This window comes from Streptomyces sp. 1-11, assembly GCF_007176755.1.
Lineage (GTDB): Bacteria > Actinomycetota > Actinomycetes > Streptomycetales > Streptomycetaceae > Streptomyces.
This window is the reverse complement of record NZ_BJTV01000005.1, coordinates 1-55156: the sequence shown is the minus strand read 5'-3', so window position 1 is coordinate 55156 and position 55156 is coordinate 1. Positions and strand designations below refer to the sequence as shown.

The 55156-nt window shown below is 71.9% G+C and carries 57 protein-coding genes and 1 pseudogene (1 of these 58 cut by a window edge); 33 read left to right on the top strand and 25 right to left on the bottom strand.

Translation table 11 applies throughout. The annotated features are described in order from the left end of the window. The 3 genes from TNCT1_RS12125 to TNCT1_RS12115 all read right to left on the bottom strand — a co-directional run. Positions 1-1800, bottom strand: partial view of an aminoglycoside phosphotransferase family protein gene (locus TNCT1_RS12125; RefSeq protein ID WP_143630909.1) — the 5' portion only. The gene continues 378 nt to the left of window position 1, outside the view; 1800 of the gene's 2178 nt are visible here — the first part of the coding sequence; it begins with the start codon at positions 1798-1800; the stop codon falls past the left edge of the window. 278 nt (positions 1801-2078) lie between these two features. Then, positions 2079-2798, bottom strand: a complete 720-nt coding sequence (locus TNCT1_RS12120; RefSeq protein ID WP_235902553.1) for an HAD family hydrolase — start codon at positions 2796-2798, stop codon at positions 2079-2081. 29 nt (positions 2799-2827) lie between these two features. Continuing rightward, positions 2828-3706: a winged helix-turn-helix domain-containing protein gene (locus TNCT1_RS12115; RefSeq protein WP_235902550.1), complete on the bottom strand. Its 879-nt coding sequence runs from the start codon at positions 3704-3706 to the stop codon at positions 2828-2830. A gap of 130 nt (positions 3707-3836) precedes the next feature. Between TNCT1_RS12115 and TNCT1_RS12110 the strand changes: the two genes are divergently transcribed. After that, complete coding sequence (locus TNCT1_RS12110) at positions 3837-4025, top strand: hypothetical protein (RefSeq protein WP_143630907.1); 189 nt, start codon at positions 3837-3839, stop codon at positions 4023-4025. Positions 4026-4101: 76 nt separating this feature from the next. Here the strand turns inward: TNCT1_RS12110 and TNCT1_RS12105 are convergent, their stop codons facing one another. The 3 genes from TNCT1_RS12105 to TNCT1_RS12095 form a co-directional block, all read right to left on the bottom strand. After that, positions 4102-5019, bottom strand: coding sequence for a winged helix-turn-helix domain-containing protein (locus TNCT1_RS12105; RefSeq protein ID WP_143630906.1), 918 nt, complete (start codon positions 5017-5019; stop codon positions 4102-4104). Between the two features lie 362 nt (positions 5020-5381). Beyond that, a complete protein-coding gene (locus TNCT1_RS12100) occupies positions 5382-6623 on the bottom strand; it encodes a GNAT family N-acetyltransferase (RefSeq protein WP_143630905.1) in 1242 nt (413 codons plus the stop codon). A gap of 73 nt (positions 6624-6696) precedes the next feature. Continuing rightward, positions 6697-7287: an aerial mycelium formation protein gene (locus TNCT1_RS12095; protein ID WP_143630904.1), complete on the bottom strand. Its 591-nt coding sequence runs from the start codon at positions 7285-7287 to the stop codon at positions 6697-6699. Positions 7288-7447: 160 nt separating this feature from the next. Here TNCT1_RS12095 and dtd point away from each other — a divergent pair, with 160 nt between their 5' ends. Beyond that, a complete protein-coding gene (gene dtd / locus TNCT1_RS12090; protein WP_143630903.1) occupies positions 7448-7873 on the top strand; it encodes a D-aminoacyl-tRNA deacylase in 426 nt (141 codons plus the stop codon). A 39-nt stretch (positions 7874-7912) separates the two neighbouring features. Here the strand turns inward: dtd and TNCT1_RS12085 are convergent, their stop codons facing one another. The 3 genes from TNCT1_RS12085 to TNCT1_RS12075 form a co-directional block, all read right to left on the bottom strand. Beyond that, on the bottom strand, positions 7913-8878 hold the full coding sequence (locus TNCT1_RS12085; protein ID WP_143630902.1) for a folate-binding protein YgfZ: 966 nt from the start codon (positions 8876-8878) through the stop codon (positions 7913-7915). A 10-nt stretch (positions 8879-8888) separates the two neighbouring features. Beyond that, entirely contained in the window at positions 8889-9326 is a 438-nt protein-coding gene (locus TNCT1_RS12080) for a Fur family transcriptional regulator (protein WP_143630901.1), read from the bottom strand. Positions 9327-9404: 78 nt separating this feature from the next. After that, positions 9405-9980 carry an FABP family protein gene (locus tag TNCT1_RS12075; RefSeq protein WP_143630900.1) on the bottom strand — a complete coding sequence of 192 codons (576 nt, stop codon included), beginning with the start codon at positions 9978-9980 and terminating at the stop codon, positions 9405-9407. Between the two features lie 273 nt (positions 9981-10253). Here TNCT1_RS12075 and TNCT1_RS12065 point away from each other — a divergent pair, with 273 nt between their 5' ends. Continuing rightward, positions 10254-10616 carry a DsrE family protein gene (locus TNCT1_RS12065; protein ID WP_143630899.1) on the top strand — a complete coding sequence of 121 codons (363 nt, stop codon included), beginning with the start codon at positions 10254-10256 and terminating at the stop codon, positions 10614-10616. Between the two features lie 42 nt (positions 10617-10658). Here TNCT1_RS12065 and TNCT1_RS12060 read toward each other — a convergent pair. Both TNCT1_RS12060 and TNCT1_RS12055 read right to left on the bottom strand, forming a co-directional pair. Beyond that, positions 10659-11038 (bottom strand): annotated as a pseudogene (locus TNCT1_RS12060) (VOC family protein). 9 nt (positions 11039-11047) lie between these two features. Continuing rightward, entirely contained in the window at positions 11048-11308 is a 261-nt protein-coding gene (locus TNCT1_RS12055) for a DUF3099 domain-containing protein (RefSeq protein ID WP_143630898.1), read from the bottom strand. A 136-nt stretch (positions 11309-11444) separates the two neighbouring features. Between TNCT1_RS12055 and TNCT1_RS12050 the strand changes: the two genes are divergently transcribed. From TNCT1_RS12050 to TNCT1_RS12035, 4 genes are all read left to right on the top strand, one after another. Continuing rightward, positions 11445-12167 carry a DUF2993 domain-containing protein gene (locus tag TNCT1_RS12050; RefSeq protein WP_143630897.1) on the top strand — a complete coding sequence of 241 codons (723 nt, stop codon included), beginning with the start codon at positions 11445-11447 and terminating at the stop codon, positions 12165-12167. 205 nt (positions 12168-12372) lie between these two features. Continuing rightward, positions 12373-12453 (top strand): Ms5788A family Cys-rich leader peptide, encoded by an 81-nt coding sequence (locus tag TNCT1_RS36925; protein ID WP_351055874.1) that lies wholly within the window; start codon positions 12373-12375, stop codon positions 12451-12453. 135 nt (positions 12454-12588) lie between these two features. Then, complete coding sequence (locus tag TNCT1_RS12040) at positions 12589-13434, top strand: sulfurtransferase (protein ID WP_143630896.1); 846 nt, start codon at positions 12589-12591, stop codon at positions 13432-13434. A 55-nt stretch (positions 13435-13489) separates the two neighbouring features. After that, positions 13490-13777 carry a DUF1416 domain-containing protein gene (locus tag TNCT1_RS12035; RefSeq protein WP_004986406.1) on the top strand — a complete coding sequence of 96 codons (288 nt, stop codon included), beginning with the start codon at positions 13490-13492 and terminating at the stop codon, positions 13775-13777. A 133-nt stretch (positions 13778-13910) separates the two neighbouring features. Here TNCT1_RS12035 and TNCT1_RS12030 read toward each other — a convergent pair whose 3' ends face one another. The 3 genes from TNCT1_RS12030 to TNCT1_RS12020 are packed head-to-tail and all read right to left on the bottom strand — an operon-like array spanning position 13911 to position 16464. Beyond that, complete coding sequence (locus TNCT1_RS12030) at positions 13911-15305, bottom strand: hypothetical protein (protein WP_143630895.1); 1395 nt, start codon at positions 15303-15305, stop codon at positions 13911-13913. A gap of 4 nt (positions 15306-15309) precedes the next feature. After that, positions 15310-15564, bottom strand: a complete 255-nt coding sequence (locus TNCT1_RS12025) for a MoaD/ThiS family protein (protein WP_143630894.1) — start codon at positions 15562-15564, stop codon at positions 15310-15312. Positions 15565-15612: 48 nt separating this feature from the next. Beyond that, complete coding sequence (locus TNCT1_RS12020; protein ID WP_143630893.1) at positions 15613-16464, bottom strand: alpha/beta hydrolase; 852 nt, start codon at positions 16462-16464, stop codon at positions 15613-15615. A gap of 171 nt (positions 16465-16635) precedes the next feature. On the opposite strand from TNCT1_RS12020, the gene TNCT1_RS12015 reads away from it, so the two are divergent. The 6 genes from TNCT1_RS12015 to TNCT1_RS11990 all read left to right on the top strand — a co-directional run bounded on the left by TNCT1_RS12015 (position 16636) and on the right by TNCT1_RS11990 (position 22391). Then, positions 16636-17412 (top strand): response regulator transcription factor, encoded by a 777-nt coding sequence (locus TNCT1_RS12015; protein WP_143630892.1) that lies wholly within the window; start codon positions 16636-16638, stop codon positions 17410-17412. A gap of 95 nt (positions 17413-17507) precedes the next feature. Then, positions 17508-18533 carry a LacI family DNA-binding transcriptional regulator gene (locus tag TNCT1_RS12010; protein ID WP_143630891.1) on the top strand — a complete coding sequence of 342 codons (1026 nt, stop codon included), beginning with the start codon at positions 17508-17510 and terminating at the stop codon, positions 18531-18533. 203 nt (positions 18534-18736) lie between these two features. Then, complete coding sequence (locus TNCT1_RS12005) at positions 18737-19783, top strand: S1C family serine protease (protein WP_143630890.1); 1047 nt, start codon at positions 18737-18739, stop codon at positions 19781-19783. Between the two features lie 31 nt (positions 19784-19814). After that, entirely contained in the window at positions 19815-20069 is a 255-nt protein-coding gene (locus TNCT1_RS12000) for a hypothetical protein (protein ID WP_143630889.1), read from the top strand. Positions 20070-20160: 91 nt separating this feature from the next. Then, positions 20161-20895 carry a response regulator transcription factor gene (locus tag TNCT1_RS11995; RefSeq protein ID WP_143630888.1) on the top strand — a complete coding sequence of 245 codons (735 nt, stop codon included), beginning with the start codon at positions 20161-20163 and terminating at the stop codon, positions 20893-20895. Next, positions 20892-22391, top strand: a complete 1500-nt coding sequence (locus TNCT1_RS11990) for a cell wall metabolism sensor histidine kinase WalK (protein WP_143630887.1) — start codon at positions 20892-20894, stop codon at positions 22389-22391. The genes TNCT1_RS11995 and TNCT1_RS11990 overlap by 4 nt, the downstream gene beginning before the upstream one ends. A gap of 357 nt (positions 22392-22748) precedes the next feature. On the opposite strand, the gene TNCT1_RS11985 is transcribed toward TNCT1_RS11990, so the two are convergent. Next, on the bottom strand, positions 22749-24548 hold the full coding sequence (locus TNCT1_RS11985; protein WP_143630886.1) for a bifunctional UDP-sugar hydrolase/5'-nucleotidase: 1800 nt from the start codon (positions 24546-24548) through the stop codon (positions 22749-22751). A 397-nt stretch (positions 24549-24945) separates the two neighbouring features. Between TNCT1_RS11985 and mshD the strand changes: the two genes are divergently transcribed. From mshD to TNCT1_RS11940, 9 genes are all read left to right on the top strand, one after another. Next, entirely contained in the window at positions 24946-25872 is a 927-nt protein-coding gene (mshD, locus tag TNCT1_RS11980; protein ID WP_143630885.1) for a mycothiol synthase, read from the top strand. A gap of 114 nt (positions 25873-25986) precedes the next feature. Beyond that, complete coding sequence (locus tag TNCT1_RS11975) at positions 25987-26373, top strand: GntR family transcriptional regulator (RefSeq protein ID WP_143630884.1); 387 nt, start codon at positions 25987-25989, stop codon at positions 26371-26373. Continuing rightward, positions 26370-27266, top strand: a complete 897-nt coding sequence (locus TNCT1_RS11970) for an ABC transporter ATP-binding protein (protein WP_143630883.1) — start codon at positions 26370-26372, stop codon at positions 27264-27266. The genes TNCT1_RS11975 and TNCT1_RS11970 overlap by 4 nt, the downstream gene beginning before the upstream one ends. Then, on the top strand, positions 27263-28288 hold the full coding sequence (locus TNCT1_RS11965) for an ABC transporter permease (RefSeq protein ID WP_143630882.1): 1026 nt from the start codon (positions 27263-27265) through the stop codon (positions 28286-28288). Before TNCT1_RS11970 ends, TNCT1_RS11965 begins: the two co-directional genes overlap by 4 nt. Next, positions 28285-29139: a hypothetical protein gene (locus TNCT1_RS11960; protein WP_143630881.1), complete on the top strand. Its 855-nt coding sequence runs from the start codon at positions 28285-28287 to the stop codon at positions 29137-29139. Before TNCT1_RS11965 ends, TNCT1_RS11960 begins: the two co-directional genes overlap by 4 nt. Before the next feature lie 124 nt (positions 29140-29263). Beyond that, on the top strand, positions 29264-31618 hold the full coding sequence (locus tag TNCT1_RS11955) for an RNA degradosome polyphosphate kinase (protein ID WP_174266252.1): 2355 nt from the start codon (positions 29264-29266) through the stop codon (positions 31616-31618). Next, the gene (locus TNCT1_RS11950; RefSeq protein ID WP_143630879.1) at positions 31599-32735 is read left to right on the top strand and encodes a CHAD domain-containing protein; all 1137 of its coding nucleotides are present in this window, start codon (positions 31599-31601) and stop codon (positions 32733-32735) included. The genes TNCT1_RS11955 and TNCT1_RS11950 overlap by 20 nt, the downstream gene beginning before the upstream one ends. A 19-nt stretch (positions 32736-32754) precedes the next feature. After that, complete coding sequence (locus tag TNCT1_RS11945) at positions 32755-33183, top strand: NUDIX hydrolase (RefSeq protein ID WP_143630878.1); 429 nt, start codon at positions 32755-32757, stop codon at positions 33181-33183. 120 nt (positions 33184-33303) lie between these two features. Then, on the top strand, positions 33304-33948 hold the full coding sequence (locus tag TNCT1_RS11940) for a dihydrofolate reductase family protein (protein ID WP_143630877.1): 645 nt from the start codon (positions 33304-33306) through the stop codon (positions 33946-33948). 53 nt (positions 33949-34001) lie between these two features. Here TNCT1_RS11940 and TNCT1_RS35540 read toward each other — a convergent pair whose 3' ends face one another. Then, positions 34002-34175: a hypothetical protein gene (locus TNCT1_RS35540; protein WP_160160395.1), complete on the bottom strand. Its 174-nt coding sequence runs from the start codon at positions 34173-34175 to the stop codon at positions 34002-34004. Between the two features lie 100 nt (positions 34176-34275). Between TNCT1_RS35540 and TNCT1_RS11935 the strand changes: the two genes are divergently transcribed. Both TNCT1_RS11935 and TNCT1_RS11930 read left to right on the top strand, forming a co-directional pair. After that, the gene (locus tag TNCT1_RS11935) at positions 34276-35175 is read left to right on the top strand and encodes a hypothetical protein (RefSeq protein WP_143630876.1); all 900 of its coding nucleotides are present in this window, start codon (positions 34276-34278) and stop codon (positions 35173-35175) included. 85 nt (positions 35176-35260) lie between these two features. Continuing rightward, complete coding sequence (locus tag TNCT1_RS11930; RefSeq protein WP_143630875.1) at positions 35261-35458, top strand: hypothetical protein; 198 nt, start codon at positions 35261-35263, stop codon at positions 35456-35458. 21 nt (positions 35459-35479) lie between these two features. Here the strand turns inward: TNCT1_RS11930 and TNCT1_RS11925 are convergent, their stop codons facing one another. Further along, positions 35480-35785 carry a metal-sensitive transcriptional regulator gene (locus TNCT1_RS11925; protein WP_143630874.1) on the bottom strand — a complete coding sequence of 102 codons (306 nt, stop codon included), beginning with the start codon at positions 35783-35785 and terminating at the stop codon, positions 35480-35482. Positions 35786-35991: 206 nt separating this feature from the next. On the opposite strand from TNCT1_RS11925, the gene TNCT1_RS11920 reads away from it, so the two are divergent. After that, entirely contained in the window at positions 35992-36612 is a 621-nt protein-coding gene (locus tag TNCT1_RS11920) for a DUF47 domain-containing protein (RefSeq protein WP_073901268.1), read from the top strand. Between the two features lie 7 nt (positions 36613-36619). Further along, on the top strand, positions 36620-37618 hold the full coding sequence (locus TNCT1_RS11915) for an inorganic phosphate transporter (RefSeq protein ID WP_143630873.1): 999 nt from the start codon (positions 36620-36622) through the stop codon (positions 37616-37618). Between the two features lie 110 nt (positions 37619-37728). On the opposite strand, the gene pstB is transcribed toward TNCT1_RS11915, so the two are convergent. The 4 genes from pstB to pstS form a co-directional block, all read right to left on the bottom strand. Continuing rightward, complete coding sequence (pstB, locus tag TNCT1_RS11910) at positions 37729-38505, bottom strand: phosphate ABC transporter ATP-binding protein PstB (RefSeq protein ID WP_143630872.1); 777 nt, start codon at positions 38503-38505, stop codon at positions 37729-37731. Positions 38506-38570: 65 nt separating this feature from the next. Further along, positions 38571-39632, bottom strand: coding sequence for a phosphate ABC transporter permease PstA (pstA, locus tag TNCT1_RS11905; protein WP_143630871.1), 1062 nt, complete (start codon positions 39630-39632; stop codon positions 38571-38573). After that, positions 39629-40636, bottom strand: a complete 1008-nt coding sequence (pstC, locus tag TNCT1_RS11900; protein ID WP_143630870.1) for a phosphate ABC transporter permease subunit PstC — start codon at positions 40634-40636, stop codon at positions 39629-39631. The genes pstA and pstC overlap by 4 nt, the downstream gene beginning before the upstream one ends. A 136-nt stretch (positions 40637-40772) precedes the next feature. Further along, positions 40773-41900 carry a phosphate ABC transporter substrate-binding protein PstS gene (pstS, locus tag TNCT1_RS11895; RefSeq protein ID WP_174266286.1) on the bottom strand — a complete coding sequence of 376 codons (1128 nt, stop codon included), beginning with the start codon at positions 41898-41900 and terminating at the stop codon, positions 40773-40775. A gap of 323 nt (positions 41901-42223) precedes the next feature. Between pstS and TNCT1_RS11890 the strand changes: the two genes are divergently transcribed. Beyond that, positions 42224-43783 carry an FAD-binding oxidoreductase gene (locus TNCT1_RS11890; RefSeq protein ID WP_143630868.1) on the top strand — a complete coding sequence of 520 codons (1560 nt, stop codon included), beginning with the start codon at positions 42224-42226 and terminating at the stop codon, positions 43781-43783. 40 nt (positions 43784-43823) lie between these two features. On the opposite strand, the gene TNCT1_RS11885 is transcribed toward TNCT1_RS11890, so the two are convergent. From TNCT1_RS11885 to TNCT1_RS11875, 3 genes are all read right to left on the bottom strand, one after another. Then, on the bottom strand, positions 43824-44525 hold the full coding sequence (locus TNCT1_RS11885; protein ID WP_143630867.1) for a phosphatase PAP2 family protein: 702 nt from the start codon (positions 44523-44525) through the stop codon (positions 43824-43826). A gap of 230 nt (positions 44526-44755) precedes the next feature. Next, positions 44756-45757, bottom strand: coding sequence for an NlpC/P60 family protein (locus TNCT1_RS11880; RefSeq protein WP_143630866.1), 1002 nt, complete (start codon positions 45755-45757; stop codon positions 44756-44758). Positions 45758-45867: 110 nt separating this feature from the next. Beyond that, positions 45868-46650, bottom strand: coding sequence for a serine protease (locus tag TNCT1_RS11875; protein WP_174266251.1), 783 nt, complete (start codon positions 46648-46650; stop codon positions 45868-45870). A gap of 516 nt (positions 46651-47166) precedes the next feature. Here TNCT1_RS11875 and TNCT1_RS11870 point away from each other — a divergent pair. The 6 genes from TNCT1_RS11870 to TNCT1_RS11845 all read left to right on the top strand — a co-directional run bounded on the left by TNCT1_RS11870 (position 47167) and on the right by TNCT1_RS11845 (position 54325). Next, positions 47167-47475 (top strand): hypothetical protein, encoded by a 309-nt coding sequence (locus TNCT1_RS11870; RefSeq protein WP_014673544.1) that lies wholly within the window; start codon positions 47167-47169, stop codon positions 47473-47475. A 168-nt stretch (positions 47476-47643) separates the two neighbouring features. After that, positions 47644-48465 (top strand): hypothetical protein, encoded by an 822-nt coding sequence (locus TNCT1_RS11865; protein ID WP_143630865.1) that lies wholly within the window; start codon positions 47644-47646, stop codon positions 48463-48465. Continuing rightward, on the top strand, positions 48455-49789 hold the full coding sequence (locus TNCT1_RS11860; RefSeq protein ID WP_143630864.1) for a hypothetical protein: 1335 nt from the start codon (positions 48455-48457) through the stop codon (positions 49787-49789). Before TNCT1_RS11865 ends, TNCT1_RS11860 begins: the two co-directional genes overlap by 11 nt. A 14-nt stretch (positions 49790-49803) precedes the next feature. Continuing rightward, positions 49804-51342, top strand: coding sequence for an SCO6880 family protein (locus TNCT1_RS11855; protein WP_143631475.1), 1539 nt, complete (start codon positions 49804-49806; stop codon positions 51340-51342). A gap of 14 nt (positions 51343-51356) precedes the next feature. Next, a complete protein-coding gene (locus tag TNCT1_RS11850) occupies positions 51357-52769 on the top strand; it encodes an ATP-binding protein (RefSeq protein ID WP_143630863.1) in 1413 nt (470 codons plus the stop codon). An 11-nt stretch (positions 52770-52780) separates the two neighbouring features. Further along, a complete protein-coding gene (locus TNCT1_RS11845) occupies positions 52781-54325 on the top strand; it encodes a type IV secretory system conjugative DNA transfer family protein (RefSeq protein WP_143630862.1) in 1545 nt (514 codons plus the stop codon). A 49-nt stretch (positions 54326-54374) separates the two neighbouring features. Here TNCT1_RS11845 and TNCT1_RS11840 read toward each other — a convergent pair whose 3' ends face one another. After that, positions 54375-54935 carry a GNAT family N-acetyltransferase gene (locus TNCT1_RS11840; RefSeq protein ID WP_174266249.1) on the bottom strand — a complete coding sequence of 187 codons (561 nt, stop codon included), beginning with the start codon at positions 54933-54935 and terminating at the stop codon, positions 54375-54377. Between the last annotated feature and the right edge of the window lie 221 nt (positions 54936-55156).

Sequence of the window (55156 nt, the reverse complement as noted above, 5' to 3'; positions counted from 1 at the left end):
CGTGCGGCGCACCAGGTTCCAGGGGTTCAGGTCCCCGTGCAGCAGGGCGGGCTCCCGGCGGCTCACGGTGTGCCGGGCCAGGATCTGGCGGAGCCGGGCGCCGTCGGGCAGACCGAACAGCCGCGCCAACTGCTGGGACTCCTTGGGCAGCTCCTCCACCAGCAGGACGAGTTGCTCGCTCAGCCAGCCGTAGAAGTCCCCCTCGCCGGCCGCCGGGTCGAGCCCTTCGTAGCCCACCCGCGTCAGGGCGTGGAGCTGGTCCACCAGCCGGTCCGCCTCGTGCGGCAGCAGACCGTGCACGGGGTGGTCGGGGGGGTGCTCACCGTCCCGCGGCCCCTCGTAGGTGTGGATGGCGAACTGCTCCCCCTGGTAACTGGTCCCCAGGGCCAGCAGCTTCGGGGCCGCCACGCCCACGCGGGAGAGCTCGATGGCCCGGAGCACGGCGTGCTCGCTCAGGAAGCCGCGTTCCCGGCGGCAGACGTTGGCCACCTTGCGCCGGACCACGACGGGGAAGTCGACGTCGGGGACCCGGACCACCGAGTTGAGGTGGCCGGTGCCCTTGAAGACCCGGCCAGCGGGCGTGGCGCCCTCCGCGAACAGGGCCTGGCGCACCGCGGAGTGCGGGAAGTCGGGGCGCTCTGGGACGCGCTGGTCGTGGTGCCAGTACCTGATCTCGGCGGACAGGCCGCGCCCGCCGTTCCTCGCGGCACGCCAGCGGAAGAGGATGCGCTCGATCTCGCGCACGTCCGGGAGGTTCCTCAGGCAGAGCGGGCCGGCCGCCGCTTCCAGGGCGCGCCGCACCGCCGCGGTCGCGTCGTCCAGGCTCTTCTGGTCGGGCGACGCGTGCAGGGAGTCGGCCGCGCGCATCACGTCCGGGTAGACCGACTGCGCCCGCTCGAAGGCGATGTAGTGCCGCAGGTCCTTGGCCAGTCCGTTGACGGCCGCCGGGCGGACCAGACGCACGGCGTCCGCCCAGGCGTCGATCACCTCGTTCCACTGGTGCGGCGGGTACTGCATGCGGACCAGGTGGGTGGCCAGGTCGTGCAGGGGATCGCCGTAGGTCGCCAGCTCGAAGTCGACGCAGATCAGGGGCGGGTCACCGTCGTACGACATGATCAGGTTGTCGCGGTGCAGATCGGCGTGGAGCAGGCTGTAGGGCCGCCGGGCCATGGCCGGCACCCGCTCGGCGAACCGGGTCAGGGCGTCCTCGGGGATGCCGAGCGAGGCGAACAGTCCGCCGAAGCCCGGCCAGTTCGCCCGCCTGATCTGGTGGTCCGCCAGGTGGGCGAGGGTCTGCAGGAAGCCCTGGCTGTCCTTGTCGTTGCGGGGCCAGGCGGCCGGCAGGGGCGGCAGCGCCTCCCTGCGCACCTGGGCCATCTGCGCGAGCAGCCCGGCCAGGGCCCTGACGAGCAGGGCGTCGACCGGCTTGCCGTCCTCGCACACGCTGGACAGCGGTACGCCCTCGACATAGCTGTGGATCGCGTACCCGTCGCCCTTGGCCAGGCACCGCGGGACGTGCGGCAGGATGCCCTTGATGGCGTCCAGGATCGCGGACTCGTCCTGCCACGTCCTGATCACGACCGGCAGCGCGTCACGCCGGCGGACCCGCACCGTGACGGAGGTCCCGGCGTCACTCCCCAGCAGGCGCCGCACGTCCTCGGTGACCGGCAGCACGTAGTTCTGGTTGTGGTGCCCCCTGCTCGCCACGCCCCGTTCGGCGGCCGTGCGTACGAATGCGCTGACGGCGCCGGGCCAGGCGCCTTCCCCGGGGTGCCGACGGGGAAGAGAGGGTACGCCCACTGGCCGCTCCGGATGATTCGCGCGAGAGAGACGGAAGGTACGACAAACGTTAGGTGCAGGTGGTGCCAGGGACGACCAGAGCCGGCCTCGAATAATCACAACGGGTGGTCCGCCGGGCTTCGAAGCCGGTCGCCGGACGTGCTGGTTCGCCGTCTCCGTGCGCGGGGAACAGACCGACCGGTTCAGCGGTGCGGGAATGCTAACGCACCCGGGTCACCCGCCGGGGCCCCCGCGCTGTTCGGCGAGGCGGCCCCGGACCGGTTCACTCTGCCGATGGCTCAGGCCTGAGCCCGCACCTGCCTGAGTACCGACCGCAGGGAACGCACGGTGTGCGCGGCGCCGGCCTCCTGCAGCAGCTTCTCCTTGCGCTCGTTGCGCGCGTAGCCGAGGAAGGGCACGCCGGCGCTGTTCGCGGCGTACAGGTCGGAGGGCGTGTCGCCGATCATCAGGGCGGTCCCGGGGGCCGCGTCCATCGCCTCCAGGGCGCGGTTGAGGCAGTGCGGGTCCGGTTTGAGGTGCTGGAGGTCCTCGCTGCGGCCGTAGATGTGCGGGGCGAAGCAGCCCACCAGGCCGCGGCCCGCCAGGTACTCGCGCACCACGCGCGGCGAGTTGTTGGTGGTGATGGCGAGCCGTGAGCCGACCGCCGTCCAGGTGCGGATCAGCGGGTCGGCGTAGGCGGTGGGCATCGCCGACCCGGTGGCCCGCAGCTCCTCCTGGGTCAGGCGCTCCTCCAGCTCGCCGACCAGGCCGCTGCCCGGGTGCCTGCGGTCCACGGCCCGCAGGACCACGTGCGGGTCCAGGGACTCCCGCTCCTCCTGGGTAAGCAGGCCGTGCAGCCCCCGGCCCTCCAGCCAGCGGGCCAGGTCGGCCGCCACCCGCTCCGCCGAGTGCCCGGCGAAGAGCCGGCAGATCGGCCCGTCGAAGTCCCACAGCACGACCCGTGCGCGTCTGATCAGATTCCGCAGTTCCTCGGTCTCGCCCTCGGTCTCTTCCGTCACCGGTTCGGTCCGCGTCGCATCAGAAGTCACTAGGAGAGTGTCAGGTCCGTCGTGATGGTTTCCCAGAGGGCGTCGAACCACTTCTCCGATTGCTCCACGAACGCCGCGTCCCGCTGACCGGCCCGCTTCTCGAAGGAGAAGAGCAGGGACTCGGAGCCGAGCGTGTCGTACATCTCCAGGACGCCGGAGTCGGTGGGCTCCTCGCGGCGGGTGACCATGTAGTGCGCGAAGAGCGCCTCGGTGCCGTTGAGCAGGTACAGCTTGACCGGCGGGGTGAAGGGCAGGGCCCGGAAGGTGACCTTGACGTCGATGTCGTGCGTGGAGCGCAGCGCCCGCAGGTTGTACTGCAGGACCTGGCCCTGGGCGTTGCGCATCTCCAGCCAGCGCCGGTGCACGGGGTCGTCGTCGCCGTGCGCCTCGACCGAGACCGGGAAGGCGAGGTTGATGTCCCGGGACGGCAGCAGGACGCGTACGTCGATCCGCCCCGGGCGGATGCGGCCCTCGTGGATCAGCCGCAGCGGTTCGCCGAGGGCCGGGATCAGGCTCTGCGCGGTCAGGCACACGGCGTCGATGCGGACGTGCGGGGCGGCGAACGCCTCGGTCAGCCGGGGGGCGAGACCCACCATCGTCGGCTGGGGCTCGTCGTGGGCGGGGGCGGGCTCGGCGATGCGCGGGGGGCTGCCCTTGCTGACGTTGCTGAGCAGGCCGTCGTCCGCCAGTGCCCGCAGGGCCTGCCGCACGGCGCCGCGCTCCACCCCGAACTCCTCGGCCAGCTCGGCCTGTGTGGGCAGGCGCTCCCCCGCCCGCAGGGCGCCGGTGCGGATGCGTTCCCGCAGGACGTCGGCGATCTCCTGGGACGTGAGCCGTCCGCTGCCGTTCACTGCCACGTTCTCCTGAGCCACGACCAAACGCTACAACCCTGCTCCACTTGCCGGGAGTTGTTGCGAAGTTGTTTGCGAGTACCTGCCAAGTGGGGACAACTTAATCATAGTTGGTTGCCAACTTGGTCAAGTTGGCAGACCGAGAGGGGGAACGTCCATGCCTGTCCTCGCGCTCCTCTGCGCCGTCCTCGTCGTCGGCTTCGAACAGCTCGTCGAATGGAAGTACGGCGCCGTCGGCCTGGTCGGCCTGCTGCTGCTCTCCGTGGGCACCAAGGCCAAGAGCCCGGCGGTCAGCTCCGCCGGCGCCGTGCTGCTCGCCCTGCTGCTCGCCGGCCCGGCCCTGTGACCGGTCCCGGCCGCCCCGCCCCCAGGGCCTGTCCGACAAGCCCTAGGTGTGCTGTCCGGAGAGGTTGGTGACGCGCCTAGGGCGTCAGCAGCAGCTCCGAACTGATCGTCTCCCACAGCGCGTTGAACCACAGGTGGGACTGCTCCACGAACGTGGTGTCGCGCAGGCCGGCGCCCTGCGCGAAGGGGAACAGCATCGACCGCGTGCCCTCGGCGTCGTAGAGCTGCAGGTGCTCCTGGCCGATCTCCCGCTCGCGCCGGGTCAGCGTGTAGTAGGCGAACAGCGCCTCGGCGCCGTTGAGCAGGTACAGCTTGACCGGCGGGGTGAACGGCAGGGCCCGGAAGGAGACGCGCACCTCGATGCCGTGCGTGGTGCGCAGCGCCAGCAGGTTGTCGCGCAGCACCTGGCCCTGGGCGTTGCGCATCTCCAGCCAGCGCCGGTGCAGCAGCCCGCCGTCGGAGGCGTCGTCCACCGGTGCCGGGAAGGCGAGGTCGATGTCGCGGGAGGGCAGCAGGACGCGCACGTCGATCTTGGCCGGTTTCAGTCGGCCGGCGTGGATCTGCCGCAGCGGCTCCCCGATGGCCAGGGTGAGCGAGACGGACGTCAGGCACAGGGCGTCGATCTCGACGTGCGGCGCGGCGAAGGCAGCCGCGATGCGCGGAGTGAGGCCCACCATGGTGGGCAGCGGTCCGGCCGCGGGCCCTGCGTCGGGCCTGGCCTGCTGGGCGAGGGCGGCCACGATGGCCGGGGCGCCCTTGGACACGCCGGTGAGCAGATGCTCCGACTGCAGGATGCGCAGGGCCTGGCGCACCGCGCCGCGCTCCACGCCGAACTCGTCGGCCAGCTTGGCCTGGGTGGGCATGCGCTCGCCCGGCCGCAGTTCCCCGGACCTGATCCGGGCGCGCAGTTCGTCGGCCACCTCGCGGTGTGACGTGCGTGACCGCTGTGGCCTCTTCCGCCCATTGGCGGAGGCGTGTTCCGGGTCCACGAACAAACAGTACAACTTCGCGCCATCTTGCGGCAGTTCACGGAAAGGTGGTTATGAGCCGCTTCCAAACGGAGATAAGTACAGTGAAGTTGGTCGCCAACTTGGGCGACATGGTCAGGCTTCTCAGTGGTTGGCCGACCGGGTTCCCTTCCGGAGGGGAGCCGGGAGCCCGGGCAGGGGGCGGCCACCGGAGCGCACAGTCACAACTGAACAGCCCGTACGGCCCGCACAGTCACAACTGAACACGGCATCGCACAGCCACAACAGAACACCGTGACAACCGAACACCGTGACAACCGAACACCGTGACAACCGAACAGCTCGCTACGGATGAACAGCACGCGTCACCGGCAGAAGGGACTCGACGGTCAGAAGATGTCCGGGCACCACGGTCGCCCGGGTGCGCGCAGCAGGGCGTCGGCCTTCCGGGCGGCGCCCTCTCGCTCTTCCCGGACCCGCCCGAGGGCCGCGAGCCGCACCAGCGACTCGTCCCCCAGCCAGACCTTGCCCAACTCCCCCACCGGCAGCGTGAGATCGGCGTCCGCCCCGCCGGCCGGCACACAGGAGGCGCCCTGCGGCGAGGCCTCCAGCCGGAACGTCCCCCCGGCCAGGCCGTCCGCGTCCACGACCTCCAGCACCAGCGAGCCCGCCCCCTCGTACGTGCGCGCCTCCAGGGCCCGTACGACGTCCAGGATCCGCACCCAGAGCCAGTCCGCGTGCACCGTCACCCGGGCCGCGCGGGGGTCGGGCAGGTAGAACGGCAGCAGGTCGTCCGGGCCGCGCCAGCCGCTCTTGACCTTGGTGATCCAGTCGATCGAGCACAGGAACCGCCACAGCGCCCGCTCGGCCGCCGGGGTGGCGCCGAGCAGCCATTTGACGTCCGCGGTGTGGTGCGGCTGCTTGTCGTGCCAGCGGTCGTCGGCCCCGTACGACACCAGGCCCTCGACCTCGCCGGAGGCCGCCCGGTAGACGGCGTAGAACGGCTCGGTCCAGTTCCCGTCGAGGCGGACGGCACCGGTCTTCAGCTGCCACCACAGCTCGTCCCTGCTGACTGCCCCGGGCTGGGCACGGCGGATCCGCTCGTGCAGCTCGGGCCCGAGCTTGCGCACGTCCTCGCCGTCCACCAGGTCGATCCGGCCGCCGTCCTCCGGGCCCGACCAGCGCGGGTCGAGGCCGCTGCGGGGCACCTCGACCGTCCACTGGGTGGTCCAGGTCGCCGGGCCGAAGCCGTAGCGGCCGTAGATCGGGTACTCGGCCGCGATCAGCGTGGCGACGACGTCACCGCGCTCCTTCGCCGCCCGCAGGTCCCGCGCCATCATGCGGCTGAGCAGGCCGCGCCGGCGGTGGGTGGGGCTGACGCTGACGTTGGTGATGGCGTCCGCGGGAACGGCGGCGCCGCCCACGGCGGTGACCTCCTGGGAGAAGGAGCGGAAGGTCGCCACGCAGCGGCCGTCCTCGAAGGCGCCGAGCGGCCGGCCCGCGCCGAAGCGCCTGCGGTGCGCCTCCAGCAGCTCGGGCGCAGTCGCCGGCTCCATCAGGAAACCGGTGTTCAGCGCGCGGAGCCAGTCCTCGAAGTCGGCTTCGGTGACCGTACGGACGTCGTTCGTCATGGGGGTCACCGTAGGTGGGCGGCGCGGGCGCTGTCGCGCGGATTTCCCGCGGGCCGCCCGGGCCCCCGAGGGGTCAGCTCAGCAGGTCGTCGACCTGTGCCTCGCCCACCCGGTAGCGGCGGGCGATCTCCCCGCTGCAGTCGTCCATGACGTGCTGCAGGTGCTGGCGGCGCCGGGAGACCTCCTGCTCGTAGCCGATCAGGCGGCCGAGGGCGGTGGTCAGCTCCCGGTCGGTGCGGGCCCCGAGGTCCGACAGCTCGACCTCGCCGAGCATCTCGGCGGCCAGCAGCCGGTACTCCTCGTTGAGCGGGGTGCCGAGCGTGACGTGCCGGGCCGAGGAGCGCTGCCGGGCGGGGGCGTCGGTGAGGATCTCCGGGAGCCGCTCCACCACGGAGGCGTCGGCGGGGGCCGGCACGGAGGCCCGGCCGCGGCGGGCGAGTTCGGCGCGCAGGATGTCGATCCGGCCCTGCAGCAGCCGCCGCACGTAGCTGAGGTCCGCCTCGTCGCGCTGGGCGTCGCGGCGCACGGTGCGCAGCTCGGGCAGGGTCAGCCGGGTCAGGTCCTGATCGGCGGGTTCCGCGGGCGGCGGGGGGCCGGGCTGTCCCTCGCCGCGCTGCGCGGGCGGCCGGTGCGTCTCCAGCCACCCGGTGCTCGGTGTGCTCATGTGCGTGTGACCGTCCCCTCGACCGGCGTGTGGGAAGCATCGTGCCACCACAAGTCGCCGCGATGTGACCGAGTGCCCCCGAACGGCCCCACATGGGGGCGTAAGGATCAATAATGGGCCGACCGTGTCCGGGAACCGGCCACCCGGCATGATGGTCCGCATGCGTGCGGTGGTGCAGAGGGTGGACGGCGCGAGCGTCGTCGTGGACGGCGAGACGGTGGGCGCGATCGAGGGCGAGGGCCTGTGCGTCCTGGTCGGCGTGACCCACGAGGACACCAAGGAGAAGGCGGCCCAGCTGGCCCGCAAGCTCTGGTCGGTCCGGATGCTGCAGGACGAGCGGTCCTGCAGCGACATCGACGCCCCGCTGCTCGTCGTCAGCCAGTTCACCCTCTACGGCGACGCCCGCAAGGGGCGCCGCCCCACCTGGAACGCGGCCGCGCCCGGCGACGTCGCCGAGCCGCTGGTGGACGAGGTCGTCGCCCAGCTCCGCGCGCTGGGCGCGACGGTGGCGACGGGACGGTTCGGGGCGCGGATGCGGGTGTCCCTGACGAACGACGGCCCGTTCACCGTGCTGCTGGAGATCTAGGGCCACTCGTCCGCCCGTGCCGGGCTCGCGCGAGGACGCCTACGGCTCGACGATCGCTTCCTGGGCGGCGGCCGTCTCCCCGGCCACCAGCCGGGCGTCGAGCGGCACGTTGCGCTTGACCAGGGCCAGCGCCACCGGGCCCAGTTCATGGTGGCGCGCGGACGTGGTCACGAAGCCGATCCGGCGGCCGTCCGGGCCCTCGTCCGCGAGCCGGATCTCGGTGCCGTGGACCGGCAGGTGGACCTCGCTGCCGTCGAGGTGGAGGAACACCAGCCGCCGGGGCGGCTTGCCCAGGTTCTGCACCCGGGCCACCGTCTCCTGGCCGCGGTAGCAGCCCTTCTGGAGGTGGACGGCGGTGCCGATCCAGCCCAGCTCGTGCGGGATGGTGCGGTGGTCGGTCTCGAAGCCGAGGCGGGGGCGGTGGTGCTCCACGCGCAGCGCCTCGTAGGCGAGCAGGCCGGCGGCGGGGCCGGACTTCCCGGCGAAGGGCTCCAGCTCGGCGCGGGGCAGGAAGAGATCACGGCCGTACGCCGTCTCGCGCACGACGACGCCCTCGGGCACCTCGGCGATGGAGCCGGCGGGCAGGTGCACCACCGCGATGTCGGCGGTGCGGTCGGCGACCTCGACCCGGTAGAAGAACTTCATCGACTCCAGGTAGGCGATCAGCGCCTGCTCGGTGCCGGGCTCCACGTGGGCCCAGACCGTCGTGCCGTCGTCCACCAGGTAGAGCGCGTGCTCGATGTGACCGTTGGCGGAGAGGATCAGGGCCTCGGTGGCCTGGCCCGCCGGGAGGTCGCTGACGTGCTGGGTGAGCAGCAGGTGCAGCCAGCTCAGCCGGTCCTCGCCGGTGACGGTGACCACGCCGCGGTGGGACAGGTCGACGAAACCGGCGCCGTCGGCGAGTGCGCGCTGCTCGCGGAACAGGTCGCCGTAGTGGGCGGCGACGCCTTCGTCCGCGCCCTCGCCGGGGACGGCGCCGGGCAGGGACAGCAGAGGGCTCTTCATATGAACAAGCCTACGTCGTGGTAGTTGAACTCTTCAGGGAACAGTCCTCGCAGCGCCCGAAGATCGCGAAGTGCTTCATGTCGGTGTCGAAGCCGAACTGGTCGCGCAGCTTGGCCGTGAAGTCCGCGGCCACCTCCACGTCCGCCTCGATGACGTTCTCGCAGTCCCGGCACACCAGGTGCAGGTGGTGGTGGCGGTCGGCGAGGTGGTAGGTGGGCGCACCGTGGCCGAGGTGGGCGTGGCTGACCAGGCCGAGCTCCTCGAGCAGCTCCAGCGTGCGGTAGACGGTGGAGATGTTGACCCCGGAGGCGGTCTTGCGCACTTCGCCGAGGATGGCGTCGGGCGTCGCGTGCTCCAGGGTGTCCACGGCTTCGAGCACGAGTTGCCGCTGCGGCGTGAGCCGGTAGCCGCGCTGCCTGAGGTCGCTCTTCCAGTCGGTGCTCACCACACCGGAAAGTCTAGAGCCACCGGCCGGCCCGGCTCACTGGCCGACAGGCCCGAAGCGGGCCTGCCGGACGGCCGGGGCCTACTTGAAGAACGCGATGCCGTCGTCCGGCATGTCGTCGGGCAGGGCCTTGGCCCAGCGCTCGACGTCCTCCGGGGTGACGACCTTCTTCAGGTGCGCCGACATGTAGGGGCGCAGCTCGACCTCGGGGGTCTGCTTCTCGCCGACCCACATCAGGTCGCTCTTCACGTAGCCGTACAGCCGCTTGCCGCCGCTGTAGGGCGGGGCGTCGGGGGTGCGGGCGACGGTGTCGGAGACCAGGTCGATCTGCGGCTTCTTGTCGGCCATCTCGCCGTACCAGATCTCGACGACGCCGTCGTCGCGGGTCATCGTCACCTCGACCCGGCGCTGGGCGTCGATGCGCCAGAAGCCGGACTCCGACTCCAGCGGGCGGACCTTGTTGCCGTCGTTGTCCAGCACCCAGGTGCGGGAGTGGTACTCCAGGAAGTCCCGGCCGTCGTGGCTGAAGGTGACCTCCTGGCCGAAGTTGCACTTCTGAGAGCCGGGGAAGTCGTGCACGCCCGCGCCGGCCCAGTTGCCGAGCAGGAAGGCGAGCGGGACGAGGTCCTTGTGCAGGTCGGACGGAATCTCGATCATGATCGGCAGAGTTCCTGGGTAGGAGTGGTCAGCGCTGGCCCTGGTACAGCTTCTTCACGGTCAGACCGGCGAAGGCGAGAACGCCGACGCAGACCAGGACCAGCAGGGTTTCGAAGAAGATCTCCACGGGTGCTCCTTGAGCGAGGGTGGGCGTACGACAGAGCCGGGCCCCAGCTTACGCGGCCGGGACCCGGCCCTCCTTACGAGGTGGGCCCTCGGAGTCACTCCGGCGTCCGGCACCGCGCCGGTACCGGTGTTGTCTACGATTCGGCCATGGCGAAGAAGCTCGTGATCAAGGTGACTGCCGGGGCCGACGCCCCCGAGCGGTGCTCGCAGGCGTTCACGGTGGCGGCGGTCGCCGTCGCCAGCGGGGTCGAGGTCTCGCTGTGGCTGACCGGGGAGTCGTCCTGGTTCGCGCTGCCCGGGCGGGCCGCGGAGTTCGAGCTGCCGCACGCCGCGCCGCTGCCGGATCTGATCGACTCGATCCTCGCCGCGGGCCGCATCACCCTGTGCACGCAGTGCGCGGCCCGGCGCGAGATCACCGAGAAGGACGTCCTCGAGGGCGTGCGGATCGCGGGCGCGCAGGTGTTCGTGCAGGAGGCGCTGGCCGACGGGACCCAGGCGCTCGTCTACTGAGAAAGCGTCGCGGCCGGCCTCGGGGGCCGCGCCCCATCCGGTTCACTCCTCCTGCCGGGTCCACAGGCAGAAGGGGTGCCCGGCGGGATCCAGCAGGACCCGGACATCGGTCTGCGGCTGGTGCGCGGCCAGCGTCGCGCCTCGGCGAGCGCGCGTGCGGTCTCGCTCGCCAGGTCGTCGACCTCGATGTCGAGGTGCGGCATCATCCGCCGGCCGCCCGGCGCAGGGGCCGGCCAGACCGGCGGGACGTATGCGGGTTCCGTCTGGAACGACAGCGCGGTGCCGCCGCCGGGCGGCCCGATGAGCACCCGGTCGGGCTCCTCGGCGCGCACGACGTAGCCGAGCAGCCGCAGGTAGAAGCCGGCCAGCGCATGCGCGTCCGGCGCGTCGAGGACCACCGTGGACAGCCGTGCCGATGCCATGCGGGCCCCCTACCTGCGACGTTTACGGCCGTCCAGCTCGTCCCACCACTCGTCGGACTTCGGGTCGCCGGAGGGGTCGTCCCACCAGCGGTCGTCGGGGCCACGCCGGTTCGCGATCACCGCGGCGACCGGCGGGATGACCATGGCCACCACGCACATGCCCACGGCCGCCGGGACCGACCACAGGCGTACCACTCCCCACGCCAGGACGAAGAGGCCGATGCAGGTCCCCATCATGGCGAAGTAGGTGTGCCGTCGCCGGGCGAGCATGCTTCAAGGGTAGGTCCCGGGGCCCGGTCCCGCCGCTGTCACAACTGGTCGACAAAGTTCCGCCCGCCCCGCCCCGCCCGGTTACCGTGGCGTGTCCAGGCCACCGCGCCGCCAGCCGACCCGGGGGGACCCCGTCATGCGCGCCCTGCGAATACTGCTGATCCTCCTCCTGGTACTCGGCGTGCTGTTCGTGGTCGTGGACCGGGTCGCGGTGCACTTCGCCCAGGGCGAGGTGGCCGACAGGCTGCGGACCGCCGAGAACCTGTCGAGCACCCCCGACGTGTCCATCAAGGGCTTCCCGTTCCTCACGCAGCTGGCGGGCGGCGAGCTGGACGACGTCGAGGTCGGCGTCAAGGACTACGAGGCTTCCACCGGCCAGGGCTCGCGGACCATCCGGATCGACGACCTCAGCGCCGACATGAGGGACGTGACCTTCTCCGGCGACTACAGCTCGGCCACCGCGGCCCACGCCTCGGGCACCGCGACCATCGCCTACGACGAGCTGCTGAAGGCGGCGAAGTCCGAGCCCACCCCGCTCGGCCTCGGGCTCACGGCCCAGGTGGTCGGTCTCTCCGACGGCGGGAACGGCAAGATCAAGCTGGCCGTGAAGGTCTCCGGGCTGCCCACGATCCACCTGCTCGGCTCGGTCGCCGTCCGGGACGACAAGGTGCGGGTCACGGCCGACGGTGTGCCCCGGTTCGGCGGCCTCGACCTGGCCGAGGGCCTGATCCGCTCGGTCACGGACTTCCAGCAGGTCATCGACAGGCTGCCCGGCGGGATCGAGCTGGACACGGTGCGGGCCACCCCGAACGGGGTGGAGATCAGCGTGAAGGGTTCGGACGTCAAGCTGGCGGGGTAGGACGACAGCCGGCCGGGGCGCCACCCGAGGTGTCCGCCAGGCGAGACACCCGCGTCCGTACGGCAGATGCGTCGCCCGCGGCGGGCGCCCTGGGACCGTCCGGCGACGGCTCGGGCACTCTTCTGGTCCCATAATCCGGACGATCGCGTCTCATCATGCGACACGCCGGTGACACGTCCACCCGGACGTCCCTACGATCGAACCCATGAGGCGACAGGCGGATCTCACGAAGCGGCGGGCAGTGGACCTGTGCCGCGTTGCCGCCATGCTCTGTCGCCCTTTCTGAAGCGGTAGCGGCCGACCCCGGCCCCCGCGTTCCCCACGGCCCTGTCTCGAAGGGCACCCGTGCGCCGCTCGCAGCCGAGCGCCCGCACCCACGCACTCGCACGCCCCGCCGTAACTGCCCCGGAGGAGAAAGAGCATGAGCCGCAGCGACGTCCTCGTAGACGCGGACTGGGTCCAGGAGCACCTGGACGACCCGAACGTCGCCATCGTCGAGGTGGACGAGGACACGTCCGCCTACGAGAAGAACCACATCAAGAACGCGATCCGCATCGACTGGACCAAGGACCTGCAGGACCCGGTCCGTCGTGACTTCATCGACCAGGAGGGCTTCGAGAAGCTCCTGTCGAAGAAGGGCATCGCCAACGACACCCTGGTGATCCTCTACGGCGGCAACAACAACTGGTTCGCGTCCTACGCCTACTGGTACTTCAAGCTGTACGGCCACGAGAACGTCAAGCTCCTCGACGGCGGCCGCAAGAAGTGGGAGCTGGACGCCCGCGAGCTGGTCGCCGGCGACGAGGTGCCCGAGCGCGCCGCGACCGAGTACAAGGCCAAGCCGCAGGACACCTCGATCCGCGCCTTCCGCGACGACGTCGTGGCCGCGATCGGCGCGCAGAACCTGGTCGACGTCCGCTCGCCCGACGAGTTCTCCGGCAAGCTGCTCGCCCCGGCCCACCTGCCGCAGGAGCAGTCGCAGCGGCCGGGCCACGTGCCGACCGCCGCGAACATCCCGTGGTCGAAGAACGCCAACGACGACGGCACCTTCAAGTCGGACGACGAGCTGCGCGAGCTCTACGCCCAGGAGGACGTGGACCTCGCCAAGGACACCATCGCCTACTGCCGCATCGGTGAGCGCTCGGCCCTGACCTGGTTCGTGCTGCACGAGCTGCTCGGTGTGCAGAACGTCAAGAACTACGACGGCTCCTGGACCGAGTACGGCTCCCTGGTCGGCGTGCCGATCGAGCTCGGCTCCGGCAAGTAACCGCAACCAACCCTTCCCGACCGACCTTCTGGTCAGACCCCTTACGGAGAGACGCATGTGTGGAGCGAAGGCCGGCGGCCCGGACGCCTCGACGATCAAGCCCGGTGAGACCACCATCCAGGGTCAGGTGACCCGCGACGGCGAGCCGGTGACGGGGTACGTCCGTCTGCTGGACTCGACCGGCGAGTTCACCGCGGAGGTGCCCACCTCCGCCACGGGCCAGTTCCGCTTCTACGCGGCCGAGGGCACCTGGACCGTCCGCGCGCTGGTGCCCGGCGGCACGGCCGACCGCACGGTCGTCGCCCAGCAGGGCGGGCTGGCCGAGGTCGCCATCGCGGTCTGAGCGGTCTGAGCGGACCGGAGGGCCCGAACGGGCTCGGTGACGGCGAAGGGCCGCATCCCTGGGTTGGACGCCGGCGGGATGCGGCCCTTCGGCATGTCCGCGCGGCCGGGGCGACGCGGCGGGGGCAGGCCGGCTAGCCGAGCGCCCGTCCCAGCACCCACACCACCGGCGCCGCCGCCGAGAGGGGCAGCGCGACACCGGCCGTGAAGTGCACGAAGCGGGACGGGTAGTCGTACGCGGCGACCCGGTGGCCGATCAGCGCGCAGACGCCGGCCGCCGCGCCCAGGGCCGCGCCCTTCGCGCCCAGGCCGGTCATGCCGCCCACCGCGATGCCCGCACCGGCCGCCGCCAGCAGGGCGACCACGACCGAGGCCGGCGTCGGCAGCGGCAGGGCGCGGGCCACGACGGCCACGGCGACCGCCGCCGCGCCCACCGACACCGCGTGCGGGCCGGCGCCGAGGTAGCCGGTGGCCAGCACCGACAGCGCGGTCGAGGCGACCGTCGCCATCAGGCCGTACATCCGCTCGTCGGGCGAGGCGTGCGAGCGGAGCTGGAGGACCAGGGCGAGCAGGACCCAGACGCCGAGCGGGCCGAGGATCGCGGCGGGCGCGTGGTCACGGCCCGCGGCGAGCACCGCCACGTCCGCGGTGAGCGCGCCCGCGAAGGCCAGCGCGATGCCCTGCCTGGCGGGCCACATGCCGTTCAGCCGGAACCAGCCCGCGGCCGTCACGGCCTGGAGCAGCACCAGCGGTACGACGAGGGCGTACGAGCCGACGGGCGCCGCCGCGGCCAGCAGCAGGCCCAGCAGCGCGGTGAGCAGCGCCGGCTGCATGCCGGGCTCGATGACCGGCGAACGCCCTTCCATGCGGGCCCGCTGGGCGTCGGTGACGCGGCTGTTGCCCGCCAGGGTGGCGGGACCGTAACCGGGCTCCGCACCGGCCACGGCGGCGGCCTCCGGCGCGGGTGCGGTCTCAGGCGCCTGGGCGGCCTCGGGGGCCGCGTGCGGCTGGGCGAGCGCGTGCTGCGGCTGAGCGTGCGCGTGCTGCTGGGCGTGCTGCGGCTGGCCGTGCGTGTGCTGCGGCTGGGTATACGGCTGCGGCTGGACGGCCCCGTGCTGCTGCTGCGCGTGCTGCGGCTGGGGCATGGGCTGCGGCTGCTGCCGCGCGTACGGCTCGGCGGCCTGGGGGTGGTGCTGGGCCGCGTGCTGCGGCTGCTGGTACGCCTGCTGCTCGGGCGGCAGCGGGTACGCGGCGTCGGGCCGGACCGGCGCGTGGGTCTGCGTCTCCCACGTCTGCCCCTGCCACTGCTGGGTGAGCTCGGCGTCGTGACCGGGCTGCGCGTACCCCTCGTACCCGGCCCAGGCCTGCTGGTGCTCCTGCGGCTGGTACGGCTGCTGGTGCTCCTGATGCTGCTGGTACGGCTGCTGGTGCTCCTGCGGATGCTGCTGGAACGGCTGCTGCTGGTGCGGCTGCTGCCGGTGCGGGTCGTACCCCTCGTACGGCCCGCCCTGGTACGGCTGGTCGCTCATCGCCTCATCCTCCTGCGAACGGCGGGAGCACCTCGACCGTGCCGCCCTCGGCCAGCCGTACCGTCTCATGCGCGCGGGTCCCGACGGGGTCACCGTCGACGAGGAAGGAGCAACGCAGCAGTACGCGCGTGAGTTCACCGGGGTGTCGCTCGCGCACCGCGTCGAGCGCCTCGGCGAGCGTGGCCGCGTCGTACGGCTCGTCGCCGACCCCGGCCGCGGCCTTGGCTGCGGCCCAGTAGCGGACCGTGACCTTGGGCATCTGGTTCCTCTATCGACGGCGGGTAACAGGGAAAGTGGTGGTGTCAGGCTAGCCCGCCCGGCGCACGGCCCATTCCCCGATCCGCCCCAGCAGGGCGTCGCCGGCCGCGTTCTCGGCGTGGCCCATGCCCTGCTCCACCCAGAGTTCGCCGTGCTCACCGGCCGCCTCGGCCAGCATCCGGGGGTGGTCCAGCGGGAAGTAGCCGTCGCGGTCGCCGTGCACGATCAGCAGCGGTACCGGCGCGATCGCGGGCACGGCCTCCACCGGGGAGAGCGGCACCGGGTCCCAGTGCCGGTGGTGGATGCGGGTGCGCAGGCCGTAGCGGCCGACCAGGCGGCCCGCGGGGCGGGTGACCAGCCAGTGCAGCCGGCGCATGGGGGCGGTGCCCCGGTAGTACCAGCGGGCGGGGGCGCTGACCGCGACCACCGCGTCCACCGTGCCGGGCCGCAGGGCCGCGTGCCGCAGGACCACCGAGCCGCCCATGGAGAATCCGACGGTCACCACGCGCGCGTGCCCGAGGCCGCGCGCCCACTCCACGGCCGCGGCCAGATCGAGCACCTCCTTGTCGCCGACCGTGGACCGGCCGCCCGAGGCGCCGTGGCCGCGGAAGGAGAAGGTGACGACGGCGCCGTACCGGGCGAGCACGCCGGCCGCCCTGCGCACATGGGGCCGGTCGACGTCCCCGGTGAAGCCGTGGGCGATCACGAACACGGGGGCGGCGGAAGGCGCCGGGGCGGCGTCCGGGGACGCTTCGTATACGGCCGGGCCCGGATCGTATACGGAATCGACGGCGATTCCGTCCGATGTGCGCAGGAACGTCCGGATAGGCGCCCGCCCGGCCGTCTCGTGATTCGGACGAACGGTGGAACGCACCACATGACCTGACGGACGGTTGCTCATGTGAGCTATTCTGCTTGGCAGAGGACTCGGGCAGCGCAGCCCCCGGGTCCTTTTGTGCTTTCGGAAGCGTTGTATACGAAGCGGGGGACCGCGGGTGTACGGGGCCTTCGGGATCGCAGAGCAAGTTCCGCACCGCAATGTCCTCGCAGGGACCGAGGAGGAACCAGACGTATGAGTTCTCTGCTGCTCCTGACCAACGCCCTCCAGCCGTCGACGGAGGTGCTGCCCGCGCTGGGCCTGCTGCTGCACAACGTGCGGGTCGCCCCGGCGGAGGGCCCGGCCCTCGTCGACACCCCCGGCGCCGACGTCATCCTCGTCGACGGGCGCCGCGACCTGCCGCAGGTGCGCAGCCTGTGCCAGCTGCTGCGCTCCACCGGCCCCGGCTGCCCCCTGGTCCTCGTCGTCACCGAGGGCGGCCTGGCCGCCGTCACCGCCGACTGGGGCATCGACGACGTGCTGCTGGACACCGCGGGCCCGGCCGAGGTCGAGGCACGCCTCCGGCTGGCCACGGGCCGGCAGCAGATCGTCAACGACGACTCCCCCATGGAGATCCGCAACGGCGACCTCTCCGTGGACGAGGCGACCTACTCCGCCAAGCTCAAGGGCCGGGTCCTGGACCTGACCTTCAAGGAGTTCGAGCTGCTGAAGTACCTGGCCCAGCACCCCGGCCGGGTCTTCACCCGCGCCCAGCTCCTGCAGGAGGTGTGGGGCTACGACTACTTCGGCGGCACCCGCACCGTCGACGTGCACGTACGGCGGCTGCGCGCGAAGCTCGGCCCGGAGCACGAGTCGCTGATCGGAACCGTCCGCAACGTCGGTTACCGCTTCGTCACCCCGGAGAAGGGCGACCGCTCGGAGGAGCACAAGGCCAAGGCCGACCGGGCGAAGGCGGACGATGCCGACACTTCGGCGGTGCTCGACACCGCCGAGATCCACGCGGACGCCTAGCCGGGCGCGGCGGGGTCCCGGGCGGAGTCACCGGCGCCCGGCCCGGGATCTGATACGCCCTGCCCAGAGCGGGTCAATCCGCGTAGACTCCGCGCGTGGCGAAGGTGACTCGCGATGATGTGGCACGGCTGGCTGGGACCTCCACCGCCGTCGTCAGTTATGTCATCAACAACGGACCCCGGCCGGTCGCCCCGGCCACGCGCGAGCGTGTCCTCGCGGCGATCAAGGAACTGGGGTACCGGCCGGACCGGGTCGCCCAGGCCATGGCCTCGCGCCGGACGGACCTGATAGGCCTGATCATCCCGGACGCCCGCCAGCCTTTCTTCGGGGAGATGGCGCACGCGGTCGAGCAGGCCGCCTCCGAGCGCGGGAAGATGGTCCTCGTCGGCAACACCGACTACATCGCCGAGCGCGAGGTCCACTACCTGCGCGCGTTCCTCGGCATGCGGGTCTCCGGCCTCATCCTGGTCTCCCACGCCCTGAACGACCTGGCCGCCGCCGAGATCGACGCCTGGGACGCCCGGGTGGTGCTGCTGCACGAGCGTCCCGAGGCCATCGACGACGTCGCCGTCGTCACCGACGACCTGGGCGGCGCCCAGCTCGCCGTGCGGCACCTGCTGGAGCACGGCTACGAGTACGTGGCCTGCATGGGCGGCACGGCCCAGACGCCGGCCGTCGGCGACCCGGTCTCCGACCACGTCGAGGGCTGGAAGCGGGCGATGGACGAGGCGGGCCTCCCCACCGAGGGCCGCCTGTTCGAGGCGCCGTACAACCGCTACGACGCCTACCGCGTGGCCCTGGAGGTGCTCTCCGGGCCCGACCGGCCGCCCGCGGTCTTCTGCTCCACCGACGACCAGGCGATCGGCGTGCTGCGGGCCGCCCGGGAGCTGCGCATCGAGGTGCCCGGCGAACTGGCGGTGGCCGGGTTCGACGACATCAAGGAGGCGGCGCTCGCCGACCCGCCGCTGACCACGGTCGCCTCGGACCGCTCGGCGATGGCCCGGTCCGCGGTGGACCTGGTCCTGGACGACGGACTGCGGGTGGCCGGGTCCCGGCGCGAGCGGCTGAAGACGTTCCCGTCCCGGCTGGTGGTGCGCACGTCCTGCGGCTGCTCCGGCTGAGGCCGCCGCGGCCGGGGGTTCCGGCGCCTGCGGCCCAGGGTTCAGGCCCTTGTACGAGAGGCGGGTGAGAGCCCGCCCCGAGGGCCGCTCCCGCACCGCGCCCCGGCCGCCGGAAGCGTCTTTATATCGGGCAAACGAGGTTCTGCCGGGCTTCTCAGGGAGCACTCAGGCGGCTCTCATGGTCGCGGGACATGCTCATTGTCATGACCGAGAGCATCCGCCGCAGCGGCGAGCACGAGTACGAGGGTCCCGAGGATCCCTACTCCCAGCAGCACGTCCACTCCGCTCCCGTGAACCCCGAGTGGCCGCCCCCGCCGCCGTACGAGCCCGCGGCGGCCACGGTCACGGCGCCGGGCGCCGAGCCGGCCAGGCAGCGCACCCGGGGCCCGATAGCACTGCTCGCGGCGGTGGCGATCGTGGCGGCCGCGGTCGGCGGCGGCACCGCCTACGCCTTCCAGGAACTGACCGGCAAGGACACGGTCGCCTCGGCCGGCACCACGACCGCCGTGGTCCCCGCGAGCAAGCGGGGCGACGTCGCCGCGATCGCCTCGGCCGTGAGCCCCAGCGTCGTCGAGATCCAGGCGACCCTCGACAACGGCTCGTCCACCGGCTCCGGCGTGGTCATCACCTCCGGCGGTGAGATCGTCACCAACAACCACGTGGTCTCCGGCGCCTCCTCGATCAAGGTGCGCACCAGCGACGGCAAGGGCTACACCGCCGATGTCGTCGGCACCGACAGCTCCAAGGACCTCGCGCTGATCAAGCTGCGGGGCGCCTCCGGGCTCTCGGCCGCGGCGCTGGGCGACTCCTCCGACGTCAAGGTCGGCGACTCGGTCGTCGCGATCGGCTCCCCCGAGGGCCTGACCGGCACCGTCACCAGCGGCATCGTCTCCGCGCTCGACCGGGACGTGACCGTCTCCACCGACGAGAGCCAGGGCCAGAACCAGGGCCAGGGCGACGGCGGCCGGTGGCCGTTCCAGTTCGGCGGCCGCCAGTTCAACGGCGACACCGGCTCCTCCACGACGACCTACAAGGCGATCCAGACCGACGCCTCGCTGAACCCCGGCAACTCCGGCGGCGCGCTGATCGACGCGAGCGGCCGTGTCATCGGCATCAACTCCGCGATGTACTCGTCGAGTTCGCAGGCCTCCTCGTCCTCGGACGCGGGCAGCGTGGGGCTCGGCTTCGCGATCCCCGTCAACACCGTCAAGTCCGACCTCGCCAAGCTGCGGTCCGGCTCGACCAGCTGAACCACCCACCCGGCACAGCAGGGAGCACGTCATGATCACTCAGGTCTCGCACACCGACGTCACCGGCACCGGCCCGGCCGCCCTCGCCCTCCCCCTGGCGGTCGCGTACGCACTGCACGCCCCCGAAGCCGCCCCCCGCGTCCCCGAGGTCGCGGTGCCGGCCCCGGAGCTGATGGGCCTGCGCACCTCCGCCGACCGCCCGCACCGCCGCAAGGTGCCGCTGCGCCGCCTGAGCTCGGTGCACCAGCTGGGCACGGCCCGCGGCCTGAGCATGCTGGGCTCCTGAGCCCGGCGTGCGTGCCCCACGGCCTTCCGGCGTGCGAGGCTGAGAGACACCCCGTCCACCCGATCCACCGCACCCCGAGGAACCGCGAGCGATGAGCCCCGCCGAAGGCGACCGTGACTCCCAGCGCATCCTGATCGTCGACGACGAGCCCGCCGTGCGCGAGGCACTGCAGCGCAGCCTCGCCTTCGAGGGGTACGGCACCCAGGTCGCGGTCGACGGCGCGGACGCCCTGGAGAAGGCGGCCGCCTACCGGCCGGACCTGGTCGTGCTGGACATCCAGATGCCCCGCATGGACGGCCTGACCGCGGCCCGCCGGATCCGGGGCGCCGGGGACACCACCCCGATCCTCATGCTCACGGCCCGCGACACGGTAGGCGACCGGGTGACGGGGCTGGACGCCGGCGCCGACGACTACCTGGTCAAGCCGTTCGAGCTGGACGAGCTGTTCGCCCGGATCCGCGCGCTGCTGCGGCGCAGCTCGTACGCGGCCGACGTGTCGGCCGAGGCCCAGGCGGACGAGGCGCTGACCTTCGGCGACCTGCGCATGGACCTCGCCACCCGGGAGGTCACCCGGGGCGGGCGACAGGTGGAGCTGACCCGCACGGAGTTCACGCTCCTGGAGATGTTCATGGCCCACCCGCGCCAGGTCCTCACCCGTGAGCAGATCCTCAAGGCCGTGTGGGGCTTCGACTTCGAGCCCTCCTCCAACTCGCTGGACGTCTACGTCATGTACCTGCGCCGCAAGACCGAGGCGGGCGGCGAGCCACGGCTCGTGCACACCGTCCGGGGCGTGGGCTACGTGCTGCGGCAGGGCGGCGCCGAGTGAGGCGCGTGGTGCGCCGCTACCAGGCACTGCCGATCCGGGCCCGGCTGGCGATGCTGGTGGCGGCGGCCGTGGCGTTCGCGGTGGCGGCGGTATCGGTGACCTGCTGGTTCATCGTGGAGCGCAAGCTGTACGACCAGGTCGACGCCGATCTGCAGAAGGTCTCCGAGCCGCAGCGTCTGGTGAACATCGTCTCCACCCTGGAGTCGTGCCCGCAGACGCCCGGCGACGCCGGACTCGGCGACTTCCGCGCCCACGGCAACTACTACTACATCCAGCTCGTGAAGAAGGACGGCACCGCCTGCGTGTCCTCCAACTCCGCGGGCCGGGTCAGGACCACCTCCACGGACACCGACGTCATCGCCCGGGCCGACAACCACGACGGCCTGATGCACGACGGCATCCTGCGCGACGGCACCGACTCCGGGGGCAAGGCGGTGCGGGTGCTGACCCAGCCGCTGACGTTCAGCCCGGGGCCCGGGACGCAGCCCCAGATGTACCCGAACACGGCCCTGATGGTCGCCATACCGCTGAAGAACACCCAGGACACGCTGAAGGACCTCGCCCTGGTCCTGCTCCTCGTCTCCGGCATCGGGGTGGTCGGGGCCGGCGCGGCGGGACTCGCGGTGGCCCGGGCGGGGCTGCGCCCGGTCGACAAGCTCACCGAGGCCGTGGAGCACGTGGCCCGCACCGAGGACCTGGGCATCCGCATCCCCGTCGACGACGACAGCGAGGACGAGGTGGCCCGGCTCTCGCGGTCCTTCAACTCGATGACCACCGCGCTGGCCGGCTCCCGCGACCTCCAGCAGCAGCTCATCGCGGACGCCGGTCACGAACTGCGCACCCCGCTCACCTCGCTGCGCACCAACATCGAACTGCTCACCCGCAGCGAGGAGACGGGCCGCCCGCTGCCCCCCGAGGACCGCAAGGCGCTGCTCGCCTCGGTGAAGGCGCAGATGACGGAACTGGCCGCGCTGATCGGCGACCTCCAGGAGCTGTCGCGTTCGGAGGGCCAGCGGGGCGAGCGCGTCCAGGTGGTGTCCTTCCAGGACACCGTCGAGGCGGCCCTGCGCCGGGCCCGGCTGCGCGGCCCGGAGCTGACCATCACCGCCGACCTGGAGCCCTGGTACGTCCGCGCGGAGCCGTCCGCGCTGGAGCGGGCGGTGGTCAACGTGCTGGACAACGCGGTGAAGTTCAGCCCGGAGGGCGGCACGGTCGAGGTCGGCCTGGCCAAGGGCGTCCTGACGGTCCGCGACCACGGCCCCGGCATCCCCGCCGACGAACTCCCGCACGTATTCGACCGGTTCTGGCGCTCACCCAGCGCCCGCGCCCTGCCGGGCTCCGGTCTCGGCCTGTCCATCGTGGCCCGCACGGTCCGGCAGGCGGGCGGCGAGGTCTCCCTGACCCGGGCGGAGGGCGGCGGCACGACCGCCACGATCCGCCTCCCCGGCGCGGCCACGGCTCCGCCGGACCTCTCCGCCGGCCGGGCTCAGTCCTAGCCGGGCGGTACCAGCCGGGGCGGTCCTGGCCGAGCGGTCACGCGCGTGACGGCCGGGGCGGGCGCCGCCCCGGCCGTCACGCGCGCCGCCGGGGCGAGGGCCGCGCTCGGGCCGAGGCCGATCACGCCGTCTGCCCTCATCGTCCCGCTCGCCCCGGCAGCGCACGCGGCTGCTCGGCGGCCGTCGCGTTCGGGTGCTCCGCCACGTCCCTCCACAGCCGCGCCGCGCTCCCGGTGCCCCGGAACGGAGACCTCTGCGAGCGCGTCCCCTGCCGCGGAACGGCGGTGCCCGCCGGCTCCGCGGCGGGAACGGCCGCGGAACGGCGGGCGAGTCGCGAGCCGGCCGCCGGACCGCCGGCTACTGCACGATCGCGATGCGGTCCGCCTTCGGCGGTGCGATCGGGTCGGCGGCCGAGGAGTTGGCCGTCAGGTAGTTCGCCAGCGCGGCCAGGTCGTCGCTGCCGACCAGGTCGTTCGTGCCCTGCCCCAGGGTCGGGAACCCGTCGCCGCCGCCCGCCAGGAAGCTGTTGGTGGCGACACGGTAGGTGGCGGCCGGGTCGATGGCGGCGCCGTTCAGCCGGATGGAGTCGGTGACCACGCGGTCCGCACCCGACTTGGTCATGTCCAGCGTGTAGGTGAGGCCGGCCGAGGGCTGGAGGATCTTCGGGGCGGCCGCGTTGGCGCCGCTCACCTGCTCCTTGAGCACCTGGACGAGCTGGGCGCCGGTGAAGTCCTGGAGGTTCACGGTGTTGGCGAAGGGCTGGACCGTGAAGCCCTCGGCGTAGGTGACCACTCCGTCGCCCTCGGCGCCCTTGGCCGCGTAGGTCAGGCCCGCGCGCACACCGCCCGGGTTCATCAGCGCGAGGCTGGTCTTCGGGTCCAGCTCCTTGCCGTGGGCGAGTTGCGCGTCGGCGATGAGGTCGCCCATGGGGGACTCGGTGCCGGTGTTGTTGACGTCACCGGAGATGTAGCCGATGGGCCGGTTGCCGATCGGCGCGGCCAGGGTGTTCCACTTCGAGATCAGCTCGGTCATGTCCGCCGCCTTGGGGACGTCCCGGGAGACCACGTGGTTCGCGGACTTCACGGCCGTGCGCACGATGTCGCCGGTGCCGCGGTCGTAGGTGAGCGTGGTGTCCGTGTACAGACGGCCGAAGGAGGCCGCGGAGGTGACCATGCGGGGCCGGCCCGACGGGTCGGGGATGGTGCAGACGTAGGCGTTGTGGGTGTGGCCGGTGACCAGCGCGTCGACGGCCGGCGTGACGTTCTTCGCGATGTCCACGATCGGGCCGGAGATGCCGGAGCCCGCGCCCGCGGAGTCGCAGTCGTAGTTGTACGAGCCCGAGGCCGGGTAGCCGCCCTCGTGGATCAGGGCCACGATCGACTGGACGCCCTGGCTCTGCAGCACCTTGGCGTACTTGTTGATCGTCTCGGCCTCGTCCTTGAACTTGAGGCCCTTGACGCCGTCGGCGGAGACGATGTTCGGGGTGCCCTCCAGCGTGACGCCGATGAAGCCGATCTTGACGCCGTTCTTCTTCCAGACCCAGTAGGGCTTCAGGATCGGCCGGTCCGTCTTGCCGTCGAGGACGTTGGCGGTGAGGTACGGGAAGTCGGCGCCCTGGAACTTCTTGTCGGTGTAGCAGCCGTCGGTGGGGTGGCAGCCGCCGTTCTGCAGGCGGGCCAGTTCCCTCGCGCCCTCGTCGAACTCGTGGTTGCCGACCGAGGTGACGTCCAGCTTCAGCTTGTTGAGCGCCTCGATGGTCGGCTCGTCGTGGAAGAGCCCGGACAGCAGCGGGGAGGCGCCGACCATGTCGCCGCCGGCCGCGGTGATGGAGTACGGGTGGCCCTTGCGGGCCTGGCGCAGGTGGGTGGCGAGGTACTCCGCGCCGCCCGCGTCGATCGTCTTCGTCGTCCCGTCGGCCTGGAGTTCGGTGACCCGGCCGGAGGAACCGGACGGGGGCTCCAGGTTGCCGTGCAGGTCGTTGAAGGACAGGAGCTGGACGTCCTGGTAGCGGCCGGAGTGGCCGGCCCCGTGGCCGTCCTCGCCGGTGTGCGCCTGCGCGGGCAGGGCGGCGGCCAGGCCGACGGCCGTGGCGAGGGCGGCGGTGGTGGCGAGGATGCCGTAGGTCCTGCGTCTGGTGCGCCGGGGTGCGGCTGACATGAAACCCCCCTGAGGGTCGGGCTGGGGCACGTGGCCCCCGTTCGCCGCGCAGCCTAAGGTCAACGCGCGTAGCGCGACAGGGGGTTCGTGGTTACGTCCTGGTTTCCCTTTGCCGTCCTTTTTCCTCGCGGCCCCGCCCTCCCCCCTTCACGACCCTGTCCTTCCCCCTTCACGGCGCCGTCCTTCCCGCTTCGCGACGCCGTTCTCCCCCCTTCACGACGCCGTTCTCCCCGCTTCGCGACGCCGGGACTTCCCCCTTCGCGACCCCGGGACTTCCCCCTTCGCAACGCCGGGACTGGCCCTCGGACGCCGGGTGACTTCCTCCCCGGGCGGTGCCGCGGCCCCGCTGCCCCGCGGTACCGGGACTTCGCCGCGGCCGCCCCGTACCCTCGTACGCATGAGCAGCGACGACACCGCACCGCCGGCCCCCTCCCGTTCCATCGAGACCCGCTCCGCGCTCGACCCGGACCAGGCCGAGGCCGTGCTCGGACTGCTCGCCGAGGCCGCCCGCGTCGACGGGCAGCAGCCGGTGTCCGAGCAGGGCCGGCTCCAGCTCCACGGGGGCCCGCGCGAAGGCGTCTCGCACCTGCTGCTGACCGCCGGGGACGAACTGGTCGGCTACGGCCAGCTCGAGGACACCGACCCGGTGGAGGCGCCGGCCGCCGAACTGGTCGTCCACCCGGCGCACCGCGGGCACGGGCACGGCCGGGCGCTGGGGTCGGCGCTGCTCGCCGCCTCGGGCAAGCGGCTGCGGGTGTGGGCGCACGGCGGGCACTCCGCCGCCCGCCATCTCGCGCAGGTGCTCGGCCTCACCCTGTTCCGCGAACTGCGGCAGATGCGGCGGCCGTTGACCGACCCGGAGCTGTCCGAGCCGGTGCTGCCCGAGGGCGTGAGCGTACGGCCGTTCGTGCCCGGCAAGGACGACGCGGCCTGGCTCGCGGTCAACGCGGCGGCGTTCGCGCACCACCCGGAGCAGGGCTCGCTGACCCAGCGCGACCTGGACGACCGCAAGGCCCTGCCGTGGTTCGACCCGGCCGGGTTCTTCCTGGCGGAGCGGCGCGGGGAGCTGGTGGGCTTCCACTGGACCAAGGTGCACGCTGAGGAGGGGCTCGGCGAGGTGTACGTCCTCGGGGTCCGGCCGGGCGAGCAGGGCGGCGGCCTCGGCAAGGCCCTGACCATGATCGGCCTGCGGCACCTGGCGGCGCAGGGGCTGCCGACGGCCATGCTGTACGTGGACGCCGACAACAAGGCGGCGGTCGCGGTGTACGAGCGGCTGGGCTTCACCACGTACGAGACCGACTTGATGTACCGCACCGAAACCTGACGAACGGGGCGTCGGCGGACGCCCGGTGCGCACCCCAGGGGTGGCCGGCTTGACGGCCACCCCTCTCTTGCACCACCCTTTCACTACTCAATTAGTGAAAGGGTGGTTCTACGCGTGGTCGAATACCGCATCGACCGGCACAGCGGGGTCGCCACCTACGTCCAGATCGTCCAGCAGACCAAACAGGCCCTCCGGCTCGGCCTGCTGCGCCCGGGCGACCGGCTGCCGACGGCCCGCGAAGTCGTCGAGGCCACCGCCATCAACCCCAACACCGTCCTCAAGGCCTACCGCGAGCTGGAGCGCGAGGGCCTGGTCGAGGCACGGCGCGGACTCGGCACCTTCGTCCGCCGCTCGCTGGGCGCCGCACCGGCCGACTCCCCCCTGCGGGCGGAGCTGGAGGAGTGGACGGCGCGGGCAGCCCGGGCGGGCATGGACCGGGACGACGTGGCGGCCCTGTTCACCGCCGTACTCGACAAGCACTTCCAGGGAGAACGTTCATGAGCGACACGGCTGTGGAGGCCGCCGGCCTCGGCAAGCGCTTCGGGCGCCGGGGAGGCTGGGCGCTGCGCGAGTGCGGCTTCCGGCTGCCCGCCGGGCGGGTGTGCGCTGTCGTCGGGCCCAACGGCGCCGGCAAGTCGACGCTGCTCGCCCTCGCCGCGGGACTGCTCCCGCCCACCGAGGGCCGGCTGACGGTGCTCGGCACCACGCCCGCAGCCGCCCGCGCCCGGGTGGGCTACGTCGCCCAGGACAAGCCGCTGTACCCGCAGCTCACGGTCGCCGAGACGCTCGCCATGGGCGCCGACCTCAACCCCGAGCACTGGGACGCGGAGACCGCCGGACGGATCGTGGCCGCCGGCCCGCTCGACCCCGGGGCCCGCATACGGTCGCTGTCCGGCGGCCAGCGCACCCGGGTCGCGCTCGCCCTGGCGCTCGGCAAGCGGCCCGGACTGCTGCTCCTGGACGAGCCGATGGCCGACCTGGACCCGCTCGCCCGGCACGAGCTGATGGGCACCCTGATGGCCGAGGCCGCCCAGTACGGCACCACGATCGTGATGTCCTCACACGTGGTCGCCGAGCTGGAGGACTCCTGCGACCACCTGCTGCTGGTCGGCGACGGCCGCATCCGGCTGGCCGGCGAGATCGACGACCTGCTCGCCGCCCACCTCAGGGTCAGCGGGCCCGCCGAGCAGGCGGGCCCGGACGCGCACACCGTGGTCGAGTCCCGGGTCACCGGCCGCCAGCGGACGGCGCTGATCCGCCCGGCCGGACCGCTCGACGGCGGCTGGCACGCCTCGGCGCCCACCCTGGAGGAACTGGTCCTCGCCCACCTGCGCAACCCGCAGGCCCCCGCCCTCACCACCGCTCCGGCCGCGACCGAGGAGAGTGCCGCGTGACCGCCACGACCGCACCGGCCGCCGGCCGGACCCCCGCCGCGCGGCCCCGGCCGGCCCGCTGGCTGCTGCGCCTGCACCGCCCGGCGCTCGCCGTCTGGACCGGCGTGGTGGTCCTCGGCGCCGTGCTGCTGCTGTGGCTCGCCGGACCGCTCACCGACGCCGCGGCCGAGGGCTGGCGGCAGTACAACGCCTGCGAGTGGTCCGAGAAGTGCCCCTACGACCAGGACGCGATCCTGCGGTACAAGGACGTCTACAACTACCTCACGCTGTCCCTGGCCGCGCTGCCGTTCCTCGTGGCCGCCTGGGCCGGCGCCGCCCTCACCGGCCGCGAGCTGGAGTCCGGCACCGCCCGCCTCGCCTGGACCCAGGGCGTCACACCCGTCCGCTGGCTGGCGACCGGTCTCGTGCTGCCCGCCGCGGCGGTCACCGCGGGGACGAGCCTGCTGGTCCTCCTGCACCACCGGGCCTGGTCGGCCGCCGACGGCCGCGTCGACACCGCCAAGAACTGGTACGACTTCTGGACCTTCCACACCAACGGCCCCACCACCGTCGCCCTCGCGCTGGCCGCCCTCGGCGTCGGCGCCCTCACCGGGCTGATCCTGGGCCGCGCCCTGCCCGCGCTCGCCGTCTCCGTCGTCGTCACCGGCGGCGTCTGGGGCCTGGCGCAGTGGCTCATGCCGCACCTGTGGCCGGCCGTCACCCGCGTGACCGGCCTCGAGCACGGCTACGCCGCCCCCTACTCCGGCGTGGACGTCGCCAAGGGCCTGGTCACCCGCGGCGGCGGGCACATCCCCGAACCCGAGTGCTACGCCGCCACCACCGAAGGGTGCGCGCGGCAGTTCCGCGAGCAAGGCGCCGTCGGCTGGTTCCACACCTACCACCCCGCCTCCCACTACTGGCCGCTCCAGCTCACCACCAGCGCCTTCCTGCTGGCCGTCGCCGCCCTGGCCGCCCTGGCCGCGTTCCGCACGCTCCGGCGCCTGTCCGGGTCGCCGCGGGCCGCACGGGGGGCCGCCGCGTGAGCGCCGCCCCGCAGGGCCTGCCCCGCACCGTGCTGCGGCTGCACCGCACCGCCCTGCTCGTGTGGGCGGCCGCCGTCGCCGCCCTGACCGGCTGGCTGGTGTGGCTGAACGAGGTCACCGCCGGCTCCGTCACCGAGTCCCTGGCCCGGTGCCGCCACACCGACCTGTGCCACGACGCCTTCACCGGCCTCGGCTACAGCGAGCCGACCGGCTGGATCGGCACCCTCGTCTGCTACAGCTTCCTGGCCGTCGCCGCTTTCGCCGGCGGCGCGCTCATCGGCCGGGAACTGGAGTCCGGCACCGCCCGCCTCGCCTGGACCCAGGGCGTCACACCCACCCGCTGGCTGACCGCCAAGCTCGCCCTGCCGGCCCTCGCCGTCACGGTGGGCGGCACCGTCCTGGTGCTGATGTACCGCTGGGGCTGGGGAGCCCACCGCTCCCTCATGGGCGACCACTGGTCCACCGCCGACGTCTTCGTGGCCCGCGGCCCGCTCACGGTGGCGTACGGCCTGTGCGCGCTGGCCACCGGCACCCTCGCGGCGCTGCTCCTGCGCCGGACGCTGGCCGCGCTCGCCGTCTCCGTCGCCGCGATGTGGCTGGTCAACACGGTGCTCGCCCACTACCGCGCGGACCTGTGGCCGGCCCTGACCCGCACCTCCCCGAAGCCGTTCGCGCTGCCCGCGAGCGCCTGGCAGGTGAACCGCGGACGCAACGCCGGCGGCGATTTCGCCGTCTACCACCCCGCGTCCCACTTCTGGCCCCTGCACCTGGTGGAGACGGGCGTCGTGCTGGCCCTGACCACGCTGGCCGCGACGGCCGCCTTCCTGGTGCTGCGCCGCCGGGCCGCCTGACCCGGCGCCCGGGCGCGCGTCCCTTCCACGGGGGGAGGGACGCGCACCCGGGAGCCGCCCCCCGCTATCCGGGACGTCATGTCTCCGTAACCATCGATTCAGACTGGCTTTTTACGCTCGGCCAATGAAGCCCGCCGTGCCAGAGCCTTCGCCACCCCCCGAGGGGCCCGCGGGGAACGGGGCCGTGACGCTCCCGCCCGCACGTTCCGACGCGCCTGTCTCGCCCGTGGCGCGGAAGAATGGTGTCATGAGTCAGCACGACACCCAGGCAGAGGCCCAGCACACGCAGCCCTCCGTGGGCTCCATCGCCGCGCACCGGTCGCATACCGTCGCGGCGACCGTTTCCGACCTGGAACCCGACCTCGACGCCGACCTCGACGGTTACGAGGAGGCGCCGGGCGAAGGGGCTCCGCTGCCCCAGGGCCGTTTCCTCGACCGGGAGCGGAGCTGGCTCGCCTTCAACGAGCGCGTCCTGGAACTGGCCGAGGACCCGAACACGCCCCTGCTGGAGCGCGCCAACTTCCTGGCGATCTTCGCCAGCAACCTGGACGAGTTCTTCATGGTCCGGGTGGCCGGCCTGAAGCGCCGCATCGCCACCGGCGTCGCCACCCGCTCCGCGTCCGGCCTGCAGCCGCGCGAAGTGCTGGAGATGATCTGGGCCCGCTCGCGCGAGCTGATGGCCCGGCACGCCGCCTGCTACCACGAGGACGTCGCCCCCGCGCTCGCCGACGAGGGCATCCACCTGGTGCGCTGGAACGAGCTGACCGAGAAGGAGCAGGCCCGCCTCTTCACGCTCTTCCGGCACCAGATCTTCCCCGTGCTGACCCCGCTGGCCGTCGACCCCGCGCACCCCTTCCCGTACATCTCCGGCCTCTCCCTGAACCTGGCCGTCATCGTGCGCAACCCGGTCAGCGGCAACAAGCACTTCGCCCGCGTGAAGGTGCCGCCGCTGCTGTCCCGGTTCCTGGAGGCCGCGCCGGGCCGCTACGTCCCGCTCGAGGACGTCATCGCCGCGCACCTGGAGGAGCTCTTCCCGGGCATGGAGGTGCTGGAGCACCACGCCTTCCGGCTCACCCGCAACGAGGACCTCGAGGTCGAGGAGGACGACGCCGAGAACCTGCTCCAGGCCCTGGAGAAGGAGCTCATGCGGCGCCGCTTCGGACCGCCGGTGCGCCTGGAGGTCGAGGAGTCCATCGACCGCGAGGTGCTGGACCTGCTGGTCCGCGAGCTGAAGATCACCGAGGCCGAGGTGTACCCGCTGCCCGGCCCGCTGGACCTCACCGGCCTCTTCCGCATCCACAGCCTCGACCGGCCGGAGCTGAAGTACCCGAAGTTCGTCGCCGGCACCAACCGCGACCTGGCCGAGGTGGAGTCGGCGACCGCGCCGGACATCTTCGCCGCCCTGCGCGTCCGCGACGTGCTGCTGCACCACCCGTACGACTCCTTCTCCACGTCCGTGCAGGCCTTCCTGGAGCAGGCGGCCGCCGACCCGGACGTCCTGGCCATCAAGCAGACCCTGTACCGCACCTCCGGCGACTCCCCGATAGTCGACGCGCTCATCGACGCCGCCGAGTCCGGCAAGCAGGTCCTCGTCCTGGTCGAGATCAAGGCCCGGTTCGACGAGCACGCCAACATCAAGTGGGCGCGCAAGCTGGAGGAGGCCGGCTGCCACGTGGTGTACGGCCTGGTCGGCCTGAAGACGCACTGCAAGCTGTCCCTCGTGGTCCGCCAGGAGGGCGAGACCCTCCGCCGCTACAGCCACGTCGGCACCGGCAACTACCACCCGAAGACGGCCCGGCTGTACGAGGACCTCGGCCTGCTGACGGCCGACCCGCAGGTCGGCGCGGACCTCTCCGACCTCTTCAACCGGCTCTCCGGCTACTCCCGCCGCGAGACCTACCGCCGCCTCCTCGTCGCCCCCAAGTCGCTGCGGGACGGCCTGATAGCGCGGATAGACAAGGAGGTCCAGCACCACCGTGCGGGCCGTCCGGCCTTCGTGCGCATCAAGGTCAACTCGATGGTGGACGAGGCGGTCATCGACGCGCTGTACCGCGCCTCGCAGGCCGGCGTGCCGGTGGACGTGTGGGTGCGCGGCATCTGCGCCGTCCGCCCCGGCGTCGCGGGCCTCTCGGAGAACATCCGGGTCCGCTCCATCCTCGGCCGCTTCCTCGAGCACTCCCGGGTGTTCGCCTTCGGCAACGGCGGCGAGCCCGAGGTGTGGATCGGCAGCGCCGACATGATGCACCGCAACCTCGACCGCCGGATCGAGGCCCTGGTCCGGGTCACCGACCCCGGCCACCGGGCGGCCCTGAACCGGCTGCTCGACACCGGCATGTCCGACACCACCGCCTCCTGGCACCTCGGCCCCGACGGCGAGTGGACCCGGCACGCGACCGACGCCGACGGACAGCCCCTGCGCAACATCCAGGAGATGCTCATAGACGCCCGGAGGCGCCGGCGTGGCACAGCGACACCCTGACCCGACGGACCCCACGGCCCAGGCGGTGACGGGGGACGCCCTCGCGGGCTACCTCCGCGCCCGGGCCACGGAGTTCCTCCGCGCGCTGCGCACGCACCGGGAGACCGGCGGCACCGCGAGCGGCGCGCAGGAGTCCGTCGACGCGGCACTGCTGCTGCGCCGCTCGGCCCGCCGCATCAGCGCCAGCCTGCACACCTTCCGGCCGCTGCTCGACCCGGACTGGTCGGAGGAGATGCGCCCGGAGCTGGCCTGGCTGTCGGGCACCCTGAAGCTGGAACACGCCTACGAGGCGCGGCTGGAGCGGCTGCTGCAGGCCCTGAACCGGCTCTCGGGCGCCGGGGCGCTGCCCGCCCAGCCGGTGGCCGTGATGGCCGCCGGCGCCCTGACCGACGCGGGCGCGGCGCACAACGGCGGCCGGACGGGCGCTCCGGCACCCGTCCCGCTGAACCCGGCGCCACCCGGCGCCGCCCGGCCGGCGCCCGCCCCCGAACGCGGCAGCCTGACGGTCGGCGCGGCCAAGGCGGGGGCCCTGCTGGACCGTCAGCTCACCCTCGCCCGGACCCGGGCCCACTCCACCGCCCTGCAGGCCCTCGGCTCCTCCCGCTTCCACGCGGTCGCCGACAAGGTGGCCTTACTCGCCAGCGAGGTCCCGCTGGCCCCCGTCGCGCCCGGCGCCGAGCTGCGCCCCCTCGCCACCGCGGCAGAGGAACGGCTCACCCAGGCCGTCGCCGCCCTGCCCCTGCTCACCGCGGGCCATCCCTACAACGCGGAGGCGCTGGTCCACGGCCTGTCCCCGGACCCGTCCCCGCACCCCCAGGACGGCCCCTGGCACCAGGTCCGCCTGCTGCTGCGCCTGCACCGCTACGCCCGCGAGGTGCTGCACGGCGGCAACTCACCCGCCGATCTGCGGCTCCTGACGGCCGGACAGGCGCTGAACCGCCACCGGGACGCCTCGGAGGCGGCAGCGGCGGCGGCCCAGGCGGCCCGCACACCCCGCATCGCCCCGGCCACGGCGTACGCGCTGGGCGTGCTCCACGCCGACCAGCGGCACGAGGTGGAGGCGGCCAGGTTCGCCTTCCAGCAGGCCTGGCAGAAACAGACGGTCGGCGCGTCCTGAACCCCCACGAGGAGACGGTGTGAACGACACCAGGGTCGAGGCGGCGGGCTGCGTCCTGTGGCGCCGCTCGTCCTCGGGCGGCATCGAACTGGCCTTGGTCTTCCGGCCCAAGTGGTCCGACTGGTCCTGGCCCAAGGGGAAGCTCAAGAAGGGGGAGACGGCGCGCGAGGCCGCCGTGCGCGAGGTGGCCGAGGAGACCGGCCACGCCTGCCGGCTCGGCCCGGCCCTGCCGACCGCCCGCTACGTCGACCACACCGGACGGGACAAGCAGGTGCGGTACTGGGCCGCGGAGTCGACCGCCGGCGCCTTCGTGCCCAACGACGAGGTGAGCGAGCTGCTGTGGCTCCCGCCGGACGAGGCACGCCGGCGTCTGACCCACGAACGGGACAGGGAACTGGTCTCCGCGGCGCTCGCGGCGACCGGCCTCGACCGGCGCGCGGAGACCTGACGCGCCGGGTACCGCGGGAAATCCCGCGGGCCGCTGTCGATCCGGCCGGTTCCCGTTCGACGTCATGGTGTGGGGCGCCCCGCCGCACGACGACATCCCGAGGACCTTGGGAGGACAGACGTGGACCAACTGCTGAGAGTCATGAACTTCAACGTCTCGAGCGACGGGATCGCCGCCGGCGAGCACCAGAGCCTGGAGCGGCCGTTCGGCCTCGACAGCCCCGAGCGGCTGTTCGCCTGGGCCGGAGCCACGGCGAGCTGGCCGATGCGCACGGAACCCGGCGGGAGCCGCGGCCTGGACGACTACTTCACCCGGGACTTCGCCCACGGCATCGGCGCCGAGATCATGGGGCGCAACAAGTTCGGGCCCCAGCGAGGGCCCTGGCAGGACCACGAGTGGCGCGGCTGGTGGGGGGAGGAGCCGCCGTTCCACACGCCCGTGTTCGTCATGACCCACCACGAGCGTCCGTCGTTCACGCTCTCCGACACCACGTTCCACTTCGTCGGCGGTGAGCCGGCCGCGGTCCTGCAACGGGCGCGGGAAGCGGCCGGGGGCAAGGACGTCCGGCTCGGCGGCGGGGTCACCACCGTCCGGCAGTTCCTGGACGCCGGCCTCGTCGACACCCTGCACGTGGCGGTCTCGCCGGTGGAGCTCGGCCGCGGGCTACGGCTGTGGGAGTCCCCGGACGAGCTGCTCGACCGGTTCCACCTGGAGGTCGTGCCCAGCCCGAGCGGGGTGACGCACCACCTGTTCTGGCGCAGGTGACACCGGGCCGGCCGGCTCCGCCCGCCCGGTCGCCGCTGGTGCGGCAGACCGCTTCACCCGGCCTCCGCGTGCGCCTGCGCGTCCGCTCTGGCGAGGCTGCGGGCCCGGCGCGCCGGGCCGCGCCAGCCGCAACTGCAGCGCGCCACGCAGAAGCGGCCCTGCTCGGTCGTCGTAGTGAGGTGTTCCTGCCCCTGCCGGACTCGCCCCGGCCCGTCCTGCTGCACCACGGTGACAACGGTACGGCAGCGCGTGACGGTGCTCCCTACCGGTCGTTAACCGGGAAGACAGGGGGCCCGTGACGGACCTACCGGCTGGGGGTTTCACGCGATGGATCGGCGGCAGTACAGGCGCGCGGGAAGGACCGCCCTCGCGGTGGGAGTGATGCTCGGACTCGGGGCGGCCGCCACCGGGTGCACCGGTGACAGAGCCGCCGCCGAAGGGGCGCACGGCGCAGTCGGCGACCCGGTGGCCGTGCTGCGGCGGGCCGCCGGCGCCCTGCGCGAGGCGGGCAGTTCCAAGGCCGCCACGTCCATGGAGATGGCGACCGGCGGCACCCGGGTCACCATCCGCGGCCAGGGCGGCTACGACTTCCGGCACCGGCTCGGGCAGCTCACCGTGGTGCTCCCTGAGGACCCGTCGGGCACCCCCGAGCACCGGCCCATCACCGAGCTCCTCGCGCCCGGCGCCCTGTTCATGAAGAACCGGGGCGCGGGCGTGCCCGCCGACAAGTGGGTACGGGTGGAGACCGCGGGACTGTCCGACGGCAACCTGGTCACCGGCGGCGCCACCGACCCGTACGCGGCGGCGGAGGTGCTGCGCGGCACGCGCACGGCGGCGTACGTGGGGCGGACCGAGGTGGGCGGCACCCCGGTGCGGCACTACCGGGGGACGGCGGACCTGTCCCGCGCGTCGGCCGGCGCCTCGGCGGACAACCGGGCGTCCCTGGCCGCGGCGGCCAAGGGGTTCGCCACGGCGGACGTGCCGTTCGACGCCTACCTCGACGACCACGGCCGCATCCGTAAGCTGCGCCAGCGCTTCAGCTTCGTCAACGGCCGCGAGAAGACCCCGGTGGCGGTCACCTCGACCACGCTGCTGTACGGGTTCGGCACCCCCGTCGACGTGCGGCTGCCGAGCCCGGGGGACATCTACGCGGGCCGCGTCGCCGAGAGCGGGACCGGCGCGGAGCGCGCCCCGGGGACGAGATCCGGTCAGGGCACTAGTCAGTGACGCACCGGCCGAACTAGCCCGTCCGTGCCATGCGCGGTGTGTGGGGCGCTGCCTACTCTAGGAAGCCGGTGACGGCAGAGACGAGGTGACGCACGTGGCTCCGCTCGGCGGTACGGCAGTTCAGGACCACGTGGCCCTCGCCGAGATCGAACTGTGCGGAGAGCTGATCATCGCCGCCTCGGCCGCCGAGGACCGGCTGAGCCTGGAGAGCATCGACGAGGTGCTGCGGGTGGCCGAGGAGCGGAAACCCGCCGACCGCCCCCGCGGCCGGGACCGGCGCTGAGCGCGGCGGCGCTCACCCCGCTCAGGTCCGCAGCAGCCGGCCGATCGCCTTCGTCGCCTCGTCCACCTTGGCGTCGATCTCGTCGCCGCCCCTGAGGGCCGCGTCCGCCACGCAGTGCCGCAGGTGCTCCTCCAGCAGTTGCAGCGCGAAGGACTGCAGGGCCTTGGTGGAGGCGGAGACCTGGGTGAGTATGTCGATGCAGTACGTGTCCTCCTCGACCATGCGCTGCAGGCCGCGGATCTGGCCCTCGATGCGGCGCAGCCGCTTGAGGTGCTCGTCCTTCTGCTTGTGGTAGCCGTGCGTGGCGCCGGCCTCGGTCGTCGTCATCACGGGCCTCCATGTCGGGACGAGCTGCGGATACATACCCCTAGTGGGTATATGGTAACGAATTTCGCGGGGTAGAGGGGCCTTGGTACGCCCCCGTGCTGATCGATTCGAACGATGGGCGACACTGGATGACGGCCCGATAGCCGTGGCCGGATGTTGCGCCTAGCATCAGCCTGACCGAAACCGAAGCACCTAGAGGACCCCACGTGCGCTTTCGTCTGACCCCCAGGGAGACGAGCTTCTACGACATGTTCGCCGCGTCCGCGGACAACATCGTCACCGGCTCGAAGCTCCTGATGGAACTGCTCGGGGCGGACTCTTCCGCCCGGGCCGAGATCGCAGAGCGTATGCGGGCCGCGGAACACGCAGGTGACGACGCCACGCACGCGATCTTCCACCAGCTGAACTCCTCCTTCATCACGCCCTTCGACCGCGAGGACATCTACACCCTCGCCGGATCCCTGGACGACATCATGGACTTCATGGAGGAAGCCGTCGACCTGGTCGTCCTCTACAACGTCGAGGAGCTGCCGAAGGGCGTCGAGCAGCAGATCGAGGTGCTGGCCAGGGCGGCCGAGCTGACCGCGGAGGCGATGCCGAACCTCCGCACGATGGACAACCTCACCGAGTACTGGATCGAGGTCAACCGGCTGGAGAACCAGGCCGACCAGATCCACCGCAAGCTGCTGGCGCACCTCTTCAACGGCAAGTACGACGCGATCGAGGTGCTGAAGCTGAAGCAGATCGTGGACGTGCTCGAGGAGGCGGCGGACGCGTTCGAGCACGTGGCGAACACGGTGGAGACCATCGCCGTCAAGGAGTCCTGAGGCGTCGATGGACACCTTCGCCCTGATCGTGACCGTCGCGGTCGCGCTCTTCTTCACGTACACGAACGGCTTCCACGACTCCGCGAACGCGATCGCGACCTCGGTCTCGACGCGGGCGCTGACCCCGCGGGCGGCGCTCGCCATGGCCGCGGTGATGAACCTCGCCGGCGCCTTCATGGGCTCCGGGGTCGCCAAGACGGTCAGTGAGGGCCTGATCGAGACCCCGCAGGGCTCCAAGGGGATGGCCATCCTCTTCGCGGCCCTGATCGGCGCCATCGTCTGGAACCTGCTGACCTGGTACTTCGGCCTGCCCTCCTCGTCCTCGCACGCCCTGTTCGGCGGCATGGTGGGCGCGGCGCTGGCGGGCGGCACCGAGGTGCTCTGGAACGGCGTCCTGAACAAGATCGTCATTCCGATGTTCCTGTCGCCGGTCGTCGGCATCATCGTCGGCTACCTGGTGATGACGGCCATCCTGTGGCTGTTCCGCCGCTCCAACCCGCACAAGGCCAAGCGGGGCTTCCGGATAGCGCAGACCGTGTCGGCGGCCGCGATGGCCCTCGGACACGGCCTGCAGGACGCCCAGAAGACCATGGGTGTCGTGGTGCTGGCCCTGGTCATCTCCGGTCACGAGACCTTCGGCGACCCGATCCCGGTCTGGGTCAAGATCGTCTGCGCCGTGATGCTGTCCCTGGGCACCTACGCCGGCGGCTGGCGGATCATGCGCACCCTCGGCCGCAAGATCATCGAGCTGGACCCGCCGCAGGGCTTCGCGGCGGAGGCGACGGGCGCGTCGATCATGTTCACCACGGCGTTCCTGTTCAAGGCGCCGATCTCCACCACCCATGTCATCACCTCGGCGATCATGGGCGTGGGCGCGACGAAGCGGGTGAACGCGGTGCGCTGGGGCGTGGCCAAGAACATCGTCCTCGGCTGGTTCATCACCATGCCGGCCGCGGCCCTGGTCGCGGCGGCGGCCTTCGGCATCGTGAACCTGACCGTGCTCTAGCCGGCCGGCCCCGAGAACGCGATCGGGCCCGCCCCCGGGGATTGCCGGGGGCGGGCCCTTTTGCGTCCTCGCGGTGGCACCGCCATGCAGCACCGCGAGGGGATCTGGGACTACCCGAAGCGCCCGGAGATGTAGTCCTCCGTGGCCTGCACCGACGGGTTGGAGAAGATCCGCTCGGTGTCGTCGATCTCGATCAGCCGGCCGGGCTGGCCGACCGCCGCCAGGTTGAAGAACGCCGTACGGTCCGACACGCGGGCCGCCTGCTGCATGTTGTGCGTCACGATGACGATCGTGAAGCGCTCCTTCAGCTCACCGATCAGGTCCTCGATGGCGAGCGTGGAGATCGGGTCCAGGGCCGAGCAGGGCTCGTCCATCAGCAGCACCTTCGGCTCCACTGCGATCGCCCGCGCGATGCACAGCCGCTGCTGCTGACCGCCGGACAGGCCGGACCCGGGCTTGTTCAGCCGGTCCTTGACCTCGTTCCAGAGGTTCGCGCCCTTCAGCGACTTCTCCACGATGTCGCTGAGCTCGGACTTCTTGTAGTTGCCGTTCAGCCGCAGCCCCGCCGCCACGTTGTCGAAGATCGACATCGTCGGGAAGGGGTTCGGCCGCTGGAACACCATGCCGATCTCGCGCCGCACCGACACCGGGTCGATCCCGGCGCCGTACAGGTCCTCGTCGTCCAGCAGCACCTTGCCCTCGACACGGCCGCCGGAGGTCACCTCGTGCATCCGGTTCAGGGTGCGCAGGAACGTCGACTTGCCGCAGCCGGACGGCCCGATGAACGCCGTCACCGAGCGCGGCTCGACCGTCATCGAGATGTCCTCGATCGCCTTGTGGGAGCCGTAGTAAGCGGTGAGTCCGCTCACGTCGATTCGCTTGGCCATAACTACTTCACTTCCAGTCAGTCGCTGAGGGGGTCGCCATGCGGCGGTAGCCGCCAATCGATGCCTTAGCGACCGGTCTTCGGGGCCTTCCAGCGGGCGATGCCCCGGGCCACCATGTTGAGGATCATCACGAAGGCGATCAGCGTGAGCGAGGCCGCCCACGCGCGGTCGTACGCCGCGTTGGCGCCCGCGCTCTGCGAGTACTGCTGGTAGATGTACAGCGGCAGCGACGCCTGCGCGCCCTCGAAGGGGTTGTTGTTGATGAAGGGGTTGCCGAACACCAGCAGCAGCACCGGCGCGGTCTCGCCCGCGATACGGGCGACGGCGAGCATGACGCCGGTGGTGATGCCGCCGATCGAGGTCGGCAGGACCACCTTGAGGATGGTGCGCCACTTCGGCACGCCCAGCGCCAGCGACGCCTCGCGCAGCTCGTTCGGCACGAGCTTGAGCATCTCCTCGGTGGAGCGGACCACGACGGGCATCATCAGGATGGCCAGCGCGAGCGAGCCGGCGAAACCGAAGGGCTGCATCTCGAAGATCAGCATCAGGCTGAGGATGAACAGGCCCGCGACGATCGAGGGGATGCCGGTCATCACGTCGACGAAGAAGGTGACGGACTTGGCGAGCCTGCCGCGCCCGTACTCCACCAGGTAGATCGCGGTGAGGATGCCGACCGGCGCGCCGATCAGGGTGGCGAGGCCGACCTGCTCCAGGCTGCCGATGATGGCCGCGTAGATGCCGCCGCCCGGCTCGGAGTCGGCGACGACCCCCATGGAGTGGGTCAGGAAGTAGAGGTCGAGGACCTTCACACCGCGCGCCACGGTCACCCAGATCAGGGAGACCAGCGGGACGACGGCGAGCAGGAAGGCGACCCAGACGAGCGAGGTGGCGACGCGGTCCCTGGCCTGGCGGCGGCCCTCGACGCGGGCGGCGATGCCGAACGTGCCGAGGATGAACAGGATCGCGGCGATCAGACCCCACTGGACCTTGCTGTCCAGGCCGGCGGCGAGGCCGATGCCGACCGCGACCACGAGGGAACCGGCGGCGATGGCCCAGGGGGACCACTTCGGCAGGCTCGCGCCGCGCAGCGAGCCGGCGTGCTTGTCGGCGAGGCTGGCGGTGCTCATGCGTTGGCCCCCGAGTACTCCTTGCGGCGGGCGATGATCGCCCGGGCCGCGCCGTTGACCAGCAGGGTGATGACGAACAGGACCAGACCGGAGGCGATCAGCGCGTCACGGCCGTCCTGCGTCGCCTCGCTGAACTTGCTGGCGATGTTCTGGGCGAAGGTGCCGCCGCCCGGGTCGAGCAGGCTGGCCTGGATGTCGAAGGTCGGGGAGAGCACGGTGGCGACGGCCATGGTCTCGCCGAGGGCGCGGCCGAGGCCGAGCATCGAGGCGGAGATCACGCCGGACCGGCCGAAGGGGATCACCGCCATGCGGATGACCTCCCAGCGCGTGGCGCCGAGGGCCAGCGCGGCCTCCTCGTGCATCTGCGGGACCTGCCGGAAGACCTCACGGCTCACGTTGGTGATGATCGGCAGGATCATGATCGCGAGCAGGATGCCGACGGTGAGCATCGAGCGCGGGGCGCCGCCCTGCCAGTCGAAGACGCCGGTCCAGCCGAGGTACCTGTCCAGCCAGCCGTAGAGGCCGGTCATGTGCGGCACGAGGACCAGCGCGCCCCACAGGCCGTACACGATGGACGGCACGGCGGCGAGCAGGTCGATCACGTACGCGACCGGGCCGGCCAGCCTGCGCGGCGCGTAGTGCGTGATGAACAGCGCGATGGCGACCGAGACCGGGACCGCGATGGCCATGGCGACGAGCGAGGAGACGATCGTGCCGAAGGCCAGCACCGCGATGCCGAAGACCGGCGGGTTGAGGTTGGTGTTCCACTCGAAGGTGGTCAGGAAGTTGCCGTGGTCCTTGCTGATCGCGAGGGAGGCGCGGTAGGTGAGGAAGACCGCGATCGCGGCCATGATCACCAGCAGCAGGATGCCCGAGCCCCGGGACAGGCCGAGGAAGACGCGGTCACCGGGGCGGCTCGCGCCGCGGGCGTTGCGTGCCTGCTCGGTCAGGGTCGGCTGGGGGCTGGGCGGAAGCGAGTCTGTTTTCCGTGTCGATATGTCCATCGGGTTCTCCGGTCTGCGGAGCCGCTTCGGTGGGCGGCTCGGTGGAGCCGGACGCCCGACGGGGGCGGCGCGGCTCCGGGCGGCGGTGCACCGGACGGTGCGGTCCGGCCCCTGCGGGGGCCGGACCGCACTCGGATCAGCTCAGGCCCTCGATGGTGGTGCGGACCTTGGCGATGATCTCGTTAGGGACGGGCGCGTAGTCGATGCCCGAGAGGACCTTCTGGCCGTCCTCGCTGGCGATGTAGCGCAGGAAGGCCTTGGTGGCGGGCAGGCTGTCCGCCTTGTTGCCCTTGTCGCAGACGATCTCGTACGTGACCAGGGTGATCGGGTAGGCGCCCTCGGCCTTGGTCTTGTAGTCGAGCTGGAGCGACAGGTCCTTGCCGGTGCCGACGACCTTGGCGGCCGCGATGTCGGCGGTGGCGCTCTCGGTGCTGGGCGCGACCGGCTTGCTGGCGCCCGTGTCGATGGAGACGGCCTTGATGCCGTCCGAGACGTAGGACAGCTCGAAGTAGCCGATGGCGCCGGAGGTCTGCTTCACCTGCTGGGCCACGCCCGCGGACTGCGGAGCGGACTGGCCGCCCTTGGCCTGCCAGGCCTTGCCGCCGGAGTACTTCCAGTTGCCCGGGGTGGTGGCGATCAGGTACTTGGTGAAGTTGTCCGTGGTGCCGGACTCGTCCGAGCGGTGGAACGGCTGGATCTTGAGGTCGGGGAGCTTCGCCGACGGGTTCAGCTTCTTGATCGCCGGGTCGTTCCACTTGGTGATCTTGCTGTCGAAGATCTTGGCGAGGGTCGGCGCGTCCAGGACCAGGTTGTCCACACCCGGGACGTTGTAGCCGACGGCGATCGGGCCGCCGACCATCGGCAGGTCGATGCCCTGGCCGCCGGCGCAGACCTTCTTGGAGGCGGTGACCTCTTCCGGCTTCAGCGCGGAGTCGGAACCGGCGAAGGCGACCTGGCCCTGGGTGAACGCGGTGACACCGGCGCCGGAGCCGCCGCCCTTGTAGTTGATCTGCACGCCACAGGCCTGCGAGAAGCTCTTCACCCAGGCGTCGATCGCGTTCTTCTGCGCGGAGGAGCCGTCGGCGAGGAGCTGGCCCTTGGCGCCGTCGCACTTGATGGAGCTGGCGCTGGTCGACGACGAAGAACCGTCGGTCGTCTTCTTGCCCGTGTCGTCGGAGCCGCACGCCGTCAGGGCCAGGGCGCCGGAGACGGCGACAGCACCGAGCGAGAGGGCGCGCAGCCGGTTCTTGCGCTGAAGCTTCACTTTCGGGAGTTCCTTCCAGGAGCCGCCGCAGTCGGCGGCGTGCGAAGTCATCGAAGGTGCATGAGCGCGTTCATGGCCGCCCCGAGCACCGCGTAAGGCCGAAATTAGGCAGAACAGGTGAAGCCGCCGATGGCCGGAAGTGAACGAGGGGTGAACCCCTGCCGTCGGCCCGGTGAGGTCACGGAATGCTCACGGGGAGAGCACGTGCAGGTTCCGACATCCGTGTCGCGCGGACACGTCTTCGGTGCTCTTCCGCGTGCGACGGGAACCCGTGTGCGCATGGCGTCGTCTCGTTCCAGGGAAGCCGAGGAAAGGCGACGGACATGGAACGGCGTACGTTCATCACCGGCGGTACGGCCGCGCTGGCCACCACCGCGCTGGCAGGCTGCAGTTCCGGCACGGACGCCTCCGCGCGATCCTCGGCACGCTCCTCCTCATCCTCCGGTACGGCGCTGAAGACCACCAGCCAGGCCGCCGCCGCCAACTGGGCCGCCCTCGCACGCGACCTGGACGGCACCCTGGTGCGCCCCGGCGACGCGGCCTGGAAGACGGCCCACCAGCTCTACAACACCCGCTTCGACGGCCTGAAACCGGCCGCGGTGGCCTACGTCGCCCACACCGCCGACATCCGCACGACGCTGGCGTACGCGACGGCCCACGGCATACGCGTGTCGATACGCAACGGCGGCCACTCCTACGCGGGCTACTCCTCCGGCGACAACCGCCTCGTCCTCGACGTCTCCCGGCTGAACCGGGTCCGGGTGAGCGGCGGGCAGGCGGTGGTCGGCGCCGGCTCCAAACTGATCGACGTCTACCGCGCGCTGGCCGCGAAGGGCGTGACCATACCCGCCGGCTCCTGCCCCACCGTCGGCGTCTCCGGCCTCGTCCTCGGCGGCGGTCACGGTGTCGCCTCCCGTGCCTACGGCCTGACCTGCGACAGCCTCACCCAGGCGACGCTCGTCACCGCCGACGGCACCCAGGTGACCGCCGACGCGCACCACCACTCCGACCTGTTCTGGGCGCTGCGCGGCGCGGGCAACGGCAACTTCGGCGTCGTCACCGAGCTGCACTTCAAGACCCATCCGGCGCCGCAGGCGGTGACGGCGTACCTGGCGTGGCCCTGGTCCAGGGCGGCCGCGGTCGTCAGGGCCTGGCAGGAGTGGGGCCCGTCCCAGCCGGACGAGATCTGGTCCGCACTGCACCTGGCCTGCTCACCGGGCAGGACGCCCACCGTCTCGGTGTCCTGCTTCTCCCTGGGCACCTACGGCGAACTGCAGAACGCCGTGGACCGCCTGGCCCACAGCGCGGGCGCGGACGCCTCCTCGGTCTCCCTGCGCCGCCGGGGCTACGAGGAGGCCATGGAGATCTACGCCGGCTGCTCCGCCTTCTCCGCCGACGCCCAGTGCCATCTGCCCGGCTCCACCCCGGGCCGCTCCGCCCAGGGCAGGCTGGGCCGGGAGACGTACGCGGCCCGCTCCGACTTCTTCGACCGCTCGCTGTCCCCGGCGGGCGTCCAGACCCTGCTCAAGCAGATCGGCTCGGTCCGCGGCGGCGCCGGCAGCATCGCCCTCACCGCGCTCGGCGGTGCGGTCAACCGGGTCTCCCCCACGGCGACCGCCTTCGTCCACCGGCGCTCCCGCATGCTGGCGCAGTACATCGCCTCCTGGGGCGCGGGGGCCTCCGGCGCCACGGCGCAGTCCTGGCTGACGTCGGCTCACCAGGCCATGGCCCCGCACGCCTCCGGCGCGGCCTACCAGAACTACGCGGACCCCACCCTGAAGAACTGGCGCCGGGCCTACTACGGGGACGCGGCCGCACGCCTCGGCACGGTGAAGAAGCAGTACGACCCGGACCGCTTCTTCTCCTACGCGCAGGGCCTGTAGCCGCCGGGCCGCGCCAGGCGCCGGGTGCACCGGCGCCCGGTTAAGCCGCCAGATCCCGTTCCTCGGCCTCGAGCGCCTTGCGGGCGCCGGGGAACAGGGCGCCCCGCTGCTGTCCCGCGGAGCGGCTCCGCACGAGCCACCCCGCCCGCCCCGACCGTTCGACGGCCTTCATCAGCGGGGTCAGCAGCGCCATGGCGGGCGGCGACAGCAGCAGCGCGACCGCCGTGCCCAGGGCGAATCCGCCGACGACGTCGGTCGGGTAGTGCACGCCCATGTAGACCCGGCAGAAGCCCTCCAGCAGCGCGAGGCCGATGCCGGCCAGACCGAAGCGGCGGTTGGCCACGAACAGCCCGACCCCCAGCGCCATCGTGATCGTCGCGTGGTCGCTGACGAAGGAGAAGTCCGTCTTCCCGGAGACGAGGACGTCCAGCCCCTGGTGATCCACGAAGGGGCGGGGCCGCTCGACGAAACCGCGTATCGGCACGTTCACCAGGACCGCGAGCCCGGCCGCCAGCGGGGCCCACACGAGAGCCGCGACCGAGGAGGCCGCCTCCTCGCCGCCCCGGCGCCGCACGGACCACCAGCACCACAGCACGAGCAGCACCATGCCCAGCAGCAGCCCGTACTCACCGACGAACTCCATGACCCGGTCGAACCAGTGCGGCGCGTCCTTCGCCAGGCCGTTGATGTCGTACAGCAGGCCGACGTCGGGGTTCGATCCGGATTCGGCGAGTACAGCCATGGTGCTGCGGCCCCTTCGTCGTAGTCCCGGACGCACCTCGTGTGCGTCGCTCCGGCTCCCCGTGGTTCGTAGATCCGCATCCGCTGCACTGCCGCACTGACGTCCGCTCGGCTACGTCAACAGGAACGCACGACCTCCGTCCATACGTTCCACTCTCCACCGAATGATCACGCAGACGTTATCGAAGAGAGACTCATCTCCGCAGCTCAGGGGGCAGGTTCACGCTCGGTTCACACGTCCGTGGGGAGTGCTTTTGCGCCATCTTCGGTCACCCGGGTGGCGCCGAAGTAGTCGGGGGTGTCGACGGGGTCGAACCGGATGACGGCACCCGTCCTCGGCGCGTCGATCATGTACCCGCCGCCGACGTAGATGCCCACGTGCCGGATGGCCCGCGAGTCGGTGAGGTCGTCGGAGAAGAACACCAGATCGCCCGGCAGCAGTTCGGCCCGGGAGGGGTGCGGGCCGGCGTTGTACTGGTCGTTGGCGACCCGGGGCAGGGGGATGCCGACCTTCTCGTACGCAGCCTTGGTCAGACCCGAGCAGTCGAAGCGTCCTCCCTGGTCGGCGGTGCCGTTGCCGCCCCAGAGATAGGGCGTGCCGAGCTTGCTCTGGGCGAAGGCGATGGCCCCCGCGGCCTGCCGGCTCGGGTCGAGCCGGGTGACCGGGGCGGCGAAGCTCTCCTCCAGGCTGCGGATCCGCTTGACGTAGTTCCGCGTCTCGCTGATGGCGGGCACCCCGCCGGACCTGATGACGCGGTACGCACCCGCGTTGTAGGCGGCGAGCATGTTGTCGGAGACGTTCCCGGGAACGTCCTTGACGTACTTGGCGAGTTCGCAGTCGTACGACGCGGCCGACGGAATCGCGTCATTCGGGTCCCAGATGTCACGCCTGCCGTCGCCGTTGCCGTCGATGCCGTGGGTCGCCCAGGTGCTCGGGATGAACTGGGCGATGCCGCGCGCGTCGGCCGGGCTGACGACCGTCGGGTTCCATCCGCTCTCCTGGTAGAGCTGGGCGGCGAGCAGCGCCGGGCTCAGCGCGGGGCACAGGTTGCCCCACCGCTGCACAAGCTGCTTGTAGGCGGCCGGCACGGCGCCCTTCGCGAGCCCGCGACTACCCGTGGCGACGTCGTTGACGAGGTTTCCGGCGACCACGTACACACCGACGACGAGCAGCATGACGAAACCCATGCCGAGCCCGACCGCCGCACCCCCGAGCACCCATACCTTCCGCACGGTCCAACTCTCCCCCATGCCGCACCATTTCCAGTCCTGTTCGGACCGAAGTGTCGCCAAATCACAGGGGAACGACGGGAACGGCGGCGCGTGCGGCGGGTGACGCGCACTCAGAACGCGGCCGTGGCCTCCCGGTACAGCTCCGCCGCCGAATCGCGCAGCACCACGCTGTAGGAGACGTCGTCCGTGTCCCCGCCCTCCTCGTGCCCGCCGAGCACCCCGACGACCTGCCCGTCGGCGTCGGTCCACGGACTGCCGCTGGTGCCGCCCGGGAAGCCGGGGCAGTCGATGCGCTGCTGGGCGGGGCCGCGCCGGTCCGGCCTGTTGGTGCAGCTGACCGGCTTCTCCAGGGAGTCGGGGTAGCCGGTCACCGTCACGGCGGTGGCGCCGGTGGCCGCCCCGGCCCGGAACCGGTTCGCCCCGACCACGTCCTCGATCCTCCGGCCGTCCAGCGCGTCCAGGTGCGCCAGGGCGACGTCGCTGTCCTCGTCCTGCCCGTTCACCCACCCGTACGGCACGTACGGCCTCCCCACCCGCCACACGCCGTACGGCGCCCTGCCGTCCCGGTACCCCGGCACGAACACCAGATCGCCGCCGTCGGCGCCGGCCACGCAGTGGGCGGCGGTGACGATCAGGTCGCGCTGCGGACTGTGCACGACCGAGGCGGTGCAGAAGTGCCCGCCGGCCAGCGCGCCGGCCCGGCCGGCCCCGAACAGCGCCCCCACCCGCGCGGTCCGCGCCGTCTCGGCGGCCACGGCCGTGAACCCGAGCGGCCGGGGGCCCGCGTTGGCGGACGCGGCGGAGACGGAGGTCAGCGCGAGCAGCACCGCGGCGCCGAGGAGCGCGGGCCGTGAGGTGAACGAGGCACGTGCGGGGCGAGTGATGCGCTTCATCAGGCCCCCACTCTGCGCCACGAGCCGAGCAAGCCGTACCGACCACACCGAACTCTTACCGCGAGACCTCCCCGGGGGAAGCAGCGCGGCAGCATCCACCGTACTGTCCCGTCGCCACTCCCGCCTCTCCAGCCGTGACAGCCCGTCATCACCCCTGGTCGCGGCACGCAGGATCGTGGCGAGCCGCCGAGGTCGCCGAAAACGCCCCAGTCGCACGCTTGTTCGTACGCCAATCGTGAGAACATCGTCTCGACGCCTCACCCGACCAGCCGTCAGAAAACGTGCACAGTCGTAGAAGGGGTCAACGACGGAACCGCAGGACAGGTTCCGCACCGGCGTCGTTGCCCGGCGTGACCTGCTGTGATACACAGAGTGACCGTACGGGTCACTCGTGCGAAACCCGCGAGCCAATGACGTCAAGTCGACATACGACCGGGGCGTTGTCGGCGAGAATGGACGTGACCTCTGCACACCGCAGGGGGCTTGCGGAACTACCCACCAGGGGCGGTGACTTACATGCTCTTTGCGGCCGACAAGGGAGACATCAACACCATCATCGGCGGGATCGCTCCGGACTGGGGCCCCTTCGGCAGCCTGGGCAACGAGGCCAAGGTGATGATCGAGGTGGTCATGGCCGTGGCCATTCTGCTCTGCCTGGGCATCGCGGTCTGGGGCGCGGCCAAACAGCGGATCGGCGCGACGGCCCTGCGGGACACCTTCAGCGCGGAACAGGGCAAGGGCCTCATCATCGCGGGCCTCACCGGGGTGTTCATCATCGGCTCGCTCGGCACCCTGTTCACCATCGTGTACGGCATGGCGGTCTGACGCCTCCTCCACCGCCGGACAGGCCCGGCCGCCCCCGCCACCCCACCCACCCGTCGTGCCCACCGGCTGAGGTTGCGTTTCCCTGATGTCGAGTCACCACACCGCGCCCGCGCGGGAACCAGCACGGCTACCGTCGTACGCACACGACGTGGAGGGGGCCTACCCGGCATGAGTCCCGGAGACGAGCAGGGTTACACCGAGACGGGCCAGACCCGTACCCGCCTGCCCGGCGGCGACCCCTACGGCGGCGCGCCCCGCAGAACGGGCCGCTCCTCCTCCCGGGGCCTGGTCACGGTCGTCGGCGTGGTGGTCCTCCTCATCGCGGCGATCGCCTTCGCGAACCGGGGGGACGGCTCCGCCACGGACGGCTCCGCCGGCAAGGGCGACCGCCCGAAGGCCGCCCCCACGGCGGCGAGCGGCACCAAGCCGGTCGACACGAAGTCCGCCAACATCCCCTCGGGCTTCGCCCACACGCAACAGGGGGCGCAGAGCGCTGCCGCTAACTATGCGGTGGCTCTGGGGTCGGCGGAGATGTTCAACACCGGCTGGCGGCACCAGATCGTCAACCTCGTCTACGCCCCTGACGCAGCCGCGGCCAAACAGTCCGACATGGACAGCGCCTACTCCAGCGAGAAGTTTCTCGCCAACATCGGCCTGGCGAAGGACGGCTCCGCCCCCAAGGGCCAGACGTTCGTCTCCCGGGTCATCCCCGTCGGCACGAAGGTCGCCTCCTCGGGTACGGACACCATGGCGGTCGAGGTCTGGTACACCTCGCTGTTCGGCCTCTCCGGCGAAGGCTCGACGAACCCGGTGACCGAGAGCTGGTACACCACGACGTACGAGCTGAAGTGGATGAACGGGGACTGGAAGGTCACCGACTTCCAGCAGAAGGACGGACCCGTTCCCGTGGGTCGTGATCAGACGGCGTCCACCGCCGACGACATGACGAAGGCCGTCGAGGAGTACGGAGGGTTCACGTATGCGCGCTAACCGCCGCATCCTCAGGATCACGGCTGTTCTCGGAACCATCCAGACCGCCACGGTGCTGTTGGCCACCCACGCCGTCGCCGCTCCCTCGCCCACACCCACACCGACGAAGAGCGACGACGCCTGCGACCTTATCCGCGGCGCTGCCAAGCAGTTCTGCGAGAAGGACAAAGGCGGCTCCAAAAAAGGTCTCACCACCCCCGACAACCCCCTCACCTCCACCCTCGACCCCCTCTCCTCCCTCGGCAAGGGCTGCGCGGACGCCGCGTCCTGGACCATCGGCAAGCTCAGCGACGCCGTGAAGGAGACCGCGAACGTCGACTTCACGAACACCAAGTTCCTGCAGCAGTACGCCGTCGTCTTCGCGGCCTCCACGATCCTCACGCTCCTGCTGTGGCTGCTGGCCGTCGCCAAGCGGGCCGTGCGCGGCGTGCCGCTGACCACCGCCATCTCGGAGGCCGTCGGCTTCCTGTGGCTGACGGTGCTCGCCTCCGCCTTCACCCCGCTGATCCTCTACACCGTCGTCTCCGCGGCCGACGGCGTCACCGACGTCCTCGCCAAGGCCACCGGCGACCAGACCGACACCTTCTTCGGCACCTTCTCCGGCGCCCTGGCCAAGGGCGACGACATCGGCGGCGGACCGATCATGCTGATCGTCGTCTCCCTGGTCAGCATCCTCGCCGCCGGCATCCTCTGGCTGGAGCTGGTGATCCGCGCCGCGCTGCTCTACGTGGGCGCCCTGCTCGGCACCGTCGTCTACGCCGGCCTGGTGGACAAGAACCTGTGGGGCCACGTACGGCGCTGGGCCGGCATCATGATCGCCGTCATCCTGGTCAAACCGGTCATCGTCATCGTGCTCGGCCTGGCCGGCGCACTGGCCGGCGACAACGGCCCCGACGCCTTCTCCGCCGTCGTCTCCGGCCTCGCCATCATCCTGCTCGCCATCTTCGCCAGCGCGATGATCTACCGCTTCGTCCCCGGCTTCGGCGACGAGATCGCCGGCTCCCGCAGCAACCGCATCATGCAGGGCGCCGAGGGCAAGGCCGCCGCGGTGATCAGCTCCCCGGCCACCCTGGTCGCCCAGGGCATCAAGACGCACAGCACCCGCGCCGACAACAACGGCTCGGGCGGCGGCGCCGGCGGCGCCCGCCCCGCCAACCCCGCCTCCGGCGGCGTCGCCGCCCACAGCGGCCGCACCGGGCAGGGCGGCGGCGGAGCAGTCCCCTCCGCCGCGCCGGCGCCACGCGCGCCCAGCCCGGTCAACACCCCGCACGCCGGCAACACACGCAACAGCAGCAGCAACCGCTCAGGAGGTGACGGGCGTTGACGACCGAGTCCCACATGTCCCATCCGGTCACGCCCCGCCGTACGTATCTGATCGGCCGCGCCCGGCCGAACGCGATCATCGGCCGGAACCGCGAGTCCGGCGAGATCGCGCTGATCGTGGCCGGCGCGTTCCTCGGCATGATGTGCGGCCTCCTCGTACCCGTCCTGTCCCTGCGGATCGTGCTGCTGACGGGCTTCCCGCTGCTCGCCCTCGCCGCGGTCTACGTGCCGTACAAGCGCCGCACGTTCTACAAGTGGTTCGAGATCAACCGCTCGTACAAGCGCTCCGTCAAGCGCGGCGCCACCTACCGCTCCGGCGTGGTCGAGGCCGGCACCCGGCTCGACGGGCGGGAGGTGGAGGTCGGGCCGCCGCCCGGCATCGGCCGGATCACCTGGCTCGCCGCGCCGTTCGGACCCGACGAGATCGCCGTGCTGCTGCACGCCGACCGCAAGACCGTCACCGCCGCCATCGAGATCGAGGGCCCCGGCGTCGGCCTGCGCGACTCCGAGGACCAGGAGGCTCTCGTCGACCGCTTCGGCACGCTGCTCAAGCACGTGGCCAACGGCGACGGTTTCGTCACCCGGCTGCAGATGCTCGCCCGCACCCTGCCCGCCGACCCCGACGCCCACGCCAAGGACGTCACCCTGCGCGGCGACGACAAGGCGCCCGACTGGCTGTCCCGGTCCTACGACCAGCTCCAGTCCATGGTGTCCACCAGCAGCGAGCAGCACCGCGCCTACCTCGTCGCCTGCATGCACTACGGCCGCGAACTGGCCGCCGAGGCGAACGCCATGGCCCGGGCCGTCCGCGCGCACGGCGGCAAGGTCGACCGGGACGCCGGGCTCGCCGTCGTCATGGCCCGTGAGCTGACCGACATCTGCTCACGGCTGCAGGAGGCGGACATCCGCGTCCGCCAGCCCCTCGGCCAGGGCCGGCTCGCCTCCCTCATCCACTCCATGTACGACCCGGACCACCCCATCGACCACATCCAGGCGATGACCCAGCGCAACGCCTGGCCGGCCGAACTGGACGCCATGGAGCCCACCTACCTCCAGGCCAAGACCCGCGAGTCCGCCACCCGCGCCCCCTGGTGCCACGCCACCGCCTGGGTGAAGGAGTGGCCGATGACCCCCGTCGGCGTCAACTTCCTCGCGCCCCTGCTCGTCCACACCCCGGACGTCATCCGAACGGTCGCGGTGACGATGGATCTCGAGCCCACCGAGGTTGCCATCGAACGCATGCTGACGGAGAAGACCAACGACGAGGCCGAGGCCTCCCGCGCCGCCAAGATGAACCGCACCGTCGACCCGCGCGACATCGCCGCCCACAACCGGCTCGACCAGCGCGGAGAGGACCTCGCCAGCGGCGCGGCCGGCGTCAACCTGGTCGGCTACATCACCGTCTCCGCACGCTCCCCGGAAGCCCTCAACCGCGACAAGCGGACGATCAGGGCGTCCGCCGGAAAGTCGTACCTGAAGCTGGAGTGGTGCGACCGCGAGCACCACCGGGCGTTCGTGAACACACTTCCCTTCGCCACCGGCATTCGAAGGTAGGGGCTGATGCGCTGATGCGGGACCCGCTGTCCGTCCTCACGGAAGCCTTCACGTCCTTCCTGTTCGGGAAGGTCGAGACGACCCGGCTGCCGGTGCGCACCTCCACGGGCCAGGCCCAGGCGGTCTATCTGCCCACCGCCGCGCCCGGCCTAGGCGACTCAGGCGTCATCATCGGCCGCGAGGTGTACTCCGGGAAGGGCTACATCTACGACCCCTTCCAGCTCTACGGCCAGCAACTGCCGGCCCCCCACTGGCTGGTGCTCGGCGAGTCCGGCAACGGCAAGTCGGCCCTGGAGAAGACGTACGTCCTCAGGCAGCTCCGCTTCAAGGACCGCCAGGTCGTCGTCCTGGACGCCCAGGGCGAGGACGGCGTCGGCGAGTGGAACCTGATCGCGGAGGAACTGGGGATCACCCCCATCCGCCTGGACCCGACCGCCGCCCTCAACCACGGCATCCGCCTCAACCCGCTGGACCCCTCGATCACCACGACGGGTCAGCTCGCGCTGCTGCGGACCATCATCGAGGTCGCCATGGGGCACGGCCTGGACGAGCGCTCCGGCTTCGCCCTGAAGGTCGCGCACTCCTACGTCAACGAGTCCATCGTCGACCGCCAGCCCGTCCTCACCGACATCGTGGAGCAGCTGCGGCACCCGGAGCCGGAGTCCGCGGAGGCGATGAACGTCGCCATAGACGACGTGCGGGCCTGGGGCCTGGACGTCGCCCTGGTCCTGGACCGGCTGGTCGACGGTGACCTGCGGGGCATGTTCGACGGCCCGACCACGGTCGGCATCGACCTGGACGCCCCGCTCATCGTGTTCGACCTGTCCCACATCGACCGCAACTCCATCGCCATGCCGATCCTGATGGCGATCGTCGGCGTGTGGCTCGAGCACACCTGGATCCGTCCCGACCGCAAGAAGCGCATCTTCCTGGTGGAAGAGGCCTGGCACATCATCAACAGCCCGTTCGTGGCACAGCTCTTCCAGCGGCTGCTGAAGTTCGGGCGCCGGCTCGGCCTGTCGTTCGTGGCGGTCGTCCACCACCTGTCCGACGTGGTGGACGGCGCGGCGGCGAAGGAGGCCGCGGCGATCCTGAAGATGGCGTCGACCAGGACCGTCTACGCCCAGAAGGCCGACGAGGCGAGAGCGACGGGCCGGGTCCTCGGCCTGCCGCGCTGGGCGGTCGAGATCATCCCCTCCCTCACCCCGGGCATCGCCGTCTGGGACGTCAACGGCAACGTCCAGGTGGTCAAGCACCTGGTCACGGAGACCGAGCGCCCGCTGGTCTTCACCGACCGCGCGATGACCGAGTCCGCCAGCGACCGGGCGGCCGACGACGCCCTGCGCGCGGCCGAGCTGGAGGCCGAGCAGCGGGCCGCCGCCTTCGTCGAGCAGCACCTGGGCGACTCGGAATCGACGGTGGCGTAGGGGAGGCAGGAGTGAGACCGGACGATCGCCGTGACACCCGCCGGGAGGGTCAGGGCGGGATCCCCGACGGGCTGCTGATCGGCGTCCTCGCGTTCCTCCTCGGAATCACCGTGCTGGTGTGGACGGCCACCGGCCTGGCGGCCCTGTTCGCACACGGCGCCTGGCCCGACGGCGTGACGTTCACCCGCACGGCCCTGGCCATGCGCCACCTCATCGCGCAGCCGCACGACCTGCCCGGCGCCTGGCCGGACACCCCGCCCGGCCGGCTCTCCGGCTGGGGCCTGTTCTGGGGACTGTTCATCGGCCAGCTGATGATCCTGCTCGTCCTCACCCTGTTCGTGATGGGCGCGGTGGCGAGATGGCGGGCGGGCAAGAGGCGGCGCGCCTCCGAGCCGGGCGCGGCACGGGAACGGACGGACGCTCCCGCGCCTGCGCCCGCGGCGCCAGCGGCTCCCGCGGTTCCCGCGCGTGCTCCTGCCCCGGCTGCCGTGCCCGCCGCCGCTCCCGTGCCGGAGACGGCGCACGAGCGGTGGCAGGAAGTCCCGGTGCCGCGCGCGGAACCGTATCCACAGCCTGTGGAAGACTTCGCGGGCGGCGGGGCCCAGGGGACCGGCTGGGAGGCGCACAGCGCCGAGAGCACGGTCCTCTACGGCTCACCTACGACCCGGCACACCGCGGCCGTCCAGGCCGTCCAGGACGCCCAGGGCCCGGCCCTGGTGGTCACCTCGGACCCCGCTCTATGGGCGGAGACCAAGGACGCCAGGGCCAAGCTGGGCCCGGTCCACCTCTACGACCCCGCCCACCGCTGCGACACACCGGCCCGTCTGCACTGGCCCCCCACCAGTGGGTGCGAGGACAAGGAGACGGCGCTGAACCGGGCCGAGGGCCTACTCGGCCCCGTCCGGCCCACCGCCAAGCTCGACCAGGCCGTGGCCGACACCGCCACCACCCTGCTGCGCAGCTACCTCCACGCCGCAGCACTGGAGTCCCGCACCATCCGGCACGTCCACCGCTGGGCCCAGGGCACCCAGGTCCAGGACGCCGTACGCACCCTGCGCACCCATGCCAAGGCGGCCCCCGGCGCCGCGGGCGAACTCGAGGCCGCCCTCACCGCGCACCCCGAACGCCGGGACATGGCACAGGAGCTGATCAGCAGGGCGCTGTCCGCCCTGTCCACCGTCAACATCCGGGAAGCCTGCACGCCAAACCGAACTGATGCGCTCGCCCTGGATTCCTTCGTCCACGAAGGGGGCACGCTTTATGTGGTCGGTGAATCCATCGAGGACCCCAGGACCCACCCGGGTGCGATGCCCCTCCTGACGGCCCTCGTCTCCAGCGTGGTCGAGCGCGGCCGGCGCATGGCCGAACGGTCATCCTCCGGTCGGCTCGACCCACCACTGACCCTTGTCCTGGACGACGTCGCGGCCGTGGCCCCCCTCCCCCAGCTCCCCGGCCTGCTCGCCACCGGAGCCGGCCAGGGCCTGCCCGCCCTCGCCCTGCTCCGCTCCCGCGAACAGGCCCGGGCCCGCTGGCCGCACCAGGAGCTGCCGGCCTGACCGTGCGCTGCGCACCACGGCGGCCCCCGGCCGGCCGCACCCGCGCGGGTCACCGCTCCAGCACGAACTCCAGCTCGTTCTCGGCCTCGTCCTTCGTGAACGTGACGGCCAGCCCGCTCGGCTTGAACCCCGCCTTGCGATAGGCGCCCTGAGCCCGTGCGTTGTCGGCGTGCACGAACAGCCGCACCCGCTCGGCGCCCTGCTGCCAGGCCCAGGAGACGGCGGCGTCGAACAGCGCCTTGACCATCCCGTTGCCCCGGTGCTCCGGCCGGACGAACACCCCGACCAGATGGCCCTGCCGCCGCTCCACCGGATACCCCGCCCAGTCCGTCGTCCCCGGCTGCTCCAGCAGCACGGTGACGGTGCCGGCCCAGCTCCCGTCGGGCAGCTCGGCGATGAACTGCTGCGCGGTGCCGGACCCTGCACCGGACCCGATCGCCCGTTCCTGGTAGAAGGAGTCCGGCCGGGCCATGGCGACGTCGTAGGTCTCGAGGAAGGCGATGTGCGCGACCGGGTCCCGCAGCGCGTCCAGGCGCAACTGCTTCACGGCCGCCCACTCGTCGGGGCGTATGGCACGGACGACGTAGTCATCGCTGGTCGGGGAGTTCATGCGACCACGGTAGCGGCGGCCCTCCCCCGCCCTCACCCGATATACGGACGCCCACTGTGGACCTCACCGAGTACGGCGCTCCTGAGCTGACCACCCCGTGAACGCAGAAAACCCCCGCATCTTTCGATGCGGGGGTTTTCCCAATATTTGTTCGGCGGCGTCCTACTCTCCCACAGGGTCCCCCCTGCAGTACCATCGGCGCTGTGAGGCTTAGCTTCCGG

What these genes read in the sequence shown, in the direction of transcription:
- TNCT1_RS12110 (WP_143630907.1), top strand. Translation starts at nt 3,837, where the DNA reads ATGCCTGTCCTCGCGCTCCTCTGCGCCGTCCTCGTCGTCGGCTTCGAA.
- TNCT1_RS12100 (WP_143630905.1), bottom strand. Translation starts at nt 6,623, where the DNA reads ATGACGAACGACGTCCGTACGGTCACCGAAGCCGACTTCGAGGACTGG.
- TNCT1_RS12095 (WP_143630904.1), bottom strand. Translation starts at nt 7,287, where the DNA reads ATGAGCACACCGAGCACCGGGTGGCTGGAGACGCACCGGCCGCCCGCG.
- dtd (WP_143630903.1), top strand. Translation starts at nt 7,448, where the DNA reads ATGCGTGCGGTGGTGCAGAGGGTGGACGGCGCGAGCGTCGTCGTGGAC.
- TNCT1_RS12085 (WP_143630902.1), bottom strand. Translation starts at nt 8,878, where the DNA reads ATGAAGAGCCCTCTGCTGTCCCTGCCCGGCGCCGTCCCCGGCGAGGGC.
- TNCT1_RS12075 (WP_143630900.1), bottom strand. Translation starts at nt 9,980, where the DNA reads ATGATCGAGATTCCGTCCGACCTGCACAAGGACCTCGTCCCGCTCGCC.
- TNCT1_RS12065 (WP_143630899.1), top strand. Translation starts at nt 10,254, where the DNA reads ATGGCGAAGAAGCTCGTGATCAAGGTGACTGCCGGGGCCGACGCCCCC.
- TNCT1_RS12055 (WP_143630898.1), bottom strand. Translation starts at nt 11,308, where the DNA reads ATGCTCGCCCGGCGACGGCACACCTACTTCGCCATGATGGGGACCTGC.
- TNCT1_RS12050 (WP_143630897.1), top strand. Translation starts at nt 11,445, where the DNA reads ATGCGCGCCCTGCGAATACTGCTGATCCTCCTCCTGGTACTCGGCGTG.
- TNCT1_RS36925 (WP_351055874.1), top strand. Translation starts at nt 12,373, where the DNA reads ATGAGGCGACAGGCGGATCTCACGAAGCGGCGGGCAGTGGACCTGTGC.
- TNCT1_RS12040 (WP_143630896.1), top strand. Translation starts at nt 12,589, where the DNA reads ATGAGCCGCAGCGACGTCCTCGTAGACGCGGACTGGGTCCAGGAGCAC.
- TNCT1_RS12035 (WP_004986406.1), top strand. Translation starts at nt 13,490, where the DNA reads ATGTGTGGAGCGAAGGCCGGCGGCCCGGACGCCTCGACGATCAAGCCC.
- TNCT1_RS12030 (WP_143630895.1), bottom strand. Translation starts at nt 15,305, where the DNA reads ATGAGCGACCAGCCGTACCAGGGCGGGCCGTACGAGGGGTACGACCCG.
- TNCT1_RS12025 (WP_143630894.1), bottom strand. Translation starts at nt 15,564, where the DNA reads ATGCCCAAGGTCACGGTCCGCTACTGGGCCGCAGCCAAGGCCGCGGCC.
- TNCT1_RS12020 (WP_143630893.1), bottom strand. Translation starts at nt 16,464, where the DNA reads ATGAGCAACCGTCCGTCAGGTCATGTGGTGCGTTCCACCGTTCGTCCG.
- TNCT1_RS12015 (WP_143630892.1), top strand. Translation starts at nt 16,636, where the DNA reads ATGAGTTCTCTGCTGCTCCTGACCAACGCCCTCCAGCCGTCGACGGAG.
- TNCT1_RS12005 (WP_143630890.1), top strand. Translation starts at nt 18,737, where the DNA reads ATGACCGAGAGCATCCGCCGCAGCGGCGAGCACGAGTACGAGGGTCCC.
- TNCT1_RS12000 (WP_143630889.1), top strand. Translation starts at nt 19,815, where the DNA reads ATGATCACTCAGGTCTCGCACACCGACGTCACCGGCACCGGCCCGGCC.
- TNCT1_RS11995 (WP_143630888.1), top strand. Translation starts at nt 20,161, where the DNA reads ATGAGCCCCGCCGAAGGCGACCGTGACTCCCAGCGCATCCTGATCGTC.
- TNCT1_RS11985 (WP_143630886.1), bottom strand. Translation starts at nt 24,548, where the DNA reads ATGTCAGCCGCACCCCGGCGCACCAGACGCAGGACCTACGGCATCCTC.
- mshD (WP_143630885.1), top strand. Translation starts at nt 24,946, where the DNA reads ATGAGCAGCGACGACACCGCACCGCCGGCCCCCTCCCGTTCCATCGAG.
- TNCT1_RS11970 (WP_143630883.1), top strand. Translation starts at nt 26,370, where the DNA reads ATGAGCGACACGGCTGTGGAGGCCGCCGGCCTCGGCAAGCGCTTCGGG.
- TNCT1_RS11955 (WP_174266252.1), top strand. Translation starts at nt 29,264, where the DNA reads ATGAAGCCCGCCGTGCCAGAGCCTTCGCCACCCCCCGAGGGGCCCGCG.
- TNCT1_RS11935 (WP_143630876.1), top strand. Translation starts at nt 34,276, where the DNA reads ATGGATCGGCGGCAGTACAGGCGCGCGGGAAGGACCGCCCTCGCGGTG.
- TNCT1_RS11925 (WP_143630874.1), bottom strand. Translation starts at nt 35,785, where the DNA reads ATGACGACGACCGAGGCCGGCGCCACGCACGGCTACCACAAGCAGAAG.
- TNCT1_RS11915 (WP_143630873.1), top strand. Translation starts at nt 36,620, where the DNA reads ATGGACACCTTCGCCCTGATCGTGACCGTCGCGGTCGCGCTCTTCTTC.
- pstB (WP_143630872.1), bottom strand. Translation starts at nt 38,505, where the DNA reads ATGGCCAAGCGAATCGACGTGAGCGGACTCACCGCTTACTACGGCTCC.
- pstA (WP_143630871.1), bottom strand. Translation starts at nt 39,632, where the DNA reads ATGAGCACCGCCAGCCTCGCCGACAAGCACGCCGGCTCGCTGCGCGGC.
- pstC (WP_143630870.1), bottom strand. Translation starts at nt 40,636, where the DNA reads ATGGACATATCGACACGGAAAACAGACTCGCTTCCGCCCAGCCCCCAG.
- TNCT1_RS11890 (WP_143630868.1), top strand. Translation starts at nt 42,224, where the DNA reads ATGGAACGGCGTACGTTCATCACCGGCGGTACGGCCGCGCTGGCCACC.
- TNCT1_RS11885 (WP_143630867.1), bottom strand. Translation starts at nt 44,525, where the DNA reads ATGGCTGTACTCGCCGAATCCGGATCGAACCCCGACGTCGGCCTGCTG.
- TNCT1_RS11875 (WP_174266251.1), bottom strand. Translation starts at nt 46,650, where the DNA reads ATGAAGCGCATCACTCGCCCCGCACGTGCCTCGTTCACCTCACGGCCC.
- TNCT1_RS11870 (WP_014673544.1), top strand. Translation starts at nt 47,167, where the DNA reads ATGCTCTTTGCGGCCGACAAGGGAGACATCAACACCATCATCGGCGGG.
- TNCT1_RS11865 (WP_143630865.1), top strand. Translation starts at nt 47,644, where the DNA reads ATGAGTCCCGGAGACGAGCAGGGTTACACCGAGACGGGCCAGACCCGT.
- TNCT1_RS11860 (WP_143630864.1), top strand. Translation starts at nt 48,455, where the DNA reads ATGCGCGCTAACCGCCGCATCCTCAGGATCACGGCTGTTCTCGGAACC.
- TNCT1_RS11855 (WP_143631475.1), top strand. Translation starts at nt 49,804, where the DNA reads ATGTCCCATCCGGTCACGCCCCGCCGTACGTATCTGATCGGCCGCGCC.
- TNCT1_RS11850 (WP_143630863.1), top strand. Translation starts at nt 51,357, where the DNA reads ATGCGGGACCCGCTGTCCGTCCTCACGGAAGCCTTCACGTCCTTCCTG.
- TNCT1_RS11840 (WP_174266249.1), bottom strand. Translation starts at nt 54,935, where the DNA reads ATGAACTCCCCGACCAGCGATGACTACGTCGTCCGTGCCATACGCCCC.